The sequence below is a fragment of the Jannaschia rubra genome (genome assembly GCF_001403735.1).
Taxonomy (GTDB): Bacteria; Pseudomonadota; Alphaproteobacteria; order Rhodobacterales; family Rhodobacteraceae; genus Jannaschia; species Jannaschia rubra.
Genome location: NZ_CXPG01000014.1, coordinates 287,515 through 343,165 on the forward strand (window position 1 = coordinate 287,515; position 55,651 = coordinate 343,165).

The following is a 55,651-nucleotide window of genomic DNA, read 5'->3' on the forward strand; positions in this document are numbered from 1 at the left end:
CATCATCGCCGACTACCGCCGGACCGGCGATCTGCCGCCCGCGCCCGCCGATTGGAAAGCCGCGTGAATGAATGACATCTCTACCGGGAACAGAACGATGATCCAGCCCGCCGGCGGCGAGACCGGGCCCGAGACGCGCAGCCAGGACGTCGTGCTCGACTTCGGGCGCATCCTGGCCATCATCCGCCGCAGCTGGTGGCTGATCGGCGGGCTGGGGCTCGCGGGCGCCATCGTCGCGGCCATCGCGGTGCTTCAGGTGACGCCGACCTATCAGTCGGGCGCCGAGCTTCTGTTGGGACAGAAGGCGCGGCTCGACGATGCGATGGGTGCCCTGTTCCAAGATCTGCGGCTCGACGATGCGGCAATCTCGGGCGAGGTGGCGATCATCACTTCCGGGCGTCTGCTGTCGGAAGCGACGGAGCGTCTGGACCTTCAGTCCCACCCGGAGTTCAACCCCGACCTGCGCCCGCCCGAAGACGAACCGGGCCTACTGTCGCGCATTGCGGATGGGGCGGTGAATTTGCTCAAGCGCGCCATGGGCCTCGGCACCGGGGATGAGCCCGATGGGCTGACCGGACCCGGCGGATCGCCCGTCCGCGACGCCGCCATGACCGGGAAGACCGCCCTGGGCGAACAGGCCGATTACGTCGATCAACTGCGCCAGGGGCTCAGCGTACGTCAGGTCGGACGCTCGAACCTCGTGTCGATCCATTACCTCTCGACAGACCGGATGCTGGCGGCGGCCGTGCCGAACGCCTTGATCGACATCTACCTCGAGGACCAGATCGACCGCCGGTTCGCCGTGTTGAGCCGTGCGACGAGCGGTCTCGAGTCGCGGCTCAACACCATGCGCGACCGGGTGGAATCGTCGGAACGCGCGACCATCGACTACCGTACGCGGAACCTGTCGGACGGCTTCGGTAGCCGGGTCCAGCTCGACCAGCAGCTGTCGGACCTGTCGGTGAGGCTCAGCGCCGCCTCCGCCGAATACGCGGAGCTCGCCTCCGAGTTGCGGGGGCTGAACACGCTGATCGACGATCAGGGAGCCATCGCCACGGCAGGCCTGTTCGCCTCGCCGACCATCGACACCCTCCGCGTCGAACTCTCGGACCTGCGCCGCCGCGAGGACCGCCTGCGCGAGCAGTTCGGCAGCGACATCCCCCAGCTTGCCGACACCGTCCGCGAGATCGAGCGGCTGGAAGCCGCCCTGTCGGAAGAAGTGCTGACCCTGCGCGACGACAAGGCCAAGCTGGTCGACATCGCCGGTGCGCGGCGTCAGGCGCTGGCCAACGAGCTTTCGGAACTGGAGCAGCGCGCCATCGCCCTCGCTGACCGCGAGGTGCGCCTGGCCCAGCTGGAGCGGGAGCAGAGCGCGGCGCAGCTGGTCTACGAGACCTTCCTCGACCGCTTCAACCAGACCCGCGACGTGGGCGACCTGCAGGAAAGCGACGCGCAGGTCATCGACTACGCCAGTCCGCCCCCTGCGCCCGTGGCGCCCAACAAGAAGCTCGCGGTGGCCCTCGGCGGCTTCGCCGGCGCGTTCCTCGGCCTTGCTCTGGCCTTCGGACATGCGGTGGTCGACACGCGGCTTCGCACGCTCGACGGGGTGCAGCGGCTCATGCGCGGGGCGGACACCATCCTGATGCCGCGGGTGTCGTCCTTCTGGCGGCGCGGCGACCCGCTGCACACGGCGCTGCGCAACCCGCAGTCCGCCGTGGCCGAGAGCCTTCGGACGCTGCGAAGTTCGCTCATGATGGCAGCACCGGCGTCCGGCGGTTTCGTCGTGACCTTCGTGTCGACGCGGCCCGGTGCGGGCAAGACCACCACGGCGGTCAACCTCGGGCGGCTGTTCGCCAAGATGGGCAAATCCTGCGTTCTCGTCGACGCCGACCAGCGGCGCGGCAATATCGCGGCTCTGCTCAAGCTGCCGCTCGATCCCGACCTCATCGACGTGATCGAGGGGGAGGCGACGCTGGACGAAGCGCTACACGAAGACAGCCAGACGGGGATGCACATCCTGACCACCCGTCTCGACGCACCGGATCCGGCAGGCATCCTGTTGTCACGCAAGATGACCGACCTGATCGGGACCCTGAAGCAGCGCTTCGACGTCGTGATCGTCGATACCGCTCCGCTGCTGCCGGTGGCCGATGCCCTGCCGGTCGTGCGGCTGGCCGACCAGGTGGTGATGATGGTCCCCTACGGCAGCAAAGCCGACGACGTGGCGACGGGCCGCAGGATGCTGGACCGCGCGGGCCGGCCGCCGAGCTGCGCCGTCATGTCCTTCGCTCCGGCCAACACGATCTCGAGCTACTACTGAGGGTGTGCCGCGCGGGCCTCCTCGGCTTCGAAACAAGGAGACGACCGCCCCGGGAGACACCCCATGAGCCTGGCCACGAACATCGCGGGGGGTCTGCTGGCGCTGGCCCCCGCCGGCCTCCGCACCCGCCTGAAGGAGGAGGCCGAGCTGCATTACTGGCGACGTGTCCTGCGGAAATCGGGCGGCACATTCTACAATGGGCACTTCCGGTCGCGCTTCACCGACCTGTTCGACCTGTCGATGGATCATTTCGCAGGCAAGCGGATGCTGGATCTGGGGTGCGGGCCGCTGGGCAGTCTCGAATGGGCCGATATGGCAGCGGACCGTGTGGGCGTCGATCCCCTCGCCGATCGCTATGTGGCGCTGAATGGGGGCACTCAGGCAATGCGCTATGTCCGGTCGGGTTGCGAAACTCTGCCCTTCGGCCACGCGGCTTTCCATGTGGTGTCGATGTTCAACGCGCTCGACCATGTGGAGGATGTGGAGGCTTCGGTCGCCGAGATGCAGCGCGTGCTTGCGCCCGGCGGGGATCTTCTGCTGATCGTCGAGATCGACCATCCGGCCACCGTGACCGAGCCGCATCGCCTGCGCGAGGATCTACTCCGCACCTTCAACCGCTGCCTGGTCAGGGACAGCCGCGTCTTCGCCATCCGCGACGACCACGACGTCTATCGCAGCCTGCGCGACGCCCGGCCCCGGAGGCGCGCGGGCGACCCGGCCATCCTGTGCGCGCGGCTGCAACGGCAGGCCTGACCGTCAGTCGCCGCCATAGATCGCCGGTTGCCGCATGCGCAGACAGCCTGCGACCACGCCGACATGCAACGCGCCGCGCAGGAGCCAGGCCGTCCGGCGGGGCACCGACCAAGCCGTCACCGCCGCAGCCCCGCCGCAGATCAGCGCCTTGCCTACGGCCGCCGTCGCCAGTCCGGCCCGGCCTGTGCGCCCCGTGACCGAGGCCGCATAGCTCTGCCCGGATCGGAACCGGCGCCGGGCCAGCCAGCCGAGCGACAGGCGGGCCGGGGGCACGGCTTCGTGTACTTCGGCCGCCTCGCAGATCTCGAACCGGGCACCGGCGCGGTGCAGATCGAAGAAGAAGGCCGTGTCCTCGCCGCCCGACGTCCCGCGACCCAGGTCGAACCGCTGGGCCGTCCAAGGCGTGTTGCCCCACCGCAAAAGGGCGTTGCAGGTATGCCCCGTCCGCACCACGCCGCCCCGGCGTTCCGGGCGGTTCGAGTGCAGGTCGCGCAGGCGCATCCATTCCGGCGCCTCCGGGCCGTAGCGGGCGACGGCAGGGCCGAAAACGGCGTCGGCGCCCGTCTGCCGCGCGCAGGCGAGGAGGCACGAGAGCCAACCGGCGGGCGCGATTTCATCGTCGTCGATGAAGGCGATCCAGTCGGCATCGCCCGCCGCCTCCAGCCCTGCGTTCCGTGCGATGGAGATGTTGCGCGCCGGCGCATGGACGTAAGTGACGGCAGTGCCGGCGTCTTCGACCGCCGCACGACCCGACGGCGTGTCGTCGTTGTCCGCCACCACGATCCGCATTTCCACCCCATCGGGCAACGACTGCGCGGCGAGCGACCGCAGGGTGACGGTCACCTCCGGGCGGCGGAAGGTGCACATGACGATGGCGATCCGGGTCATCGCCGCGCCGCCATCTGCCGCAGGAAACCCGCGCCCCAGGCGTTGTGCATGATCCCGAGCACAGGCCCCGCCCAAAGTCCGCAAGGTCCCCGAAGCGCCACCGCCCCCGCGCAGGAGATACCCGCCAGCAACAGCAGGTAGAGACCCGGCAGGATCAGGGCCCAGGGCCAGAAGGGCGCGATCAGCAGACATGCCGCCAGCACGATCAGGTTCAGCACCGGGATGAGCTGGCGCGCGCGCGGTCGCATGCCGTGCTTGCGGATCGTCCGCGCCCGCCCGCGACCATAGCGCCAATACTGCGACCAGAGCGCCCCCGCCGTCGGCCGGACCACGTAGTCGGTCCGCAAGCCGGCATCGAGCCAGACCCGCCCCCCCGCCAGACCCAGACGGTGATCGTATTCGGCATCCTCATTGTGGCTGAAAGTCGCATCGTAGCCGCCGATCCGGCGGAACCAGTCCAGCCGGAACCCGGCGTGATGCCCGTGATCGACCCAGCGCGACCTGCGTCCGCCGCGGTGGGCCGATCCGCCGGAACCGAGCGGCGTGTCCACGACCCAGGCGCTCGCCCGCTGGAAACACCCCTGCCCCGTCGCGTCGAGGACGCCCGCCACCGAGGCCGCCTCCGGCCGCGCGGCCAGCGCCTGCGCAACCTGACGGACGTAGCCGGCCGGATAGACCGCATGGGCGTCGCAGCGCACGAGATACCGCCTTCGGTCGCCCGCCCGGTCCACGGCGGCGTTGATCCCGGCCGATTGCAGGCGGCCCGGATTGTCGATGAGGCGGACACTTGGATGCGTGCGGGCCAGATCGGCGACGATGTCCCGGGTGGCATCCGTGCTGCCACCGTCGGCCACGACGATGGCGACGCCGGCCATGAACGCGCCATCCCCGATGAGCGACGCGAGACAGGCGCGGATGTGCGCGGCCTCGTTCAAGGTGGGGACGACCACCAGAACGTCGTCGGGCGAGATGTCCGGGTCGATTGTCGAAGGGGATGTCATCGGCCTGCCGGTCTGCTGCAAGACGGCAGACTAGCGGTAGAGGTGGGGGGCGCCAAGCGTTCGCGCGCTCAATCCGCCGTTGCAGTCAGGAAGGACACACCCGCCTGCAACAGCACGCCCACCGTCAGCCGATCCGTGATCCAGGCCCCGCTGTCGAGCGCCACACGGCCGCCCCGGGCCTCCGGTTGCTCGACGATGGTATGGCCGTGAACGACCCATAGCCCGTCCTGGCGCGGGGTCCGCAGAAACGCAGGATGACCCCATAGGAACGCCGCTTCCTCCTGCGCCTCGGGTGGCAGATCCGGATCGAGCCCGGCATGCACGAAGATCAGGTTGCCGCTGCGCCAGAGGGTGGGCAACCCTTCGAGCCAGTCGATCGTGCCGGACGCCATCGCCTTGCGCAGCGCGCGGGCCGTCGTCGCCATTGCGCCCGGAGCCGTCGGATCGGCGGGAGGGACGACCCCGAAGCTCGCCAGCGTCTGAACGCCGCCGTTGCCGAGCCAGCGACGTCCATAGCGGTCGGGATCGTGAAGGAAATCGAGCATCATCCGTTCATGATTACCCATCAGCGTCACCACCGAACCGGGGAGCGCGCGCAGGGTGGCCAGCACCTCGGCCGCGTGGTCGCCCCGGTCGATATAGTCGCCCAGAAACACCAGCGTTCCGGCATCGTCGTGGCGCGCGCGGTCAGCGGCGATCAGGTCAAGCGCCTCCTCGAGCAGATCATGACGCCCGTGGATGTCGCCGACGGCATAGATGCGACCCTCAGGCCGCGGAGCACCCTGGGTGCGGGTCGGCCTGCGCGCAAGGCGGGACATGAGTCCGCGCAGTATCACGGCCGGAAGTGAAGCGTGGGAACGCAGCCGAATGATGATGCCGTGATGATGATATCGAACATCCTTCCCAGGCCTGCGGATCGCCGCGCCGGATGGCATGGGGCCGATTCTGACCCTAACGGGGGTGTTTGTCCATGTTTCGATGCGAAGAATTCACCGGATCATCATGCGGATCGCATCGCTCAGGCCATGCAATCCGCGCGGCGTCCATCCCATCGTGTGCAGGCGTCCGCAGTCCATCGCGCTGACCGACGCGGGGTCGCCCGGCGGCGGCAGATGCCCCGTTCGACCCGAGACCGCCGCATAGGTCGCCAACAGATCACGCCGGTCGAGAAGGATGTCCGACACGTTGAGGACCTCGGGAATGTCCCGGTCGAGGGCCAGAGCGACCGCCGCGCCCAGGTCGTCTCCATGCACCTCCGTCGCCACGCGGGGCGCGATGGAACGCCCGGCGGCGAAATCCGCGAACAGGCCGGCCCATTTGTGGTCGCGCCCCGGCGGGGGCGGGCCATAAATACCGGTCGCCCGAAGGCTGACGCCCCGTCGGCTGGCCACCTCGCCTTCGGTCGCCAGCTTCAGACGTCCGTAGAGCGTATCGGGCAAAGGGAGCATATCCTCCACCAGCGTCGTGCCGGGCCGGTCGCCATAGACCGCGCGCGAGGACAGGAACACGATCCGGGCATCGCCCATGCCGTCGAACAGATGGCGCGCCCCGTCGCCGTTCAGCCGCAGGAACCGCTCCGGGTCGTCCCCCTCACCCCCACGATACCGGCCCGGAACGTGATCGAAGGCGCAGTGCACCAGCGCGTCGCAGACAAGGCGCGGCCGGTCGCCCAATGCCCAGTTCACATGCTCCCAATCCGCCGACGCAGGCCGGCGCCCCAGGGTGATGATGTCGTGACCGAGGCCTGCCAGATGCGCGGCGATCGGATAGCCGGCGAGCCCCGTGGCACCCGTCACCGCGACGCGCATGGGTCCGGCAGGGTCGCGGGATCAGGCGGGGTGCCTTGTTCGTATGCACGCCAGAGGTCGATCAGCGGGCGCAGGCGGTCCGATTTCGCATGGTCCTGCCAGGGCTTCTCGTACTGGTAATGCAGCACATGGATGGCCTTCCACGACCAGAGGCCGGGCAGGTTGAACCAGACGTATTGCAGCATGTTCATCGTCACCGGCAGCCCGTGCCAGTCGGGAAAGAAGTCCTGCAGGAAGGTCTGATCGGTCCGCCGCCAGAACGCGCCCGGCGCGTCGAGGCGCGCCGTCATCGCGTCGAAAGTCTCCTGTGACGGGCGCGCGGTGAAGACGCCGGAGTTCAGGCGGTGGAAGTCCGACAGGCTCTCATAGACGTTCGGGGTCGCGCAGAACTCCGGGTAGTCGAACAGACGGTCGATGTTGCGCAGCACCAGCGTGTCGGCGTCGAGGAACACCACCCGGTCGTATGGCAACTGCCATAGCCGCAGCTTGGCGAAATTGTCGAGCGGCGTGTGGAAGGAGGGCTTGTCGCCCTTGGTGAAGGGCGCGGCGCCATGCAGCCGGTCGCGGGCGTGCGCCGCATTGAAGGCGTCGGATGTGGGCAGCAGGTCGACGGGCACCAGCGTCGCCCCCAGCGTCGCCAGCCGGTCCAGCGCGGCGGGCCCCACCCCGCCGGTGTGCAGGACGACACGATCGGCCGTCGTGCCGCTGCGTGCCAGCGACGACAGCAGGACACAGGCGCCCCGCGCGAAGTCGTCGTTCGTCACCAGCGTGACGTAGGCCCGGCGCCCCAAGGTGCCGCCTCAGGAGACGGAGCGGAGCGCCCGCCCCTCCGGGTCGCGCTCGACCTGGGCGCCCAACTCCTTCGTCCAGGCCGACACCGCGGGCACCCGGCTCCGGTCGATGCGATGGGCGAAACGGCGGGCGACGTCGACGACCTCCTCCAGCAGGCCATCGGCCAGGGTCGTGGGTTCCAGCCCCAGGGCGAGGAACTGGTCGTTCTTCACGATCAGGTCGTTCTCGGCCGCTTCCTTGCGCGGGTTGGGCAGGTTGGCGACCTTGGCGCCGGTCAGCCCGGCCACCAGCCGCGCGAGGTCGCCCACGCGGTGCGTCTCGGTCATCTGGTTGAAGATGCGGACCCGGTCGCCTGCCCGCGGCGCGTCCGACAGCGCAAGTTCGATGCAGCGGACGCTGTCGCGGATGTGGATGAAGGCCCGCGTCTGGCCGCCGGTGCCGTGCACGGTCAGCGGATGGCCGATGGCCGCCTGGATCAGGAAACGGTTGAGGACGGTGCCGTAGTCGCCGTCATAGTCGAAACGGTTGACCAATTGGTCATGCCGCTGCGTCTGCGCCGTGTGAGTGCCCCAGACAATGCCCTGGTGCAGGTCCGTGATCCTGAGCCCGTCGTTCTGGGCATAGAACTGGAACATGATCTGATCGAGCGACTTCGTCATGTGATAGACCGATCCGGGACGAGTGGGATACAGGATCTCCTGCGTCTTCTTTCCCGTCGGCGTGTCGATCTCGACGTCGAGATATCCTTCGGGGATCGGCGCGCCGATGCTGGAATAGCCGTAGACCCCCATGGTGCCCAGATGCACCAGATGCGCGTCGATGCCCGTCTCGACCAGTGCGGCCAGCAGGTTGTGCGTGGCGCCCGTGTTGTTCCGGACTGTGTAGACCTTGTGGCGGTCGGTCTTCATCGAATAGGGCGCCGCGCGCTGTTCGGCCAGGTGGACGATGGCGTCGGGCCGGTGGTCGGCCAGCCAGCCCTTCAGCCGCTCGTAGTCGGTGGCAAGGTCCAGCAGGTGGAAATGGATCGTGCGCCCCGTCACCTCGCGCCAGATGCGACAGCGTTCCTGGATCGAGTCCATCGGCGTCAACGACTGGACCCCCAGTTCGGTGTCGATCCAGCGCCGCGACAGGTTGTCGATGATGTGGACCTCGTGGCCCGCCTCGCTCAGGTGCAGCGTCGTGGGCCAGCCGCAGAAGCCGTCCCCGCCCAGTATCGCGATCTTCATGGATGCCCCTCCCCCCGGAAAACGTCGCGGGATTCATGACCATCCCCCGTGCGTCAGGACAAGTCCCCCTGTGCCCGTTGCGCCACCTCCCGCGAGGTTTTGCCGGGGCGATGGCGGCTTCCACTCGTCTTGCGGGGCAGAAATGGCACAATATACGGGCATCTGAATTCAGCGGGCGGCGCATGGGCACGTCAGGAATGAAACATATTTGGCCCCGGCTGGAGCGGCAGTCGATGCTATGGCTCTGGCGGCGGATCTCCGCACGCTCGCGCGACCGTACGACCGCGATGTCCACCGGCACCTGCCTGATCCTGGCCCCCCACCCAGATGATGAAACCTTGGGCTGCGGTGGCCTGATCCTGCACAAGCGGGCGGCGGGGGCGCGCGTCGATGTGGTGGTCGTCACCGACGGCGCGGCTACTCATGGCGCCGATGGCGCCAGTACCTTGACACCGACGGCTACCGTCGTCCTGCGCGAACGGGAGACCGTTGCGGCCTGCGACGTGCTGGGCGTGTCGCGTGATCGGCTGGACTTCCTGAAATTCCCCGATGGCGACCTCGCCGCGCATGAGGACCGCCTCCGGGAGCGGCTGGCCGAACTCGTAGCCGATCTGGCCCCGGCCGAAATCTACGTCTGCGCCTTGTCCGATGGTCACCGCGACCACCGCGCCCTGGCACGGGTCGTCCGGGCGCTGCACGGGGCGGGGCAATTAGGCGGGGCACAGCTCTGGGAATACCCTATCTGGTTCTGGGACTTCCGGTCCTGGCGGCCCGCAGGCGCCAGCAACAAGGGCGGATTCGTCGCCGGCGTGCGCGCGGCCTTGACTGCCGCAGGGCAGGTCGATGCGGTGCATGTCTCGCTTGCGGGTCTGCGCGACCGCAAGAAGGCAGCGCTCAACTGTCATCGCTCACAAGTCGGCCTTCTGGAGGAGGAGCCGGGCTGGATCGGCCTCCAGCAGCAGTTTCTCGACTTCTTCCTGCGCGACCGGGAGGTGTTCTTCCGTGTCTTGCCTGACGCGGGCGCCGACCCGTGACCGGCGCACCGTCGGGCGTGGCCCTGATCACGTTCGATACGGCCTATGGGCATCACATGGCCCAACGCCTGTCGCAGGCCCTGGCCGATGGGGACGACCCCCTGCGCGCGATCCTCGCCGTGCGGACAAAAACCCCGAAACCCGCACAGCGCCGAGTGCCGGGTCTGCACCGCCTGCGCCGGCTCGTGTCGCTGCGCGACCGGATGGCCCACCGCGCCTGGCAGTTGCAGCGCCGCGCCGACGCGGCCTTCGCCCGCGCGGCCGGTCCGGTTCCCGCCTGGCCCTCGGGATGCGCCCTGCGGCCCTGTTCGCGTGGTCAGGTCAACGATGCCGCCACCCTGCGCTGGATGCGGGAGCGCAACGTCCGGCTCCTCGTGCTGGCGGGCGCGCCGATCCTGCGCGCGCCGATGATCGGGATCGCGCCCCTGGGCGTCCTCAACGTCCACAGCTCCCTCCTGCCGCATTATCGCGGCACGCGGGCCGAGTTCTGGCAGGTCCACAACGGCGATACCGATCGAGCCGGGTTGACGGTCCATTTCGTCGACACGGGGGTCGATTCCGGCGACATCGTGCTGCAGGTGCCCCAGCGCGCGGCACCGGGCGACGACCCCTGGCTGATGCGGAGCCGGAACCAGCTCAATGCGCTCGACGCGCTGCCTCGGGCGGTGCGCGCGGTGCTGGCGGGCACGGCGACGCGCAGGCCGCAGATACCCACGCGCGAACGCGCCTACAGGTTCTCGGATATCACGCCCCAGGCCACGCGCAGGGTGATCGCGCGTGTCCGACGCTGAAGTCTCAGCCCTCGAAACCCTTCCAGACCCTCGACAGATTGCGCCCCAGAAGGTCGGACAGGCCGGCGTTCCGGGCCGACAGGTGCTGCGTCAGATAGGCGGCGGTGTCGGCCCGCATCGGCGGCGGCCGAACGGCCGTCAGAAGACGCGGGTTGACGCGGTGGAACCAGTTGTACTCCAGCTTGTTGCCGATCTTCTGGCGCAGGCCGGAGCGCTTGCCCATGTGGTTGCGATAGCGCCCCGCCACGATTCGCCGCCCGATCCGATTGGCCATGCGGTGCAGGCGCGGCTTCTGGGGATAGGTGCTGCGGTTGAACCAGGTCTGCGCGTCCGACAGGGTCATGCGGGGCACGCCCAGGTAGTCGGTCACGTCGTCGATGGACCCCTGCTTGTCGCGGGTGAAATCCTCGAAGACCTGCACCTTGACCTGATCGCGCCCGAAGCTCGCCAGATAGCGGCGCAGGTGCGGCGCATAAGTGGAGCCGAGGATGATCGAGCTATGCTCCGTCAGCGCCTCCTCGAAGGAACAGGCGAGCCGCGCGGTGCGGATCAGGTGCCAGTACTGCGAATAGGCCCGCTGCACGGGATCGCGCAGCAGGAAGATCATCTTGACCTCGGGCAGGAGCGAATGGATGCGCTCAGGCGCCGCAGCCGAGAACAGATAGGTCGTCGAATCCTCGCCCACCGCCTGCGCGTCGCGGAAGGGCGCGAACCGCGACGCATACCATTCCAGGCTCTGCGGTGCGGTTTCCCGGACGTCGAACCATTCGAGCCGGCCGTCCTCGACGAAGAGGAAATCGGGATGGACGATGGGGTCGTCGGCGTCGAAGAAGGCAATCTCGTTGTCGGGCAGACCGATGTCGGGGTGTTGGCCCAGAATGAAATGCAGCGACGTCGTCCCGCATTTCGGCGCGCCGCCGATGATGAAGTCGGGAAGCCGAACCCCGTGGTCCCCGGACAGGTCGTGCATGGTCGCCATCTCCATGGAAAACTCTGTCTTTTCGATGTCGGGCCAGGCATGAGCGGGTCCGTCATGCAATCGTCGGGATACCTTTCCGCACTGCTTGGCCGTTCGCCGTCAAATGAATCGCGCCGAGCCCGTGCGAATCCATGGAGCCGCCGGTCCGACACCGTTAGGGTAGGCGCAAATCCGATGGATGTTCGCGAGGGAGCCGATGACCGGACCGTTTGAGCCGATACATGCCGACCCGGCCGCGCCTGTCCGCGCGGGTCTGGTGAACCTGCTGGGCATCGGGGCGCAGAAATGCGCCTCGTCCTGGCTTCACGCCGTCGCGGCCTCGCACCCCGAAATCGGTGTGGCCGATCCGAAGGAGGTCGATTTCTTCAGCTATCGTTTCGACCACGGCTATCGCTGGTACGAGGAGCATTTCCGTCGCTCCGCCGACAGGCCGGTGCGGTTCGAGAATTCGCCGTCCTACTTCCACGACCCCCGCGCGCCCGGCCGCGTCCATGCCTACAACCCCGACATGCGGATCGTGCTGCTGCTGCGCGACCCGGTCAGACGCGCCATGTCGAACCACGTCCACGAGATCATCAAGGGCCACATCCCCACCCTGCCGTTCGAGGATGGGCTGGCCAACAACCCCGCCTATGTCGAACAGGGCCGCTATGGCACCCATCTCGTCCGTTGGCACGACGTCTTCGGTCCCGACCGGATGCTGGTGATGTTCGCCGAAGACGTATCGGCGGACCCTTCGGCGGCAGCCAGGCGGCTGTTCGAATTCGCCGCAGTGGACGCGGATTTCGACAGTCCCATCCTGCGCGAGCGGCGCAACGACAGCGACAGGGCCCGCCTGCCGGCCTTGCGCGCGGGGCTTCGCGCGGGCGGCGACTGGCTGCGCCGGCAGGGGATGGAGCCGCTCCTGGCACGGGTGAAGCGGACCGGGCCCATCGACTTCCTACTGCGCGCCAACCGGGTCGAGATCCGCGACGAGATCCCGCCCATGCGCCCCGAGACGGCGGAGATGCTGGTTCATACCTTCGCGCCCGAGATGGCGGAGCTCAAGCGCATCCTCGGGCGGGAGACCCTGCCGTGGGAGGGGCGATGACCCGCAGGCGGTTGCTCGTCTTCGGGTTCGACGCGGCCGAGGCAGCGCAGCGGCGACGCATCCGGGCCTATCTCGACTGCGGCTTCGACGTTCTGGGCTTCACCATGCGCCGCGCGAACATGACGCATGACGCGGCCCCCTTCTGGGACAACGTTGATCTGGGCCTGACCCGCAACGCGGCCATGGGCCAGCGCCTGAGTGCCCTTGCCCGCGCGCTGCCGATCCTGTGGCGCAACCGGAGGCGGATGCGGGGCGCGGAGACGATCGTGGCACGCAACCTCGACATGCTGGTCCTCGGGGCAGCCGCGCAGGCAATGGTGCGGCCGCGCCCGCGGTTGATCTACGAATGCCTCGACATCCACGGCCTGATGACCGGCTCCGGCCCCGCTTCCCGCGCCGCGCGGGGGCTGGAACGCCGGCTTCTGTCGCGGGTCTCGGCCCTCGTCGTGTCCTCACCCGCGTTCCAGCGGGAGTACTTCGGCCCCGTGCAGGGATGGACCGGCGACACCCGGCTGGTCGAGAACAAGCTCTGGACGGGCCCGGATGGCCCCGCGCGGCCGTCGCCTGACGTCACGCCCCGCACCGGCCCCATCGTGCTCGGCTGGGTCGGAACGCTGCGCTGCCCGCAGAGCCTCGACCTTCTGGCGCAGGTGGCGGCGCGGATGGGCGACCGGGTGCGGATCAGGATGCACGGCATCGTCCACCATCACGCCCTTCCCGACTTCGACGCGACGCTCGCCGCGCATCCCAACCTGTCGTTCCATGGCGCCTATGCCTATCCGGGCGGGTTGGAGGAGATCTATCGCGACTGCGACGTCGTCTGGGCGCAGGATCTCTGGCAGTGGGGGACCAATTCGACCTGGCTTCTTCCCAACCGCATCTATGAGGCCGGGTTCTTCGGCTGCCCATCCATCGCCGTGGCCGGCACCGAGACGGGGCGCCGGGTCGAGGCGGGGCTGGGCTGGACGATCCCCGCGCCCGAGGCAGACGCGCTGGTGGACCTGCTGACACGGCTCGACCGTCCCGCACTCGACGACCGCCGCCGGGCGATCCTGCGGATGCCCGCCTCCCACTTCCGCCAGAGCGCGGAGGAGATCGGCGCCTCAGTGACCTAGGTCAGCGCGGTCTGTTCCCGCACCCAGTCCCAGGTCTCGGCGATGCCGTCCTCCAGCGCCATTTCGGGCTGCCAGCCAAAGGTCCGCCGAGCCTTGCCGCTGTCGAGCACGATACGCGGCACGTCGAAATCGCGTCCCGGTTGGCGTACCGGATCGAGCCTGCGTCCCGTGACGCGGGCCACGATGTCCAGGATCTCGGCGACCGATGTTCCCCGCCCGCTGCCGGCGTTGAAGACGCCGGTCGTCGGCCGCTCCAGCGCCGCCACGCAGAGCGCAGCCATATCGCGAACATGGAGGTAGTCGCGCACCACGCTGCCATCGCCCCAGACCTCGATCGGCGCGTTGCGGGACAGACGCCAGAGAAGGGTCCCGATGATCCCCTGCACGCCGGTGCGCCCCTGCCGCGGGCCGTATGGGTTCGCGGCGCGCAGCACCGCGTAGTCCAGCCCGTGAAGCCGGTGGTCCATGTGAAGGTATTTCTCGATGGCGACCTTGACGATGCCATAGGACGTCACCGGCCGCAGGGGGTGATCCTCGCCCACCGGGTCGGTTTCGGGGACGCCATAGACCGTGCCGCCGGAAGACAGATAGACCATCCGCCGCACGCCCGCCTCGCGCATCACCTGAAGCAGCCGGACGGTCCCGATGAGGTTGCCGGCGATGTCCCCCTCGGGGTCGAGGTTCGACGTCGCGGGAACCGTCGTGCTGGCGAGATGGACCACGGCGTCCATGCCGGACAGGCTGCGAGCTAGCACGTCGGCCTCGGCCATGTCCCCGATGACGTAGTCCACCCCGTCCACCGGCGCACGAAACGCCTCCGGCCGCCGGCTCAGCACCCGCACTTCCCCGCCTGCGGAAACGAGGCTGTCCACCACATGCGACCCGATGAAGCCGCAGCCGCCGATGACGAGGGTTTTCAAGGGGCGACCTCCCGGTCCGAAAGGGTCATGTCAGGCTGAAGAGGTCCGCGAGGAACCTCCGTCTCATCGCCTCGTTGCGCTGGCTAGGCATCTTCGAGAGGTTTCTGTCCTTGTCCGGCGAACCCACACGCAATCCGCGATCCCTCGCCCAGGCCATCAGATCGCCTTGGTCGTAGTCTTCATAGGTAATGACCTTGGCGTTAATGGACGCTTCCCGAAACAGTTCCGACCAGAAAAGGGTCTGGCCCTGTATCGAATGCCACTCGGTCAGAAGCTGTTCGAAATCGTATTCCACCTCCGGGACCGCCGTCGCGTGGCCTTCGAGACGGGAGGCGCCCGGAACGAACCCCGTGTTCCGGCGGACGACATGATAGACCCCGCTGCGGCGCGCTAGAAAATGGCTGATGGCCTGCGCCACCGTGTCCCGGCGGCGGACCCACAGCCAGTCGGCATCACGGAACGCCGATCGAAAGAATGGAAAGGGTCCTTGTGACAGCGGAGCCGTGAAGGCGGAAAGGCGGCAGTCGATCGTTCGCATCTGGTTGGCCATGACCTTGACCGCCAGGATCCCGTTGCGGGAGGCCGTTTCCCGCAGGTTATCGAGTGCCCTTCTCCAGTCCCTGTCTTCCTCCAGCGTCCACGGCAAGAAATGCTCTTCGGGCCGGCCGAGGCCCAATCGCTCCATGTCCTCGCAGACCATCGTCGATCCGCTTCTCTGGGTGGCGCAGACGACGATCGTTCTCATGTCGGCACCTCCGATCCGGCGCTTGCCGCAGTCGCCAGGTCGCGCAGCAGGCCCGAAATGGGGTCGGCCGGGTCGAGGTTGCCGAGCGTGGCCGACAGTATCTGTGCCGCGCGGGCGTTGATCCCGCCATCGGTCGCCGTCGTGTAGGATTCGCCGTCAACGGACGGCGTGACGAAATGGCGATCATGGAATCGCGCCGCATCGGTCAGCTCCATGTCGCCGAAAGTGGACAGGAGCGCGATGTTCTCTCCCCGGTATCGCCGCTCGATGTGCCGGATCGTCTCTTGGTCGAGCATCCGGATGTTCACGGAGCGATACTCGGCCGGCACGGCGTCAACGATGGCACTATAGGTCTGGTTGACGTCCCGGCCTTCCATCAGATGCGGGTTCGACCGGAGGACATGGAGGATCGAATGGTCGAAGCTCGCATTCTCATGCAGCGGTGTCCCGGGCAGGATGTCATCCGCCCCGAACGACGAAAAGAAGTCTGACTCGGGGCGCCCGCCCAGGAGGACCTCGGGGATGAGGGGGGTGACGCGCACCCGGCTTTCGGGAAGGGCGGATTGCCAGGCCTTCGCCTTTGCAAAGAAGTTCGGCTCACCGGAATGGAGACAGTTTTCCACGAAGGTCGTCAGGGGCTTGCCCCTTGGTATCTCGAACTGCTTCCAGGCCGAAACGATCCAGGCCGCTTGCGGGCGAAAGTAGAGCCGCACCTCGACTTCGAAAATGTCGTCGAGCCCCAGAAACAGACGCGGACAGTCCCGTCCGGCCAGGTTCTCGGCACTCAGGATCAGGGTCTCGGGAACCGTCGGGAGGTCGCCGTGCGGCGCATCGGCAACGACCTCCGCAATCTGCGCGCTCAGTAGCGCACCAGTCTTTCGTGCCGCCTCGACATGCCAGATCGGCATACCGACCGCCGTGGCGGGATCGATGTTCATGTTCCGGTCGAAGCAGTATATTCCGCGCTCCGCCAGCGGCTGCCTCTCCTGCGACAGGGCGACCTGGATGGAGGTGCTGGCGCACTTCGGGAACCCGGCGTGAAGGATGATCCTGGGCGTCCTCCGGCTCATCCTGCCGCCCGCCGCCACGTCCGCGCCCCCAGGTCGTCGTAGAGCGCGGCATACCTGTCGACCATCTTCGCCAGCGTGAAATCCTCCTCGAACCTGGCGCGGGCGCGGGCGCCCATCGTGGTTCGCAGGTCGGGGTCGAGAAGGCGCCGGGTGGCGGAGAGCAGGGCCCCGGTGTCGATGCCGCTGTCGGTCAGGGGCACCAGCAGGCCGCCTGCCTCCGGGCCGGTGCCGACGATGGCGGGGATCTCTCCGATGGTGCTGGCGACGACGGGCAGCGACTTCGCCATCATCTCGAGCAGGACAAGGGGCAGGGACTCGCCCACGAAGTAGCTTGGCAGAAGGCCGATGTCGGCCACGGCGAGGTAGTCCTGAAGGTTCGCGACCTGCCCCATCAGATGCACATGGTCGGCTGCGCGGGCCTCGACCTCGGCCGCCATGGCGCCTTCGCCGATCAGCATGAGGTCGACGGCATGGCCTTCGGCATTCATCGCCTCGGTCAGATCGACCGCCTCGGCCCAACCCTTGGACGGAAGCGCGCGCGAGGCGAGGCAGAGCACCACCGCGTCGGGCCGGAGCCCCAGCGTCGCGCGGTCGAGCGGGGGTGCCGCGACATCCTCGGCCATGCCGTTGGGAATTCGCAGCAGGGTCTCGGGTCGGCCGTGACGATCGAAGACGGCCAGGTTCTTGGCAGCAGTATGGACCCAGGCGTTCGCACGCGCCTTCATCCGGTCCAGCCGGGCGGCGAAATCGGGCACCACGGTCGGATGGGCCAGCAGCGTCTCGTGACAGCCGTGCATGGTGATGACCCAGGGCAGCGCGTCGGGAAGGTCGGCGGCGCAGCTTTCGACCATGGCGTCGGACCACCAGATGCTCGACTGGATGACGTCGACGTCGTGGCGGGCGACGATCTCCGGCAGGGTCGCGCCGGGGTCGCCCGCGGTCACGAACATGACGCCCGGATCGATCTTCGACACGACGGCCGGATGCGCGGGCTGGTTGGCCACGTCGAACAGGATCGCGATGCCGCCCCGCCGGACCCATTCGTTGGCGAGCGAGATGGAGAATACCTGCCCCCCGCCTGGCGAAAGGTCGGGCGCCACCACCAGAAGCGTGGGCATCGCCTTGGCCTGCGGACCGGGGTCCGGCAGGGCCTGCGGATCGGTCACGCCGAACCGCTCGACGTCCTGCGCAAGGAAGCGGGCGATGCGGGCCTTTGCGTCCGGCCCGCGGCGATAGTGTTGCCCAAGATAGGCCCGCACCTGCGCCAGTTCCTCGAAATAGCCGGTGGACCCTTCCATCCGGTGCGTCACGGTCCGGTCGTGGCGGCGGTGAAAGTTCATCGCAGCCGCCGAAAAGCCGACCCGTCCGCCCCGCATCGCGCGGACATAGAAGAACCAGTCGCCGCACAGCCGCATCCGGGTGACGCGATCGACGAAATCGGCGTCCGGCACGAAGCGGCGCAACAGCACCGCGCTGGCGTTCGGAATGGTGTTGGCGATGCCCAGCCCCCCGTTCGCCTCCTCATGGTCGGTGGCGACGAAATCGGCGTCCCACCGGCCGGGGGCGATGCGGTCGAGGTAGATGGGGCGGTAGTCGCCGATCACCGATCCGTCGGCCCGCACCGGCACAGACGCACAGGACGCCAGCCGCATGTTGCGGTCGTCGAACATCGGGACGAGCGTCGCCAGAAGGTCGGGGGTGCAATGATCGTCCGCCTCGGCCAGCCAGACCACGTCGGCCTGCGCCATTTCCATCCCGCGCAGCCATTGCGCGAAGGGCGAGCCCGAGTTGCGCTCGCCCAGAACGACGCGAGTGCCCGGCCGGGTCTCGGCGAAGTCCTCCAGCAGCGCGGCCGAGCCATCGGACGAGGCATCGTCCAGCAGGATGACCTCGAAATCCTGGAAGGTCTGGCCCGCGATGCTCCGCAACCGTTCGGGCAGATAGGCTTCGTAGTTGTAGTTCGGGACCACCACGCTCACCTCGGGCGCCAGCCCGGCGACCCGGCGCAGATGGTCGAGCAGCCTGGGCCCGGCCGTGGCGACGGTATGGCCGCGCGCGACCTGGGCCTGCCCCGCGGCACCGGCGGCCCGGCGGGCCTCCGCGTCCGCGGCATAGGCGGCAACCGCGGCCGCCATCGCCTCCGTGTCCATGAAGGGGACGGCCACGCCGCTGCCCGACGTCACGAAACCGGCGATGCCCCCCGCGCCCTCGAAACAGACGATAGGCACCGCAGCCTGCGCGGCATAGAGCGCGACGAGGGGGAACGGGTCCTCTTCGGACGGCAGAAGGAAGACGTCCGCCCCGGCAAGGCGGGCGGGCACGTCGGCCTCGTATCCGGTGAAACGCACGAGGTGTTCGATGCCCCGGTCGCGGACCATCTGCCGGCAGGCCTTCTCGTCGGGACCGCCGCCCAGCCAGACGAAGCGGGCCTCCACCCCCATGTCGCGCAGACGCTCCGCCGTCTCGACGAACTTGTCGGGCGACTTGCGCCAGTGCAGCGTGCCGCATCCCATGACCAGAAACGCGTCTTCCGGCACGTCGAGCGCGAAGCGCGCGGCGCGGCGACGGGCGAGGGCGATGTCGGGATCGAACTCTGACCCATTCTCCACAAAGCTCGCCGCGGCGGTCAGGCGGGTGGGGTCGAAGCCGTGACCGTCGCGCAGCGCCGCCGCCACCTCCGGCCCGCCGGCGATGACGTGGTCCGCGCGGTCGCGGATCAGGTCGATCTGGCCGGGAAACAGCGCCAGAACCCGGTCCAGCTCGTGCAGGAAGGCGACGCTGGGCGTGGGTTTCGTCCAGTAGCGATAGAAGTTTCCGCTGGCGACAGAGTTGACCAGGATCGCGCGCACGTCATCCCCGGCCCAGGCGGCGAGCGCCTCGGCCCGGTCTTCCTCCGCATGATCGGACAGCACGATCAAGGGGGCCACCTTCTCAAAGGCGGAGCGCAGGTTGCCACCGCCCATGGCGACGATGCCCACCGAGAATCGCGTCGACCTTTGAAGCCACTCCGCGAGGATCCTGACGACGCGCGGCGCGCCGCCTACCTCCGTTTCATGCGTCACGAGGAGGATGCGCCCCCGCTGCCCCGCTTCGGTCAGGTCGGGCATCGCGACAGGGGGCGCGGCGGCGGTAAGCATTCGGTAGAGCGGCGCCTGGTCCGCCCCCTCCTCCGGCGTCGGTCCGGACTGCACATCGGGGTGCGGCGCAAGCCCCTCGCGCCACCCGTGATCGAGGTAGTGCGACAGCGGCTCGATATCCCGCGCCACGGTGTCGAGATGGCGATCCTGATACCAGCCTGCATCGAACAGCGGATGGGGCGACCGGCCTTCTTTCCAGCCGGTCTCGACATAGTGCCGCCATGCGTCGCAGCCATCGATGTCGGCATATCGGCGACGGTACCACTCCGCATCGAACAGGGGATGCGGGCTGCGGCCTTCGCGCCAGCCGGTCTGGAGGTAGTAGCCGAACGGCTCCACATCCGCCAACCGAAGATCGGGATGACGGTCGAGATACCACTCGAGATCGAACAGGGGGGCGGGCCGGCAGCCCGATTTCCAACCCTCCCGCAGGTAGTGCAGCCAAGGGTCCGCATCGGCGGCCAGAACCTCCGCGTGCCGCATCAGGTACCAGGCCGGATCGAACAGAGGATGGGGCGACAGCACCGCCCGCCAGCCGCGCGACAGATAGTGGCTCAACGCCTCCTTACCGTCGATGTCCTCACCCGGCAGGCCGGCAGCGACCTGCGCTGCATACCACTCGGCGTCGAACACCGGATGCGGCGCGCGTCGTTCCCGCCAGCCGTCGGACAGGTAGTGCGCCAGCGGATCAAGGCCGCCATCCCGGACGTCCGCGTATCTGTCGAGATACCAGTCACCCCGGAACAGCGCCTTCGCCACGTCGGACATGCCACCCGGCACCGCCAGCGGCGACCGGTCGGGGCCGGTCATTTGGGCCGATCCGGCTGCGACCGGAACCAGGTGGCGAGGCGGCGCAGCGGCGCCGTGACCCGCCAGGACCTGCTTTCGAGGATCGCGCGGTAGCGGGCGTGCAGCGCCGCGTTCCGTCGCCGCTGGTCCTCCTCCGCGCGCGCGGCGCGGCGACGCTGCGCGGCGTTGTCCAGCGTTTCCTGACGTGCCGTGGCCAGGTCGCGCTCCAACTGCTCCGCGCGGGTCTCATGCTCCGCACGGGCCCGGCCCAGCCGGTCCTCCAGTTCACGTCGGCCCGCGGCATCGGCCTGTGCCTTCTGGCGAGCGGCCGACAGGTCGGCTTCCAAAGCCGCGATCCGGGCCTTGTTCGTCGTCTCGCGCTTCGCAACCTCCCGCGTGGCTTCCCCCGCGCGGGTCACGTCGGCTTCGAGCGCGGCAATCCGCGCGTCCATCCCCACACGCGTCCGGGCCAGCGTTTCCGCAAGCTCCCGCCGCATCCGTTCCTCCGTCCGCGCCCGGTCGAGCCGCGCATCGCGCGCCACCTGCCCGACCTCGGCGGCGAGCCTGTCGCGTTCGGCCGTCAGCGCGGCAAGCGAGACTTCCAGATCTGCCACGCGGGCCGCGTTCTCGGCGTTCTGGCGCCCGACGTCCTCGGTCTCGTGCTGGCGCTGGATCAGAGCGCTTTCGATCTGGGCCTTCTCGTGGCGCAGGGTCTCTGCCGCACGGGTTGCGGCCTCGGCCTCCTCGGCGTGCCGCTGCCTCAGGGTGGCGACCGTCTCGCGCAGTCCGGCCGTCTCCTTCTCCGCCGCTGCACCTCTGGCTTCGCCTTCTTCGGCGCGGCGCTCCAGTTCCGCCAGCGTCTCGGCCTGCCGGGCCCCTTCCGCGGTCAGGCGTGCGGCTTCTCCACTGGCCTTGCGCGCGGTGCGGATCAGGCCGCCGAACATCGGCGCGGCGGCGTTGAAATCCGCTCGGATGCCGTCGAGCGTCTCGCGGTCGCCGGGGGCTTCGCCTTCGTCGGCCCAGCGTTCCAGGATCGCATAGGTATCGCGCACCCAGGACGACAGGAACGGATCGCCGATCACGCGATGAGGGTCGGTGCGGTGGTTCCTCAGATCGGTGCTGAGGAACTCGTCGACCTCGGTCGCGACCGTCTCGGACCAGCGCGGAAATGAAACGCCGAGCGCTTCCTGCACGGCGAGCATCGTCGCGCCCCAGTTGCCGAGCAGCCGGTCATAGCTGATGACATGCCGCTTGAGCCCCCGAGACCCATTCTCGGCATCGAGCACGTGACGGAGCCAGAGCAGCAGACCATAGGCGAAGGGCCATCCCTCCCGATGCTCGAGCGAGGCGGCGACCTCCACCGGATTTCGGTGGATCAGCAGGCACGCAGGCTCGATCCCCGCATCGTCCAGCAAGCGCCGCCAGAACGGCATCAGCCGACAGATGCGCGGGTCCTTCATGACGGGGAGGCCGGAGTCGCCGAATTCCTCGTCCAGCACACTCAAGCCTCTTGGCAGAAACTCCTCGGCCCGATGCGAGCCGATCCAGCCGGGGTTGAACGCCTGCCAATCGTCCCAGGACGATCCGGCCGAGGCCAGCACCGCGTCGTTCAACTGGCAGATCGGGATCGATTCGTAGTATCCCTTCCGGTTGTCGGGGTTGGCGGGCATCAGCGTCCGCGGCAGGTCACAGCCGAGAAGGCCCATCACCCCCGAAGTGGCAGAGGTTCCCGACCGGTGCATGCCGAGACAGAGAATGGCGGTGCGCTGGTCGGGGGGGGAATCGGATCGGGGCATGGGGCGGCAATAGTCCTCGGGCGGCAACCAAATGGGGGCAATGCCGCCGATAGGACAACCGGCGCCGACAATCAACGAGCGCGCGCGCCCGTCACGTCAGGATTCGGCGTCGGCCCGGTCCATCAGGTTCGAGATGTGGCGCGAGAACACCCACGTCGCCGGCAGGCCCAGGATCGCGCCTCCGATCACCGACCAGACGGGCGGCATCGCCGGCCAGCCGATCCACGTCCCGATAAGCGAGGCGAAGAACAGGTTGATCCCCATCGCCCCCGCCCCGAACGGATAGAGGATCAGCATGAGCCGGGTCATCCGGGTCATGGCTTGCGCCGCACCATTAGATGCACGGCGACCATCGCCACGAGGAACGACAGGCTCGCCAGGGCGAACCAGAACTCGGCCGTGGCGGATTGCGCCGCCGGGACCGGTCGGTCGAAGGCTTCCGCGAGAACCGCGCCCGGCAGCAGGATGAACAGGGTGGAAAGCAGGCTGCGCATGTCAGACCTCCGTCGTCAGGGTTCGATAGATTTCAGGCAACGCGCGCGTCAGACGCGCGGGGTGAGGCAGAAGGTGGAATCCGCCGCGTCCGAAGATGCGGGCGAACCAGTCCTGTCCGTCTTCGTCGACGATCACACCGTGGACGGTCTGGCCGGCGCGGCGCGCTTCGATCACAGCCATGCGGCTGTCCTCGATGCCGTGGCGGCCCTCGTAGTGGTCGAGATCGTTGGGCTTGCCGTCGGTCAGCACGATGAGGAGCCGCCGTGCGGCGCTTTCCTCGGCCAGGCGCATGCTGGCATGGCGGATCGCCGCGCCCAGCCGGGTATAATGGGCGGGCTTCAGCGCTCCGATGTTGTCGAGCACCGGCTGGCCCAGCGGATCGTCGAACCGCTTGCACGTCGTCAGGAACACCCGGTCGCGCCGCAGGGACGAGAACCCCCAGATGCCCAGCCGGTCGCCCGCCGCATCGATGCCCCCCACCAGCGCGCCCAGCGCATCACGCGCCACGTCGATGACGCAGGTGTCGCCCATCGCAGCCTCGGTCGAGCGGGAGGTGTCGATGAGGAAGGCGACCGAAAGGTCGCGTTCGGTCTGGCGGGCCGACCGCCAGACGCGGTCGCTGCCCTGCCCGGTCGCGGCCAGATCGGCTTGCGCCGCGATCAGCGCATCGAGATCGAGCTCCGTCCCGTCGAGCTGGCGCGGTTGCAGGATGCGGCGGGGATGCAGCGCCTCGAACTGGCGGCGCACCTCTCGCATGCGCCGGGGATCGGGCTGGAAATGCACCCCCCGTTCCGGCGTGGCATCGGCCTCCAGCACCCGGACGTGATCGTCCATGTAGCTGCGGCTCCGGTGGTTCCACTCGGGATAGGTATGCACCCCGGCCAGACGTTCGTGGTCCGCGTCGGCAGGCGACAGGTCCAGATGCAGGCGCAGGCGCGTCGCGGCCCGCTTGTCGTTGCGCGACAGCGAGATGTTGTCCTGATCTTCCGCTGCCTTCTGGGCGTTCTCGTCGTCATCGTCGTCGACGTTTCGATTGATGTTGAGCGACTCGACCCAACTGAGGATCGACTCGAAGCGGTGGATGATGAGGCTGTCCTTGCGGTTCGCCTGATCGAGATGGCGTCGCAGGCCCAGCTTGCGCGTGGTGGTGGCGACCGCATCGGGCGCCGGGGCATCGTCGCCGTCCTCCTCGCCCGCCGCGGAGCCTTGGCCGGGCTGCGAAAGTTGCAGCCAGATGGGCACGGGCGCAAAGGGCAAATGGCCACGCGCATGGGTGTTCTGGAGGGGCTCCGGCGTTTCGCCTGCCAGGGCGGCCCGCAGCGCGCGTTCCGCTGCAGCTTCGGCCGGTGGCAGCATGACGCGCGGCCGGCTCGCCAGCACGCGGGCAACCATCTCGGCATGACGCTCGCGCAGGCCCGGGCAGGCCTCCAGCGCGCGCCGGCTCAGTTCGGCGTTGGCGGTGATCTGGACAGTATCGTCAGCCCTATCGGGCAGTTCGTCCACTTCGCAGCAGGCCGCCATCGCCGTCAGCCACAGGTAGGCCGCACGGTTCAGGGCCGGGTCGTCGAAGCGGTCGAAGACGGGCGGCAACCACAGGCATTCGCCGTCGAAGGCCGCGCGGAACAGCGTCTCGCGCCCGGTGCCCAGACGGCGGCGGACCGACCGGCGATGCAGGGCCGGGCTGGGCACCGCCTCGCGCAGTTCGACGCCGTCGCGGCCGCCGAGCGCGCGAAACAGCACAGCAAGACTGGGCCGGACCGAGGCGAGGGCGATGCCCGCCTCGGGGAAGGACGTATCGGCGCCGAGCCCCTCGACCATGTCGTGCCAGACGCCGCCGACGGCTTCCTCGGGGTCCATCAGGTCGAGAGGTCGGAGCGCCATGGCCTCAGCCCCAGGTCGTCGCGACGAGATCGCGCAGCGCCGTGCGCACGTCCTCGTCATCGGTCAGGGGCTCGATCACCGCGGCCTCGATCGCCCGGTCCAGACCCATGCCGCCAGCCACGAGGGTTGCGGCGTAGATCAGCAAACGGGTCGACACGCCTTCCTCCAGGTCCATGCCCGACAGCGACCGTATGCGGCCGGCAAGCCGGATCATCGGTGCCACCCGCACGGCGTCGAGCCCGCTTTCCGTGGCGACCACCGCGGTCTCCGTCTCGGGGTCGGGGAAGTCGAAGCTGGCCGCGAGGAATCGCTGCCGCGTGGACGGCTTCATCCGCTTCAGCACGTTCTGGTAGCCGGGGTTGTAGCTTGCCACCAACATGAAGCCCGGAGGGGCCTTCAGCTCCTCGCCCGTCCGGTCGATCATCAGGGTGCGGCGGTCGTCGGTCAGCGGGTGCAGCACGACGGCCACGTCCTTGCGGGCCTCCACCACCTCGTCGAGATAGCAGATCGCCCCCTCGCGCACGGCCCGCGTCAGCGGCCCGTCCACCCATTCGGTCGCGCCACCACGCAGAAGATACCGGCCGATCAGGTCGGCGGCGCTCAGGTCGTCGTGGCAGGCAACGGTATAGAGCCTCTGCCCCAGCCGCGCCGCCATGTGTTCGACGAAGCGGGTCTTGCCGCAGCCGGTCGGCCCCTTCAGAAGAAGGGGCAGACCGTTCTTGTGGGCCATCTCGAACAGGGTGCATTCGTCGCCTGTCGGACGGTAGTGCGGGATGTCCTGAACCGGAGCCCGTGCTTGCGTCATCGCGTTCATATCACTCTCCCGGAAGGGGTTGGGACACGGTGGGCGCGGGGTTCGCCGGCCCGGCGGAGATCACCTCCCGCTTGCGGACGACGAAGGTCGCATAGATGAACAGCAGAGCCCCGGCGACCACGAAGATGCCCGACACCCAGCGCATGACGTAGAACAGCGCCAGATCGTCCTGCACGACCATGTAGTACTCGCCCAGCACGCGTTGCATGTGCGTCTGGATCGTGCCCGCGAAGGTCAGCGTGAAGGTCATGAACGCCATCCCGCCAGTCATCAGCCAGAAGCTCGCCATGTTGAGGACCTGGTTGTAGGGCTCGCGGTTGCGAAGGATCGGCATGGCGTAGGTGATGATGGCCAGGTTGATCGCCACGTAGGCACCGTAGAACGCCAGGTGACCGTGGGCCGCGGTGATCTGCGTGCCGTGGCTGTAGTAGTTCACGCCGTGCATGTTGTGCAGGACGCCCCAGACACCCGCGCCGAAGAAGGCGATCGTGGCCGAGCCAAGGGACCACAGGAGAGCGGCCTTGTTGGGGTGGTTCCGCCGGCCCTTCCAGACCATGACGAAGGCGAACGACATCATCAGGAAGAACGGCGTGATTTCCAGCGCGCCGAAGATCGACCCGATCCACTGCCAGTAACCGGGCGTGCCGATCCAGTAGAAGTGGTGGCCGGTTCCCAGGATGCCGGTGAACAGCGCCGTCGCCACGATGACGTAGAGCCATTTCTCGATGACTTCGCGGTCCACGCCCGTCAGCTTGAGCAGGATGAACGCCAGAACCGCGGCCATCACGAGCTCCCACGTGCCCTCGACCCACAGGTGGATGACGAACCACCAGTACATCTTGTCGAGGCTCAGGTTCGACGGGTTGATCAGCGCGAAGATCCACAGAAGAGACAGCAGCCACAGGCCGGTCAGAAGGACGCCCGTGATGGCCGTCTTGCGCCCCGCGAGGACCGTCATCGACACGTTGATGAGGAAGATCACCGCGGCGACGAGGATACCCAGCCGCACCCAGAGCGGCTGTTCGAGAAACTCGCGACCGCCATGGATCTTGAAGCCGTAGCCGATGACCGCGCCCAGCGTGCCGACGACCAGGATCGCGAGCTGGAGATAGGCCAGCTTGGTCGACCAGATCTCGCGCTCGCTTTCCTCGGGGATGAGGAAATAGGTCGCCCCGAAGAAGCCCAGCAGAAGCCAGACGATCAGCGCGTTGGTGTGGAGCATCCGGATGATGTGGAAGGGAAAGACCTCGGACAGGAAGTTCGGCTGGACATAGACCCAGCCTGCCGTCAGGCCGCCGAGGACCTGGATCGCGAACAGGCCCATCGCGCACACGAAGTATGCGTAGGCCACCTTTTGGGATTGGTATTTCATCTCTGTCTCCTCAGCCTGCCTCGTGAGGCGGCCAGTCCTGGCGTCGCGTCTGGTTGGCCCAGCGCAGGAATTCGGCGAGACCGCGCTTGTCTTCCTCGGTCAGCTCGAAATAGGGCATCTGGCGGCGGCCCTCGATGCCCGAAGGCTGCGCCTCGATCCAGCCGTCCATCACTTCGTAGGCGGCCTCGGGGTCGTCCTGGACGCCCCAGCGGGTCATCACGTTGCCCAGCTCCGGCGCGAAATAGGCGCCTTCCCCGTGCAGCGTGTGGCAGTTGATGCAGCTGTTGCGCTCCCAGACCTCCTTGCCGTGGATCACGGACTCGGTCAGGGGCATGCCCGCCGTCGACACGTTCACGATGTAGCGATGGCTTTGCACGGTCAGCACGACAAAAATCACGACGAAGAAAATCGTTCCGCCGTAAAAGATGTTGCGTGCCCGCGACTTGGTAAGGATTTCGGCCATCCGCGGGCCTCCTTTCGGGTTAATGTCGGTCTTGGTTACTCCCCCTCTCGGCCCAGTAGTTTGCGATTCTGCAAAGAACAAGCCGATGGTCGGGGTGATCCTTCGGGTCAGGTAACCGGAGACATCCCATGTCGCTGCCCCGTATCGACGACCCAGACCTGCCGCTCGACGAACTCATGACGGCATGGCCACAGACCGTTCCGGTCTTTTTGTCGCATCGCATGCTGTGCGTGGGCTGCATGATCAATCCATTCCACACCATCGTGGATGCCTGCGCGGAATACGGACTGGATGAGGCGGCTTTCCTGGAAGAATTGCGCGCCGCGGTCAGCGGTTCGCCATAGCTTCCGACAGAAGGACCAGCTGATGCGGCTCGCGCACGGTGATGTGCTTGCGCCGGCTTTCGACGATGCCCCGCTTTTCCCATGCGCTCAACATCCGGCTGACGGTGTGCAGCGTCGTGCCGGTCATCTCGGACAGGTCCTGACGCGTCACGGGAAAGCCCACCTCGATCCCGTCGCCCGTGCGGCGCCCGGTCTGGTTGACGAGCCGCAGCAGCGCGCTGGCGACCCGCTGCTCGACCTGCTGGGTCGCCATGGCGACGGTGTTGTCATTCATCTCGCCCATGCGCCGGCCGATGGTCGCATAGGTCTCGGTCGCGAATCCGTCGAACCGCTCGGCGAAATCCGACCAGAGTTTCGTCGGCCACCAGAGAACGAGCGATTCCGCCGCCGCCACCGAGGTCGCCGGATAGGACGTGCGACCGAGCGCTCTGGCGAAGCCGAACAGCTGTCCGGGCGCGAGGTGCAGCAGGGTGACGTGTTCCCCCTCCGGCGTGACGCGGACGACGCGCAGGAAGCCGTCGAGCAGCAGGAAGAACCGCGTAGCCTCATCGCCCTCATGGAAGATGACGTGGCCCGGCTCGACGCGCAGGGTCGTCGCCTGATCCAGGATCGACCGGATCTGCGGCCGGTCCAGGCGTAGAAAGGGCGGCAGCCCCGTCAGAAGGCTTTCATCAAGCTTCGGCACGTCGTTCCCCCATCGCCCCTTAATTCGCACGGTCAGCCACTGGGCAGCGATCGCACGAAAATTTGTTCTGGCGCAAAGATCACCTCATCGCGGCTTGGTAGGTTCCGGTCAACGACATTTCCACGGAAAGGAAACCGGATGTCCCGCACCTTCAGCACCGCCCTGGCCTTCGCGCTGGCCATGACCGGAACGGCGGCCTTCGCCGAGACGGTCGAGGTCCTGATGCTCAACCGCGGCGAGGAGGGCACCATGGTGTTCGAGCCTTCCTTCCTTCGAGTCGAGCCTGGCGACACCGTCAAGTTCGTCGCAACCGACAGGGGCCACAACGCTGAATCCATCCTCGACATGATCCCGGAGGGGGCCGACGCCTTCAAGGGCAAGATCAACGAGGAGATCGAGGTGACCCTCGATGTGCCTGGCGTCTACGCCATCAAGTGCCAGCCCCACTACGCCATGGGCATGGTGATGACGATCGCCGTGGGCGAGGACGTCGAGGTACCCCCCAGCTACATGGAAGGCCGCATTCCGCCCAAGTCGCAGGAACGTCTGGCCGAACAGTTCGAGAACCTCTGACCCGCTCCGGGTGCGCGGGACCGAAAGATCCGCCGCCCGCAGCAACGCTATCCTGAGGAGGATATGGAATGACCAAGTTCATCAACCCGGGCCTCGCTCCCACCAGCCGCCGCAACGTCCTGCGCGGCTCGCTCCTGGCGGGGGCCGCGGCGATGACCGGCGGCATCGCCCATCAGGCGGCGGCAGCCATGCCGCACCGGATGTCGCCGCCCCGCGGGCGGATGCCCGAAGCCAAGTTCGTGCCGGTCCAGGCCGACGCGCAGGCCAACGCCAAGCCCGTCGACCTTTCGGGCTACACCCGCGTCAAGCAGGAGCTGGTGGCCCCGCCCTTCGCCCCCGAGCATGAGCAGGTGGCGACCGGCGATCCGAAGATCGTCGAGATCACGATGGACACGACCGAAGTCCTGATGGTCGTCGACGAGGATACGGGCGCCAGCGTCTGGGCCCTGACCTACAACGGCTCGGTCCCCGGCCCGCTCATCATCGTGCACGAGGGCGACTACGTCGAGCTGACGCTGCGCAACCCGGCTGACTCCCAGATGGAGCACAACATCGACTTCCACGCCTCGACCGGCGCCCTGGGCGGCGGTGGCCTGACCCACGTCTATCCGGGTGAGGAGACGGTGCTGCGCTGGAAAGCGACCAAGCCCGGCTGCTTCACCTATCACTGCGCCCCCGGTGGCGCGATGATCCCATATCACGTCTGCCACGGCATGAACGGCGCGATCATGGTGCTGCCCCGCGACGGCCTGAAGGACAAGGACGGCAACCAGCTGAAGTACGACAAGATCGCCTACATCGGCGAGCAGGACTACTACCTGCCGCGGGACGAGAACGGCGACTTCAAGCAGTATGCCGTCGCCGGCGAGGACTATGCCGACAGCCTGGACGCGATGGCCACGCTGACGCCCACGCACTGCGTCTTCAACGGCGCCGTGGGTGCCCTGACCGGTCCGGGCGCGCTGCGCTTCAACGTGGGCGAGACGGTGCTGATGATCCACAATCAGTGCAACCTCGACTCCCGGCCGCACCTGATCGGCGGGCATGGTGACTATGTCTGGGAATCGTCCTTCAGCGACGCGCCGATGACCGGCATGGAGACCTGGTTCGTCCGCGGCGGCAGTGCGGTTGCGGCGATGTACACCTTCGAACAGCCAGGGGTCTACGCCTACGTCAACCACAACCTGATCATCGGTGCGATGCTCGGCGCGACGGCCCACTTCGTGGTCGAAGGCGAATGGGACAATGCCCTGATGGAGCAGGTCGTCGCCCCGCGGTCGTTCGAGACCTGAGAACCCCACCGGAGGACAGATCATGAAAACCCCCGCCGCGAAATCCTTCCGCCTTCAGGCCGCCCTGGCCGCGACGGTGCTGGCCGCGGCGGGGACCATCGGGGGGGCCGTGCTGCTGACGCGCGGCCCCGCCGGCGACCTTTCGCTGCTGCCCGACACCGTTCCGGTCGCGGTGACCCTCGCCGAAAGCGACGGACCCCGCCCGCTCTGGGTGCAGCGCGACGAAGTGACCGTGGCCCAGTGGAACGCCTGCTTCGACGCCGGCGGCTGCGGCTTCGGCCTTCCGGTACGATCGGGCAGCGACGCAGCGACGACGCCGGCAACGGGCCTCAGCTATCCCGATACCCAGCAGTACACCGCCTGGATCAGCGACCGGACGGGCCACCCCTTCCGCCTGCCCGATCTGGCCGAATGGGAGGTGCTCGCGGCCTCCGTCCTGCATGACGACCCCGACCCGATCTTCACCGACCCGAACATGTCGTGGGCTTCGTCCTATCTGCTCGACGGTCGGCAGGACCGCGTTCTGCGGCCCAGCGGCGCCTTCTCGACCTCGGCGGATGGCGTGCGCGACCTGGACGGATCGGTCTGGGAATGGACCACCGATTGCTATGCCGGCAGCGCCGGGGAAGTCGATCCCGACCGCTGCCCCGCATTCTGGGTCGGCGGGGAACATCTGTCGGCAATCCCCTTCCTCGAACGCGACCCCGCGCGCGGCGGTTGCGCCGTGGGCGCCCCGCCCGCCCACCTGGGCATGCGGCTGGTCACCGACCGTGAGCCGCCGACGCCGCGCAGCTGAGCGCGCCCGCCGCCGTCATTCGGCGGCGATGGGCGGCTTTGTCTCGGCCGGGATCGGGCAGGCATAGGGATGCTCGGCCAGATGCTCGGCATGGGCCTTCTTCGCCGCCGCCCGCAGCCTTTCGTCACGGATCGCCGCCCGCGCCGTCGCCGCCATGACCTTGGCCGCGTGCAGCATCCCCTTGTGCGCTGCGGGCGTCTTGCCCTGCGCGGTCTGTTGCCAGGTATGCAACGGCGTCCCCACGGCGCAGGTGGCGACCCGGGCCTGCACGGTGGGCACCGCCCAGCTGACGTCGCCCACGTCGGTGGAGCCCATGCCCCCCATGAACGGGCGATCGAGCGGCGCCACGAAATCGCACAGCGGCAGGTCGTAGTCGGGCTTCATCGCCAGACGCTCGAAGGTGTCGGCGATGTCCTCGCGCGACAGCGTCTTGCGTATGTCGCGGGCGAAGGCCGCGTCGTCCGCGTCGAAGGGCACCGGCCCCAGCGCGTCGAACTCGGCCTGCATGGCCTCCGACAGGGGGCGGTTGGCGATCAGGTTCGAGACGGCCGAGAACACGCGCGACGTCACCGCGGTTCCCGACATCAGGGCCGCGCCGTCCGCGATGTTCCGCACCCGTTCGACCAGCGACTGCAGGCCCTGAAGGTCGGGGCTGCGGATCAGTTGCCGCACCGTGGCCTTGGCCTGAACCACGTTCGGCGCCTCGCCCCCCGCGTCGATGTAGGCGTAATGCACGCGCGCCGCGTCGGGCATGTGTTCGCGCAGGTAGTTGACGCCGATGTTCATCAACTCGACCGAATCGAGCGCCGACCGGCCCAGCTCGGGCGCCCCCGCCGCATGCGACGCCTTGCCGGTGAAGGTGAAGTCGATGCGGGTGTTCGCAAGCGACCGCATGTCGTCTACGGCGTTGAAGCTGGCGGGGTGCCAGGTGATCGCGATGTCCACGTCGTCGAACTGTCCGTCGCGCACCATGTAGGTCTTGGCCGCGCCGCCTTCCTCGGCTGGGCAGCCGTAGTAGCGGACGCGGCCCTCCAACCCCTCGGCCTCCAGCCAGTCCTTCACGGCGGTGGCGGCGGACAGGGCGGCCGACCCCAGAAGGTTGTGACCGCAGCCGTGTCCGTAGCCTGCGGCGTCGATCCGCTTCGGCTCCGCCAGACCCGGTTCCTGGCTCAACCCCGGCAGGGCGTCGTATTCCCCCAGGATCGCGATGATCGGACCGCCCTGGCCCGCCTCGCCCATGACGGCCGTGGGAATGCCTGCGACGTTTTCTGTCACGCGGAAGCCCTGTTCGCGCAGCATCTCGGTATGCGCGGCGCAGGAACGCGTTTCGGTATAGGCCACCTCGGGCGTGTCGAAGACGCGGTCGGCCAGCCCGATGAAGGCCTCGCGTCGGGCGTCGACCAGCGACCAGATCGGGTTCTCGTTCTTCATGGGCGGTCTCCTTCCATGGCTTCGGTCGTCGCCGCAGGTCGGCGGACGGGTTCGTCGTTGAGGTGACAGGCCGACAGACGCCCGGGCGCGATTTCCCTCAACGTCGGCACCTCGACCCGGCAGCGGTCGTGCGCGTGGGGGCAGCGGGGGTGGAAGTGGCACCCCGGCGGGGGCCGGAGCGGCGACGGGATCTCTCCTTCGATCGCCGAATAGATGCGCTTGCCCGTCTCGAAGGTCGGAATCTCGGCCACCAGCGCCTGCGTATAGGGGTGGTTCGGCCGCGCCATCAGGTCCGTCGCCTCCCCCAGTTCGACCAGCCGGCCCAGATACATGACGGCGATCCGGTCCGAGATGTGTTCCACGACGCCCAGATCGTGACTGATGAACAGGTAGGTGAGGTTCAGCTCCTCCCGCAGGCGGATGAACAGGTTGAGCACCTGCGCCTGGATCGACACGTCGAGCGCGGCCACGGATTCGTCGCAGACGAGGAAATCGGGCTTGACGGCAAGGGCGCGGGCGATGCCGATGCGTGCCCGCTGGCCGCCCGAGAACTGGTGCGGATACCGCTTGCCCGTCATCGGGTCGAGACCCACCTGCTCCAGGATCTCCTCGACATAGGCGGCGACCTCGCGGCGGGGCACGATGCCGTGGACGCGCGGCGCCTCGCCCACGATCTCGCGCACGCGCAGACGGGGGTTGAGCGACGACATGGGGTCCTGGAACACCATCTGGATCTTGAGGGCGGCGTCCCGCGCCTCGGCCCCGTCCAGCCCCGCCACGTCCCGCCCGCGATAGAGGATGCGGCCGTCGCTCGGGTCCAGAAGCCCGGCCACCATCCGGCCCAGGGTGGACTTGCCACAGCCGGATTCGCCGACCAGCCCCAGCACCTCGCCCGGCCGGACGCGCAGCGTGACGCCGTCGACGGCATGGACGGTCTGCGGCGCGATGTCCGCGCCCAGCTTGCGCGCCGTCCGCTCGGCGATGTCCAGCTCCTTCACGAACCGGCGCGAAACGTCCTCGATCTCGATGATGCAGGGCTCGGTCACGTCGTGGGAACCTCGATGCGGCTTTCGGTGTGGGGGTGGACACAGCGGACGCTGTGGCCCGGGCGGGCGGCCTCCAGCGGTGGCTCCGGCGTGCAGGCATCGTCGGCACGAGGGCAGCGGGGGCGGAACTTGCACCCCGACGGCAGCTTCAGGAGCGACGGCGTCATCCCCTTGATCTGCGACAGCAGCGCGCCGTGGCGCTTGCCGTGGGGCACGCTCTCGATCAGGCCGCGGGTATAGGGGTGCATCGGCGCCGCGATGATGCGCGACGTCGGCCCTTCCTCGATGATGCGGCCCGCGTACATGACCGCCAGCCGATCGGCGAGGCCCGAGACGACGGCCAGATCGTGCGTGATCCAGATGAGCGCCGTGCCCGCCTCGGCACAGAGTGTCTGCACTTCCGACAGGATCTGAGCCTGGATCGTGACGTCGAGCGCGGTCGTCGGCTCGTCCGCGATGATGAGGTCGGGCTTGTGCAGCATGGCGATGGCGATGGCCACGCGCTGCCGCATCCCGCCCGAGAACTGGTGCGGATAGGATTGCAGCCGCTCGTCCGGCGACGAGATGCCCACCGCCACCAGCGCCTCGCGCGAGCGGCGGAGCGCCTCGTCGCGCGACACGTCGACATGGGCGCGGACCGTCTCGATCATCTGCGTGTCGATCCGCAGGACCGGGTTCAGCGTCATCATCGGATCCTGGAAGATCATGGCGATCCGCTTGCCGCGCAGGTGGCGCAACGCGCCCTCGCCTCCGGCCACCAGATCCTGCCCGTCGAACAGGATCTGACCCGAGACGACTCGGCCCGGCGGATCGACCAGCCCCAGGATCGAGAAGCCGGTGACCGATTTGCCCGACCCGGATTCCCCCACCAGCCCCAGGATCTCGCCCCGGTCGACCGACAGGCTGACGCCGTCGACGGCGCGTGCCACCCCGTCGCGGGTGAAGAAATGCGTGTGCAGGTCACGGACCTCGAGAAGCCTGCTCATGTCGACAGCCGCGGGTTGAGGACGTCGCGCAGCCGGTCGCCGACGAGGTTGATGGCGATGATCGTGAGGACGAGGGCGATGCCCGGAAACAGGCTGATCCAGTAGCGGCCCGACAGCAGGTAGTCGTAGCCGTTGGCGATCAGCAGCCCCAGCGACGGCTCGGTGATCGGCACCCCGACGCCGAGGAACGACAGCGTCGCCTCGAGCGCGATGGCCTGCGCGATCTGCACCGTGGCCACGACGATGAGCGGCGGGACGCAGTTGGGCAGAAGATGCCGGAACATGATCCGACGGTTCGACAGCGCCAGACAGCGGGCCGCGTCGATATAGTCCTTGCGCCGCTCGACGATTGCCGAACTGCGCACGGTGCGGGCGTAATAGGCCCATTGCACGATCACCAGCGCCAGAATCACCTTGTCCACCCCCCGCCCCAGGAGCGCCAGCAGGATCAGCGCCACGAGGATCGCCGGGAACGAGAGCTGCAGGTCGACGATCCGCATGATGAAGGAATCGAGCTTGCCGCCGAAATAGGCCGCGGTCACGCCGACGACGGTGCCGATCGTGATCGCGATGCCCAGCGACATGGTGGCGACGACGAGGCTGATGCGAAGGCCGTAGATGATGGCCGACACCATGTCCCGCCCCTGCTGGTCGGTGCCGAGCCAATAGGTGTCGCCGGTGCCGAAGCTGACCTCGCCCGGCGGCAGGCCGCCGTCCATGATGTCGAGCTGCGCGAGATCGTAGGGGTTCTGCGGCGCGAGCCAAGGCGCGAGGATCGCGATGAGCGCGATCAGGACGAACAGAACCAGCCCCACGACGGCGACGGGGTCCTCGACGAACTCCTTGGCGACGCGGCGGACCGGGCTGTCGATGCGGACGGGACCGGGGGTGCCCACGGGTTCCAGGTCGCTGGCGATGGAATTGGTCATCCCTTCATCTCCGACAGGCGTATCCGCGGGTCGAGCAGCGAATAGATCACGTCGACGAGGAAGTTGATGGTGACGATGATGAGGACCGTCAGCATGAGGTAGGCGACGATCACCGGCCGATCGAGCAGGTTGATGGAGTCGATAAGCAGTTTGCCCATTCCGGGCCAGGCGAAGACGGTCTCGGTGACGATGGCGAAGGCTACCATCGACCCCAGCTCCAGCCCGATGATCGTGACCACCGGGATCATGATGTTCTTGAGAACGTGCACCATCACGACTCGACGCCCCGAAAGCCCCTTGGCGCGGGCGAACTTGACGTAGTCCTGCAGGCAGACCTCGCGCGTGTTGGCGCGGGCAAGCCGGATGATGAGCGACATCTTGAAGAGCGCGAGGTTGATCGCCGGCAGGATCAGGTGCGAAAGCCCGTCGAGCGTCAGGAAGCTTACCTCGAGGCCCATAAACTCGGTCGTCTGGCCGCGCCCACCCGCAGGCAGCCAGCCCAGAAGCACGGCGAAGACCAGGATGAGCAGCATTCCCTGCCAGAAGTTGGGCAGCGAGAACCCCAGGATCGATCCGCCCATGATCGTCTTGCCGGCCAGCCCATGCGGCCTGAGCCCCGCCCAGACGCCCAACGGCACGCCGAGCCCTACCGACAGGATGAGCGCCACCACCGCAAGTTCCATCGTCGCGGGCAACCGTTCGAGGATGATGTCGAGGGCCGGCCGGCCATAGACGAAGGAGGTGCCGAGATCGCCGTGGATCGCATTCCCCAGGAAGATGCCGAATTGCTGCCAGAGCGGCTTGTCGAGGCCCAGGCGCTGCGTCGTCGCGGCGATCTGGGCCTGCGTCGCCTCCGGGTTGATGAGGACGTCGACAGGATTGCCGATGGCATAGACGCCCAGGAACACCAGGACCGCCATCGCGACGACCGCGAGAACGCTCTGGCCCGCGCGGCGGACGAGATAGACGATCATTCCGTGCTCCTCCGGCAGCCGGTTGTGGGTCGGCGGCGCCCGCACCGGATGCGGGCGCCGCCGTCGCGGCTCAGCCGGCGGGCTTGACCTCGGTGGCCATTGTGTACTGGTCCACGCGCGGCTCGTAATCGAGTTCGGGCTTCATCGCCCAGACCGTCTGCTCGTAGTGAAGCGGGATGATGCCGTAGTCGTCGAGCACCATGGTCCCCGCTTCCTGCAGCAGGCTGTCCCGCTCGGCATCGTCGATGGTGGACATCGCCCGCAGCAGCACCTCGTCCATCGCGGGGTTGGAATAGCGGCCCGCGTTCGTCGGACCCATCCCCGTCTTCTCGTCGAAGGTGGCGACCAGCGACTTGAGCGGCGACGACATCTCGCCGGAGGATGCGCCCCAGCCCGCCATGTAGATCGGGAATTCCAGCGCGTTGCGGCGCGAGAAGAACTGGCTTGCCGTGCTCGCGTCCACGTTCACCTGGATGCCGATCCGCGCCAGCATCTGCGCCACGGCCTGCGCCACCTGTTCGTCGTTGATGTAGCGGTCGTTGGGCGTGCCCAGCGTGATGGTGAACCCGTCGGGATACCCGGCTTCGGTCAGCAGTTCCTTGGCGCGGTCGGGGTCGTAGGCATCGACCGGGCGCCCGGAGGAGCCGAACATTGGGGGCGGCAGAAGCTCACCCGCGGGCTGGGCATAGCCGCCCATGATCCGCTCGGCGATGGCCTCGCGGTTGATCGACAGGGAAATCGCCTCGCGGACGCGGGCGTCCATCAGGGGGTTCGTGTCGCCGGCCCCTTCGATGCCGGGCGCGCCTTCCTCCTGACGCATGTGCAGATAGATGATCCGGTTCGACAGGGCATCGACGATCTTGAAACCCCCGTCCTCAAGCCGAGGAATGTCCTGGATCGGCGGCGATTCGATCATGTCCACGTCGCCCGCCAGCAGCGCCGCGACGCGGGGTCCGTCGCTGGTGATCGGGCGCATCACGACACGCTCCCACGCCGGGGTACCGCCCCAGTGCTCGTCGAACCGTGTCAGCGTCAGCTCCGACCCGCGGGTATAGCTTTCGAGTTTGTAGGGCCCGGTCCCCACGGCGACGTCCGGCGAATTGAACGCGGGCGATTGCGGCACGTCGCCCAGGCCCTCGCAGGTTCCCTGAGGTCCGAAGACGACCTCCTCCTCCGCTCCGAGGGTGTCGGCGGAAATGATCGAGATGCTCCAGAGTTCGGCCGGCAGCAGGGGGTTGGTCGCTTCGGTGCGGACGATCAGCGTGTGGTCGTCCTCCGCCGTCATGTCGGCGATCGAGGCGGTGTAGATCGTGAAGGGCGACGGCGAATTCTCCACCAGCGGCACGCGGCAGAAGGAATAGATCACGTCGCGCGCCGTGAAGTCGGTGCCGTCGTGGAACTTCACCCCCTCGCGCAGCTTGAACCGCCAGGTGGTATCATCCACCGCTTCCCATTCGGTGGCCAGCCCCGGCCCGACCTTCTGCACCGCGTCCTGCGAGGTCAGCGTCTCGAAGACGTTCTTGTGGACCTGGATGTTCGTCGAGAGTTGATGGAACTGCGGGTCCATCGACGTCGCCTCGGACTTGAGGCCGATGGCAAGATCCTGCGCCAGCGCCGGCATGGCGCCGAGAGCAAAGATGCCCGCAATGAGTGATGTCTTTCCCGCTTTCACGATTCGATCCTCCCCGTTTGGTTTCCTGTCGATCGGGCATCCTGTCCCGAAGGCGCCGGTGCGATCCGGCTTGGCGGTCACGCTATTATGCGCTAACCAAATGTCAATCTTGAAAAGTCATGCAGTTTGGTCATAGCCCATGAATCGAGCCGATGCCGCAGACGACGGGGGCGACAGAAGATCGGGGATCACGCTGCGCGAACTCGAAGTGCTGCACGCACTGATCCGGACAGGTACGGCCATGAACGCGGCGCGAAGTCTCGGCATCTCCCAATCGGCGGTCAGCCGGCGACTGGCCCAACTGGAAGACCGGCTGGGCCTCGCTTTGTTCACGCGCGCGGGCGGACGGCTCGTGGCGACGCCCGAGGCCTTTGCCATCAACGAACAGCTCGGGCCGGTCTTCGCCACCCTAGGACGCATCGTCAATCACGCGCGGGAGCCGCGGACGGCGCACCGCGGAACGCTCAGCATCGTGGCGCCGCCCACCATCGCGCACCGTTTCCTGCCCGGTCGCATCGCCGCATTCCGCAAGCGCAACCCCGAACTGCACATCAGCCTGGAGGTCATCGCCAGCGACAGCCTGATCACTGGGATCGCCGAATGCCGCTTCGACGTGGGCCTGACGGATACCCAGCCCGCCCACGACGGCATCACCAGCGAGCCGCTGATCGCGACGCAGGCCATCTGCATCCTGCCGGGCGCGCACCACCTTGCCGACCGCGACGTGATCCGCCCCGAACATCTGGAAGGCGAGGCCTTCGTCGCCCTGTCGCGCCGCCATTCGAGCCGGGTCGCCATCGACCGCACCTTCGAACGGGCCGGCGTGCGCCGGCACATCGCTATCGAGACGGCAACCAGCGTGTCGGCGATGGAATTCGTGCGCGACGGGCTGGGCGTGTCGCTGGTCAACCCGTTCCCCATCGTCCACCAGATCGGCCGCGGCGTGGCGGTGCGCCCATTCCTGCCGGAAATCGCATACACGACCAGTTTCCTGTTGCCATCGAGCCGCGCGCCCACGGCGGCGGCCGTCGATTTCATCGCCGCGACGCGCGCCAGCCTCGACCGCACCGCCTATCCCACCGCCCCCTGACCCCGCCTTGCGTCCGGGGCGCCGGCCGGTCTAGTCAGGCGCGACGCCCGGCCCCGCTCCGGGCGACTTCGTTTCAGACACTCGCGCCGGGGGCTGCCATGACGATCACGCTGCACAGGGGCGACCTGCCCGATGGGCTTTCCTTCGGCGCCTCGGTCGCAATCGACTGCGAGACGATGGGCCTCAATCCGCACCGCGACCGGCTCTGCCTCGTGCAGCTCTCGGCCGGCGACGGCGACGCGCATCTGGTGCAGGTGGACAAGGGCCAGACCTCCGCCCCCAACCTCGAGGCGCTGTTGCGGGACGCGGATGTCCTGAAGCTGTTCCATTTCGGCCGCTTCGACATCGCGGCGATGTACCACGCCTTCGGCGCGCTGACGGGGCCTGTCTGGTGTTCCAAGATCGCGTCGCGCCTCGTGCGGACCTATACCGACCGGCACGGCCTCAAGGCCCTTCTGCAGGAGTTGCTGGGCGAGGACATCAGCAAGATGCAGCAGACGTCCGACTGGGGCGCGGAGACGCTGACCGAGGCGCAGATGGCCTATGCGGCCTCCGACGTGCTCTACCTTCACCGCCTGAAGGAGGTGCTGGACGCCCGCCTCGCGCGCGAGGACCGGACCGAGATCGCGCAGGCCTGCTTCGACTTCCTGCCGACACGCGCGAAGCTCGACCTGATCGGCTATCCCGAGACCGACATCTTCGCCCATTCCTAATCCGCGCCCGCGTGGTTACATGACCGCCATGCAGACGGCTTATCGACCACGGGGCCTTCACAGCCGCATCGTCCGGCTGGCCACGCTCATCCTTCCGGTGGCGGCGCTCGTCCTGCTGTCGACGCTGTTTCTGGTCGCGCGCCGGGTGAACCCCGAGGACGCGATCCCCTTCGCCGAGGTCGACGTGTCCGAACGCGCCCGCGACCAGCAGCTTACGGCGCCGCGGTTCACGGGCCTGTCGCAGGACGGCACGGCCTACGACTTCGTCGCCGATCGCGCCTTGCCCGACCCCGTAGATCCGCGCCGCATGTCGGCCATGACGGTGCGCCTCGACCTTGCCGATCCGGCAGGGGGCCGGTCGACCGTCGTGGCGGATACCGCCGAGGTTGATACCGGGGCGCGTACCCTGGCCGTCGAAGGCGACGTGCGGGTCGACACCTCCGCCGGCTACAGCCTCCGGGCGGGGCGGCTCCAGGGATCGCTCGACAGGCTCGACATCCTGGGCGACGGTCCGATCACCGGCGAAGGTCCGCTCGGGACGATCCGGGCTGGCGGCCTGCGGATCGACGAAGACGAAGGGGGCGCCGCGCGGCTGGTGTTCACCGGGGGCGTCGACCTGCTATACGTGCCGCCGAAATGACCGGGATGGCCATGATGATCCTTCGCGCACTCGTCCTCACCACCTTCGGGTTGCTCGCCGGGGCCGTCCATGCCCAAACCGCGGCCATCGGCTTCGGACAGGGCAACTTCGACCGCGCCGCCCCGGTCGAGGTCGCAGCCGACAGCCTGGAGGTCGATCAGGCCACCGGCCGCGCCACCCTGACCGGCAACGTCGTGATCGCGCAGGGCGACCTGCGGCTGTCGGCGAACCTCGTCACCGTCGATTACGCCACGACAGGCGGCACGCGCAGCATCGAACGCCTGAACGCCACCGGCGACGTCCTCATCGTCGCGGGCGAGGATGCGGCCGAGGGGCAGGAGGCGGTCTATACCCTCGGCACGTCGGACATCCTGCTGTCGGGCGACGTTCTGGTGACGCAGGGGGGGAACACGCTTGCCGGGGACCGTCTGGCGATCAACCTGGAATCGGGTGCCGGCACGGTCACGGGCCGCGTCCGCACGACGTTGCAACCGTGACCGCCCCCGCCCCCGACGGCACCGCCGCCCTGTCGGTCACCGAAGGCGACGGCGGCCTGGCCGTGCGCGGGCTGGGCAAATCCTACAACAAGCGCCCCGTGATCCACGACGTCACCATGGACCTTGCGCGCGGCGAGGTGGTGGCGCTGCTGGGGCCGAACGGATCGGGCAAGACGACGACATTCTATTGCATCGCGGGGCTCGTGCCGCCCGACAAGGGGCGCGTCACGCTGGACGGCGTCGACCTGACCTTCCTGCCAATGTACCGCCGGGCACGGGCGGGCATCGGATACCTGCCGCAGGAGAACTCCATCTTCCGCGGCCTCTCGGTCGAGGACAACATCATGGCTGTCCTGCAGGTGGCCGAGCCCAAGCGCCACCGCCGTCGCGAGCGGCTGGAGGAGCTGCTGGGCGACTTTCACATCGAACACCTGCGCCACGCGTCCGCCCGCGCGCTGTCGGGCGGGGAGCGGCGTCGCGTGGAGATCGCGCGCTGCCTAGCCGCGAACCCACGCTACCTGCTGCTCGACGAGCCCTTCGCGGGGGTCGATCCAATTTCGGTAGCCGATATCCGTGGTCTCGTGATCGAACTCAAGGAACGCGGTATCGGCGTCCTCATCACCGACCACAACGTCCGCGAGACGCTGGAGATTGTCGATCGTGCCTATATCCTGCACGACGGCGGCATGCTGATGTCGGGCAGTCCGGCGGAGGTGGTCGCCAACGACAACGTCCGGCGTGTCTATCTGGGCGACAGCTTCTCGCGTTAGCCGATCTGCCGCTTTGCGGTTGACTCGGGCCCGCTTCCGTCGCCCAATCGGGGGATGGAGCCCCGCTCTCATGCCCTCTGTTCCCACGGCTGGAACGCATGTCAAGACCGCCGCCGGACAGGCGGGCCGGTGGCCGGAACCCCAAGCGTTTCCGCAAGTTAATCCAACAGCTCCCCCATTCCATCCGCAGGAGACATCATGCGCTATCAGATCACCGGCAAGCAGATCGACATCGGCGAGGCGCTTCAGACCCATGTGAAGACCGAGCTGGGGTCCGTGATCGAGAAATACGCCCAGCGTCCTACCGACGCGCAGGTGACCTTCTCGAAGTCGGCGCATGAGCATGTCTGCGAGGCGACGATCCACCTGTCGACCGGCCTGACGACCACGGCCAAGGGGAAGGCGACGGAGATCTATGCCGCATTCGACGCCTGCGCCGAGAAGATGGACAAGCAGTTGCGCCGCTACAAGCGCCGCTTGAAAAGCCACCACCAGGTGCGCGCGCAGCCGGTTGAAGTCTCGGGGGCCTCTTCGTATATCCTCGCCGCGGACGAGGGGGATGATGAGCCCGAGAGCCTCAACCCCGTGATCGTGGCCGAGATGCAGACGAAGATCCCATCGCTTTCGGTCGGCGAGGCGGTGATGCAGATGGAGATCGCCGGCGCCCCGGTGCTGGTGTTCAAGAACGAGAAGGGCGGCGGGGTGAACGTGGTCTACCGGCGCGAAGACGGAAACGTCGGCTGGATCGATCCCGTCACCGGCACCTGAACCCGCCCGAGCAGGCGGAGCGAGGACGAGCGATGCAACTGGGCGAACTCCTGGATCCGAAGGCCGTCAAGGTCGTCCCCAAGACGTCGAGCAAGAAGCGCCTGTTCTGCGATCTGGCCGAGGCCGCGCGCCAGCTTTACGGCGTCAATTACGACGAGGCCTTTTCCGCCCTGCAGGACAGGGAGGCGCTGGGAACCACGGGCGTGGGTGGCGGTGTCGCCCTGCCCCATGCGCGGCTGTCCGGCCTTGACCGGGTCCATGGCGTGTTCATGCGGCTCGAGACGCCGCTCGATTTCGATGCCACCGATCGCAAGCCCGTCGATCTTGTCTTCGCGCTGTTCGCGCCGGAAGGCGCGGGCGTCGCGCATCTCAAGGCGCTGGCGCTGGTGTCCCGCACGCTGCGCGATGCCGGCACATGCGCCAAGCTGCGGGCGAACGACGACCCGGCCGTCCTGCACACGGTCCTGACCGAAGCGCAGAAGTCCGAAGCCGCCTAGCTGTTCGACAGCCGCTTGAACCCTAAGTTCAGAAAGTCCCGTCGATAGGCCTCCATGCAGGCCTCCTCGGTCGCGTCCGTGACCATCGATGGCGGCATTTGCGGCAGGACGAAGAGCACCGGGCGCTTTCCCGCACGGACGGCCAGTGTGTCGAGTTCCTCCTGCGCCTCGCTCTCGCGGATCAGGCGCTGCGGCAGGACGGCTTGCGCCATCCCGGCCAGAAGCGCGCTCTGGCTTGTCCATTCGGGCTCCGCCGGCAGGGATGACTGGCCGCCGAGATTGGCCCTGAGGAACCCTAGAAACCCAAGGAACGCCGCCATTGGATCGCCCTTCAGGTCGAGACCGTGCTGGTTGGTCAGGATGCGGCGCAGGGTGTTGGCCTGCGGTCCCCGCCCCGTCTGCATCGCGCAGAACGCGTCGTGTGCCCGCATCAGCGGATGACGCAGGACCGCGAAGCTGACGAAGCCCTTGTGCCGCCGCATCCAGGGGCGAAGCTGCTTCTGCGTCAGGCCCTCGACCGGGGCTCGGCCGTCCAGCGCCGTCAGCCAGTCGCGCACCGCGTCCGTCGGCCCGCCAGGCACCGGGATCGCCAGCAGGGCGCTGTCGTTCGCGGCCATCAGGCTGCCCGGGTTCGGACTCTGCGCGGGTTCCGTCTGCACCGACCGCGTAAGCAAGAACGGGTCGAGCCGCATGAGGTGGGCACGCATCTCCTCGGGGTTCTCGACCTTGTCCTCGATATCGCCGGGGTTCTGCCGCTTGAGCTTGCCGGGCACTTCCGACAGCCTGTCCGTGGACCCGAGGAAGGCCGCGAGGCCGTTCAGCACCTCCAGATCGCCGATATCGTCATAGCCGATCCAGAAGGCCGTCTGACCGGTCAGTTGCAGATGCCGCTGGATGCGGTCGCGGAACGCGCGCTGCCGGGCGACCAGCCTGTCGAAGGCGGCTGCGTCGAAGACTGCCTTGCCTGCCTTCGACATCTTCGGATTGGTCAGGCGCCATTGTCCCGTCTGCCGAGCGATGGCGAGCGAGACGTAGCTGTCCAGCGGATTGCGCGTCAGCACCACCTTGGCGATGCGCGGGTCGTCCAGCACAGGCGCCACCACGCGGGGGTCGTGATCGTGGAAGAACCGGAACCCGGTCAGGCCGCCCTCGCCCGTGATCGCGCGCAGGAGCGGCAGCGGGTCGGCTTCGCGCGCGGACAGGTCGATGCCGAACAGTTCGGTCCGGTTGTGGGCTCCCATGAAGACGGGATTGAACGCCTCGCCGAAGGAGCGGACGTCCGACAGGGTGTTCAGCGATTCCTCCAGGTGGTTGGAGCCGGTCCGCATCTCGGCAAACAGGACGAAGGCGTCGAACCTATCCGGCATGGCGCTGGGCGGCGGGGCCGCGGTCTGCAATCGTACCGTTGCTGTCGAAGTTGCCCATCACCAGCGGCTTGACCCCGCCGTTGCGCAGCCGAAACAGGAAGTCCGGGATCCCCCGCGTGTCGCGCATGGCCGGCAGATCGGTGAGGCGCCGGGGGCCGGGGCCGGACATCTCGTCCATGACGGCGCGCAGGCGTTCCGGTGGGTCAGCCAGGAAATCCGCAAGCGTCCACTGGTGCACCCGCGCGGCGACACCGGGCGTCCGCAGGGTCCGCAGAAAGACAAGCTCCGCGCGTTGCAGGCGCGCGGCCTCGGCCTTTACCGTGTCGAAGTCGGCGTTCGACGCGCTGAGCGGTACGGCCCAGGCGCCCGAGACCGCCACGATGGTGGCATTGGGATCACGCGCGATGAACGGCACGACGTCCTGCGCGTCGCCGGGTCCGAACAGGAAGGTCTGCCGCTCGCCCCGCGTGGACCAGAGCAGGTTGCTCAGGAACTGCGTCGGGCGGTAGTCGCGCAATGCGGCGCTGTCGGAGAGGCAGCCGTTCATCACCGTCTCGCCGCCCGCGAACTCGGCCCGGTCCGGAGCATAGAGATGGCCGTGCACGCGGCCACCCAACCGGCCCGACAGCCAGGAGCCGAAATCCTCGAACAGCTGGTCCAGCCCGGAAAACACGTTGTAGCGCGCGCAGGTCAGGCCGTTCTCGAACCCCGGCGCGGGAAAGCGGGCCTGCGAATAGAGACCGGGCCGCCCCTGCCCCCGACGTTCGTTCGCCTTGGAGAAGACGCGGTCGATCTTGCCGGGGTTGGGCTCGGCCCGGCGCGTCGCAGTCCGGTTGTCATCGAGGAACGTCGCATAAAGCCCCTCCGCCCGCGGCCAGATCTTGCGTGCCACGAAGCAGTCCGACCGTTCCAGCAGCGGTTGATGGTCGTCGTAGAAGATGTGCGGCTTGCCGTGGACATCGAACTTCGACAGCGTCAGGGGCCGGCTTTCGACCTGCGTGGAATACCGGCGGGTGAGCGACTGGAAATAGCTTTCGTCCGGTATCCAGACCTTGCTGAAATAGCTGTCGATCGCAGCCCGGTCGGGCGCCGTCAGGATGGAATCGAGGGTCCGCCGCGTCAGGCACCACCACTGGCTGCCCAGATGCGGCGAGACGCCGGGCGGGATCCGTCGCTTCAACCCCAGACGGCGCTGGACCGCGACATAGGCATCGAAGAGACGCCGGTGCCGCCGCCAGGAGAACGGGAACCGCAAGGTGAAGCGTTCCTCCTCCAACCCGTCCACGGTCCAGGTGACGTGGTCGGTGGTGACGGATTCGATGAAATCGGTCTCGGGGTGGGCGTCGAGATAGTCGCGCAACTCAGCCACCGGCCGGAGCGGCAGGCACGAGCCGGAGGCGAGGAAGACGTGACGGACGTCCGGAAAGTCCTTCAGAAGCCGGGCGGACGCCATCTGCGTCGCCCGGACGATGGACCAGGTACCCCATTCGACGCGGGTGCGCCGCGAGAACCGGATCAGCGGCTCATCTGCCAGGCGGTCGCGGAACTGCTGGAAAAGGCGCGGCCGCACCTTGCCGTCGACATGCACGACGACGGGGCAGCCGTTCGCCGCGAAATAGCGGGCCACCTGCTCGGCCCGGTCGAAGGCCGTGTGGACCAGAAGGACGAAGCCCAGGGTCACGCCCAGTTCCCCTTCGAGATCAGGCCGAGGATTTCCAGCTGACGCCAGTTGATATAGCGCTCCGACCACTTGCACCAGAGGTCGGTCTGCCCATCCAGACCGCCGGCATAGGTCCGGTATTCGCCCGCGCCGCGATAGTGTTCGGACCGCTCTGCCTCCTCCGCCGCACGGTCGACGAACAGCGACAGGAACTTGGCATGGAGAAGGACGCCGGTCGTCTTCTCGCCGCCGCCGGCATCGTAGGTGAGGTTGAGGCCCCGCGGCAACAGCGCGTGGGTCGAGCTGACGTAGACGAAATCGCGGTGCCACCGGACCAGGGGCACCTTGTTGAGCGCAGGCGCCTTGCGCGGCCGGTCCGCAAAGAAGGTCCGCGCCCGCACGCCCCCCTGGATCCAGAGGTTGCCGTACATCGGGTTGCGCTCGAACATATAGTTGCCACTGTCGAACCAGGAGGCGATCTCGAAGGGGTTCTGACCTTCGTGATAGGATCGGCCGCCGATCGGACCCTTGGGATACATGTCGAGGATCATGGCCCCGAAGCTGCGGACCGAACTTGCGTCGAGCCAGTCGGTCAGCGCGCGCAACGGGCGCGTGTCGCAGAAGGGGTAGACCAGGAATTCGTCCACATCGACGGTCAGGCACCAGTGCCGGTGGGCGTGCTGGCGCAACAGCCAGTTCAACCAGTCGACGCCGTAGGCCGCATCGGCATAGCTTGCCCGCGTCCGCCAGACCGACACATCGGGCTGCGCGGCCAGATAGTCGCAGGTGCCGTCGTCCGACCCATTGTCGACGAACAGGAAATGATCGACCCCCTGCGCGCGGTAGTAGTCGAGGAAATAGGGCAGCCGCGCGCGCTCGTTCCGCACGGTGGACGCGGCCAGGATCGCACCCGGCCCGAAGCTTCGGGTCCGGTCGCGCACGACCCGGAGCTGCCGCCGGCGCCTGAAGGCGCGCGCACGCCAATAACGACGGCGCAGACGCATCCGGTAGGATGAGATCAGTCCCATCGCCCGGCCACCCCCTCCGTTGGCGCCGATCCGGCCATCCCCATGTCTCCGGTCACGATTCTGGCCGGAATTGCAACCCGGTGATCGGCGGGGCCCTCGGGCAACCGTCGCGCCGTCATTGCCAGCCGCCCCGCGACATCAGGCCCAGCGCCTCGAGCTGACGCCAGCCGGCATAGCGCGTGGACCGCTCGCACCAGAGCACCGGACCCCCGCGCAGCGCGTCGTAGTATCCGGCATAGAGGTCCGAGTTCTCGAAATGCTGCCGCCGCGTCCGTTCCTCCGCCGACTTGGCCAGGATCTGGGGCAGGAACTTGGTGTGCAGCAGCACGCCCGTCGGCGCCTCGGACCCCGTCTCGCAATAGACTCGGTTCAGGCGGCGCGGCAGGAGCGAATGGGTCGAACTGACGTAGGCATAGCGGCGGTTCCACCGCACCAGCGGAACCTTCGACAGGGTGGGTGCCCGGCGCGGATCGGCGGCAAAGAACGCGCGGGCGCGCGGTCCGCCCTGCACCCAGAGGTTCTGCAGGCGCGGCTGTCGCAGCATGACGTAGTTGCCCGCATCGAACCAGGGCAGGGCCGCCACGGGATCCTCCTCAGGACCGCCCTCTCCCAAGGGACCGCGCGGATACATGTCGAGCATCAGCGCCCCCATCGACGACCGTCCCGTCAGGTCGAGCCAGTCGGTCAGCGCGCCCAGCGGCCGGCGGTCGTGGTGGGCATAGACGAACAACTCGTCCGCATCGAGCGTCAGGCACCAGTGCCCGTGCCCGTGCCGCGCCAGCAGGACCGTCAGCCAGTCGACCCCGAAGCGCGACGCCTTGTATCCATGCGGCGTGGTCCAGACCGAGACATCCGCCTGCTCGGCCAGAAAGGCCGCCGTCCCGTCGTCGCTGGCGTTGTCGACGAACAGGAAGCGGTCCACGCCCAGTGCACGGTGATGGCGGAGGAAGTAGGGCAAGCGACCCATCTCGTTGCGCACTGTCGCGAAAGCCAGGATCGCGCCGGACGCGATGTCGCGGGTCCGGTCGGCGAGCGGTGACAGCTGGCTGCGTTTGGCAAAGGACCGGGCGAGGAGGCGGCGGCGGCGCCAGCGGAGGCGGTAGGCCGCCCATAAGTCGTGCGCCGCTGCCATGCGCCCCTATTTGACGCTCAGGCTCAGGTCCGCGAGGAAGGCCGCCAGCTCGTCGCGCAGATCGTCGCGCGCGAGGCCGAAGGCCACGGTCGCCTGCAGGAACCCGGCCTTGGAGCCGCAGTCGTAACGCTGTCCTTCGAAGCGGAAGCCATGGACGCCGTCGCCGTCGATCTCGCGCGCGATGGCATCGGTCAGCTGGATTTCCCCCCCCGCGCCCGCGTCGAGCCCGGACAGGTGACGCATCACCCGCGGGCTGAGGATATAGCGCCCGATCACGGCCAGGTTCGACGGGGCGGTGCCGGCCTCGGGCTTCTCGACCATGCCGCGCACACGGCTGATGGGGTTTTCGGGATCGGCGCCCGGTTCGATGTCTAGGATGCCGTAGGACGACGCCTTTTCGGGCGCCACTTCCATCGCGGCGACCATGCTGCCGCCGGTCTCGGCATAGGCCTCGACCATCTGGGCGAGGCACGAGGGCTCGGCCGCGATGACGTCGTCGGGCAGGATGACGGCGAAGGGCTCGTTGTGGATCAGGCGGCGCGCGCAGGCGACGGCATGGCCCAGACCCTTGGCCCGGTGCTGGCGGATATAGGCGATCTGGCCCGAATCCATCGTCGTGCGCTTCAGCTCCTTGAGGAGTTCCGGCTTCTTCTTCCTGCGAAGCTCCGCCTCCAGCACGGGACTGTCGTCGAAATAATCCTCCAGGGCGGATTTCCCGCGCGAGGTGACGAAGATGAATTCCTTGATGCCCGCCTCGCGCGCCTCGTCGATGGCATATTGGATCAGCGGCCGGTCCACGAGGGTCATGATCTCCTTCGGGACGGATTTCGTGGCGGGCAGAAACCGGGTTCCGAGGCCCGCGACCGGAAAGATGGCCTTGGTGACGGTGCGTTTCATTGATGTGCCTCCGGTGGGCCTGACGGCCGGACATGGGTTCGTTTCAAAATGCGGCGCCGCATCAGATCTCGGCGAGGGTGACGCCCGGTGAATGGGCGATGAAGAAGGGATTTGCAAACCCGTCCTTACCATAGGTGAGCGGCCGGTGATCGTCGAACCTGACGACCGTTCCGCCGGCACCCGCCAGGACCGCGTGTCCGGCGGCCGTATCCCATTCCATCGTCCGGCCCAGCCGGGGATAGATGTCGGCCTCTCCCGTGGCGACGAGGCAGAACTTGAGCGAGGAGCCGGCGGATTTCATGTCGGCCACCGAATACCGGCCGATGTAGTCGTCCGTCGCCTGGTCGCGGTGCGACTTGCTGGCCACCACGCGCAGGGCCGCATTGTCGGGTGCGGCGGCGGCGATGGGCGAGCAGAGGCCCGGCGCCGCCTTGCCGAAGGGGCCCGTCTCCTCGACCGAGGTGCCATCGGCGGCGGTCCAGAACAGGCGGCCACGGGCGGGGGCATAGACCACGCCGCGCACGGGGATGCCGCCTTCGACCCAGGCGATGTTGACGGTGAAGTCGCCGCGCCGCTGGACGAACTCCTTGGTGCCGTCCAGCGGATCGACGATGAAGAAATCGGTGACGTCCAGGTCGTGCGTGTCCGATCGTTCCTCGGTCACGACGGCCGCGTCGGGGAAAGCCGCCTGCAGGCCGGCGGAGATCAGCGCATCGGCGGCCTCGTCCGCCTCGGTCACGGGGCTGTCGTCGGACTTGGTGCGCACGTCGAAGTCGGGTGCGGCATAGATTTCCATGATCGCGTCGCCCGCTTCGAGCGCGAGCCGCCGGAGCGTCACCATCATACTGTCGAAATCCATCACCAAATCCTCAAACCAAAGCCTTCGTTTCCCCGGCAGGCTTATGGTATCGGAGACGCAAGGAGCAAGCACGCAGCGGCAGGGAGGCGGGAATGTTCAAGATCCAGCGCCGCGACACGGCCGCCACGCGCGCCTTCACGCTGGCCGAGCTGATTTTCCACGCCACCGTGCGCCACATCCGCAAGGGACACGGCAACGGTGTCACCGCGCTGCTGATGAACATCCTTCAGACGGTGATCTTCGTCGGTGCCTTCGTGTTCATGTTCTCGGTCCTCGGCCTGCGCGGCAGCGCGATCCGGGGGGACTTCGTCCTCTACATCATGTCCGGGATCTTCCTGTTCATGACGAACATCAAGGCGATGGGCGCGATCGTCGGCGCCGAGGGGCCGGCCTCGCCGATGATGAAGCACGCGCCGATGAACACGGCGATCTCCATCTCGGCCGCGGCACTGTCGTGCCTCTACCTCCAGACGCTGTCGGTCAGCATCGTGCTCTTCGGCGTCCACGTCGCCTGGCACCCCATCGTCGTCGAGGACTGGAGCGGGGCGGCGATGATGTTCCTGCTCGCCTGGTTCGTGGGGGTGGCGATGGGCATGGTCCTTCTGGCCATCAAGCCCTGGGCGCCGAACTTCGTCCAGATTGCCCACATGATGTACTCGCGCGTGAACATGATCGCGTCGGGCAAGATGTTCGTGGCCAATGCGCTGCCTGCGAAGGTTCTGGCGTTTTTCGACTGGAACCCGCTGTTCCACATCATCGATCAGGCGCGCGGCTATACCTTCATCAACTACAATCCCCACTACACGAACTGGGAGTATCCGCTGACTGTGGCGATGATCTTCCTCGTCATCGGGATGATGGGCGAATTCTACACTCGCCGTCATGCCTCCGTCTCGTGGTTCGCCGGCCGATGAGGTGGCTGGCGATGCTTTGCGCGATCCTCGCCTGGCCCGCGTCGGCGGAGACGCGGCTGCCCGCACTCAACCGGGTGACGGGCGTCGCGGCGGACGACGTGTTGAACGTCCGCGCGGGGCCGGGGGTCGCGCATGGCATCGTCGGCTCCCTGTTGCCCGATACGGTGGTGGAGGTGACGGCGACCGGCGGCCAGGGTGGCCGATGGGGGCGGATCAACCTGGGCGAGGGGTCGGGCTGGGTCGCGTTGCGGTTCCTGAGCGCCTTGCCGGGGGGGACGAAAGCGCCGCCTGCGTCCTGCTTCGGGACCGAGCCATTCTGGACGCTGGATCTGGCAGACCATGCCTTTCGCACCCCGGAGGGGACGATGCCGACCGATCCGCCCGTCGATGTCCCTTCGATGAACCGGCCGGACCGGTCAGGTGTAATTGTCGCGACGTCGCAGGGATCGCTGCGAGGAATCGTCCGGCGAGAGACCTGTTCGGACGGCATGTCGGATGCGCTCTACGGCCTGTCCATCGACCTGTTCACCGCGGATGACGGGGCGATCCTGTCGGGGTGCTGCACCCTGGCGCGGTGACGACGCGCAAAGTGACGTTGATCCGCCCCGGCCCGTCGAGCAGGGTCGAGGTGCCCGGCGCGATCCGGTCGATGCCGTGATGCACGAGGCGCGCGTCGCCACCCATGGTCAGCACGTCGCCCGACCGCAGCCAGAGGCTGATGGTCGGGCCGCCGCGTTCCACGCTGCCGATGCGAAACAGCGCGTCGTCGCCCAGGCTGATCGAGACGACGGGCTGCGACAGGTCGCCTTCGTCGCGGTCCTGATGCATCCCCATCCGCGCGGCGGGACCGTACCAGTTTACCAGACAGCTTTCGGGCGGCCGGGCGTCGGGCGCCACCGCGTCCCAGACCGCCCGCACGCTGTCGGGGATGGGCGGCCAGTCGATGCCCGACGGGTGCCGGTCGCCGTAGCGATAGCCCCGCCTGTCCGCGATCCAGCCGAAGCGCCCGGCCGAGGTCATCCGCACCGACAGGGGCCGCCCCGACCGTGTCACGGGGGCCACGAAGGGCGCTGCCCGTGCCACCGCCCGCAGGTCGTCCGCCATGACGGCCTGTTCCGCGGGGTCCAGCAACCCCTCCCATAGGCGAATGCCGCGGATCTGCTGTGGCGAAACTTCCCTCAATTCGCATCCTTCACATCCTTGCGAGGCGAAAACCCCCTCCTTATATACCCACCGAACCGCGGAACGGGTCATCCGTCGCCGCTTCTTGTTGAAAATGGGATAAGGGTCGGGGTGCCGTGACGGGCCGCGATCCGCAAACATCGCCAAGAGAGGACCATTCGACATGGCAAAAGTCATCGGCATCGACCTCGGGACCACGAACTCCTGCGTCGCGATCATGGACGGCTCGCAGCCCCGCGTGATCGAGAATGCGGAAGGTGCCCGGACCACCCCCTCCATCGTCGGCTATACCGAGAACGAGCGTCTGGTCGGACAGCCCGCCAAGCGTCAGGCGGTCACGAACCCCGAAAACACCGTTTTCGGCATCAAGCGCCTGATCGGCCGCCGTTTCGACGACGAGCATCTGGCCAAGGACAAGAAGAACCTGCCGTTCAACGTCGTGGCGGGGCCTAACGGCGACGCTTGGGTCGAGGTGCGGGGCGAGAAGTATTCCCCTTCGCAGGTCAGCGCGCTGATCCTGCAGAAGATGAAGGAAACCGCCGAGAGCTATCTGGGCGAGGACGTGACCCAGGCCGTCATCACCGTTCCGGCCTATTTCAACGACGCCCAGCGTCAGGCCACCAAGGACGCGGGCAAGATCGCCGGTCTGGAGGTGCTGCGGATCATCAACGAGCCGACGGCCGCCGCGCTGGCCTATGGTCTCGACAAGAAGGAATCGAAGACGATCGCGGTCTATGACCTGGGCGGCGGCACCTTCGACGTGACCATCCTGGAGATCGACGACGGCCTGTTCGAGGTGAAGTCGACCAACGGTGACACCTTCCTGGGCGGTGAAGACTTCGACATGCGGATCGTGAATTACCTCGCCGAGGAGTTCAAGAAGGAGCATGGCACCGACCTGACGCAGGACAAGATGGCCCTTCAGCGCCTGAAGGAAGCCGCCGAGAAGGCCAAGATCGAGCTTTCGTCCAGCCAACAGACCGAGATCAACCAGCCGTTCATCTCGATGGGGTCGAACGGTCAGCCGTTGCACATGGTCATGAAGCTGACGCGCGCCAAGCTCGAATCGCTGGTGGGCGACCTGATCAAGGCCTCGCTCAAGCCGTGTCAGGCCGCGCTCAAGGATGCCGGCCTGTCCAAGGACGAGGTGGACGAGATCGTTCTCGTCGGCGGGATGACCCGGATGCCCAAGGTGGTCGAGGAAGTGACCAAGTTCTTCGGCAAGGAGCCCCACAAGGGCGTCAACCCCGATGAGGTCGTGGCCCTCGGCGCGGCGATCCAGGCGGGGGTGCTGCAGGGCGACGTCAAGGACGTGGTGCTGCTCGACGTGACGCCGCTGAGCCTCGGGATCGAGACTCTGGGCGGGGTGTTCACACGCCTGATCGACCGCAACACGACGATTCCGACCAAGAAGAGCCAGGTCTTCTCGACGGCCGAGGACAATCAGAACGCCGTGACCATCCGCGTCTTCCAGGGTGAGCGCGAGATGGCCGCCGACAACAAGATGCTGGGTCAGTTCAACCTGGAGGACATTCCGCCCGCGCCGCGCGGTCTGCCCCAGATCGAGGTGACCTTCGACATCGACGCCAACGGCATCGTCTCCGTGGGTGCCAAGGACAAGGGGACCAACAAGGAGCAGAAGATCACGATCCAGGCGTCGGGCGGTCTGTCGGACGAGGATATCGAGAAGATGGTCAAGGACGCGGAGGCCAATGCCGACGCCGACCGCAGCCGTCGCGAGCTGGTCGAGGCCCGGAACCAGGCCGAAAGCCTGATCCACTCGACCCGCAAGTCGCTCGAGGAGCATGGCGACAAGGTCGATCCCTCCACGGTCGAGGCGATCGAACTCGCCGTCACCTCGCTCGAGGAGACGATGGAGAGCGAGGATGCGGGCAAGATCAAGTCCGGCATCCAGAACGTCACCGAGGCGGCGATGCGCCTTGGCGAGGCGATCTACAAGTCGCAGGCCGGCTCCGGCGACGACACCCCGGAGGAGCCGACCGAGGCGCCGCGCGGCGGTGACGACGACGAGATCCTCGATGCCGATTTCGAGGATCTGGACGACGAGAAGCGGGCCTGAGGCCTCTGGCTGGAAGATCGACAGGCCGGCCCCCGACGGGCCGGCCTTTTCGTTGGAGAATGAAGCATGGCGAAGCGAGACTACTACGAGACGCTCGGCGTCTCGAAGGGAGCCGACGCAGACGAGATAAAGAAAGCCTATCGCCGCAAGGCGCGTGAGCTTCACCCCGACCGCAACTCGGGCAATCCCGATGCCGAGGGGCAGTTCAAGGAAGCGAACGAAGCCTATGAGATCCTGAAGGATCCAAACCGGAAGGCCGCCTACGACCGCTACGGCCATGCCGCATTCGAGGGTGGCATGGGCGGACCCCGGCCGGGCGCGCATGCGGCGGGACAGGGCGATTTCGCCTCCGCCTTCTCGGACGTGTTCGAAGACTTGTTCGGCGACTTCATGGGCGGCGGCGCCCGTGGCGGTGGCGGCGGTCGCCCGCGCGCCACGCGGGGGTCTGACCTGCGCTACAACATGCGGATCACACTGGAGGAGGCTTTCTCCGGCCTGCAGAAAACCATCACCGTGCCCACCGCCGTCCGTTGCGGCACCTGCGACGGCAAGGGCACCGAGGGCGCGTCGGAACCCGCGACCTGCCCGACCTGCGCGGGTATGGGCAAGGTTCGGGCGCAGCAGGGTTTCTTCACGGTGGAGCGGACCTGCCCGACCTGTTCGGGCGCCGGTCAGATCATCAAGAACCCCTGCAAGACCTGCGGCGGCGGCGGACGCGTCGAAAAGGAACGCCAGCTGTCGGTGAACATCCCCACGGGGGTCGAGACCGGCACGCGCATCCGCCTGTCGGGGGAGGGGGAGGCAGGGCTGCGCGGCGGCCCGACGGGTGATCTCTATATCTTCATCGAGGTACAGGACCACGCGCTGTTCCAGCGCGACGGCGTGAACCTCTATTGTCGCGTCCCGGTCGCCATGTCGACGGCCGCCCTGGGCGGCGAGGTCGAGGTGCCGACCATCGACGGCGGCCGGTCTCGTGTGAAGGTGCCTGCCGGGTCGCAGACCGGGCGCCAGATGCGCCTGCGCAGCAAGGGCATGCCGGCGCTGAGGGGCGGGGGAAGCGGCGACATGATGATCGAGCTCTCCGTCGAAACACCGGTGAACCTGACGCAGCGGCAGAAGGAAATCCTGCGGGAGTTCGACAAGATCGAGGCTGACAACAACCCGCAAGGCGACAGTTTCTTTCGGAAAGTCAAAGGCTTCTGGGACGGCATGACCCAGTGACGGCGATCGGCGGGCCGCCCCGGTCCGCCTGTCGCGCGATCAATCCCCGGCCGGCTCGGTCACCGTCGCCGCCACCGGGATGACACCGATGTCGCCGACCGCCACGTTGCGGCCGCGCTTGCGGTGCATCAGCACGCCGTTCACGATATAGAGGTCGGCCACGTTGTACCGGTCGAGAAACCCCTCGTCATTGCGAAGGAAGATTGCGGCCTGGTCGTCGGCCGACCGCGCCTCACTCAATTGAAACCAGTCCGGATCGGCCCGGCTATCGATGGAGCGCATGATCGCCAGCACCTCCTCGGGGTCCGTGACCCGTTCGTCGGTGAAGT

The 55,651-nt window shown here is 67.7% G+C and carries 55 protein-coding genes (2 of these 55 running past the window's edge); 22 read left to right on the forward strand and 33 right to left on the reverse strand.

From position 1 onward, the window contains the following. The 3 genes from JAN5088_RS07315 to JAN5088_RS07325 form a co-directional block, all read left to right on the forward strand. A protein-coding gene (locus tag JAN5088_RS07315) for an NAD-dependent epimerase/dehydratase family protein (RefSeq protein ID WP_074962411.1) crosses the window boundary here: on the forward strand, positions 1-67 show its 3' portion. Its footprint begins 959 nt before the window's first position; 67 of the gene's 1,026 nt are visible here — the last part of the coding sequence; the start codon falls outside the window, past its left edge; it ends in the stop codon at positions 65-67. Between the two features lie 30 nt (positions 68-97). Then, entirely contained in the window at positions 98-2,320 is a 2,223-nt protein-coding gene (locus tag JAN5088_RS07320) for a GumC family protein (protein WP_055682148.1), read from the forward strand. A gap of 63 nt (positions 2,321-2,383) precedes the next feature. Beyond that, positions 2,384-3,073 carry a class I SAM-dependent methyltransferase gene (locus tag JAN5088_RS07325; protein WP_055682149.1) on the forward strand — a complete coding sequence of 230 codons (690 nt, stop codon included), beginning with the start codon at positions 2,384-2,386 and terminating at the stop codon, positions 3,071-3,073. A 3-nt stretch (positions 3,074-3,076) separates the two neighbouring features. On the opposite strand, the gene JAN5088_RS07330 is transcribed toward JAN5088_RS07325, so the two are convergent. The 6 genes from JAN5088_RS07330 to JAN5088_RS07355 all read right to left on the reverse strand — a co-directional run bounded on the left by JAN5088_RS07330 (position 3,077) and on the right by JAN5088_RS07355 (position 8,788). Further along, a complete protein-coding gene (locus tag JAN5088_RS07330; protein ID WP_055682150.1) occupies positions 3,077-3,961 on the reverse strand; it encodes a glycosyltransferase family 2 protein in 885 nt (294 codons plus the stop codon). Continuing rightward, positions 3,958-4,962, reverse strand: coding sequence for a glycosyltransferase family 2 protein (locus JAN5088_RS07335; RefSeq protein WP_055682151.1), 1,005 nt, complete (start codon positions 4,960-4,962; stop codon positions 3,958-3,960). The genes JAN5088_RS07330 and JAN5088_RS07335 overlap by 4 nt, the downstream gene beginning before the upstream one ends. A gap of 68 nt (positions 4,963-5,030) precedes the next feature. Continuing rightward, positions 5,031-5,780 (reverse strand): metallophosphoesterase family protein, encoded by a 750-nt coding sequence (locus JAN5088_RS07340; RefSeq protein WP_055682152.1) that lies wholly within the window; start codon positions 5,778-5,780, stop codon positions 5,031-5,033. Between the two features lie 171 nt (positions 5,781-5,951). After that, entirely contained in the window at positions 5,952-6,770 is an 819-nt protein-coding gene (locus JAN5088_RS07345; RefSeq protein WP_055682153.1) for an NAD-dependent epimerase/dehydratase family protein, read from the reverse strand. Further along, positions 6,755-7,561, reverse strand: coding sequence for a glycosyltransferase (locus tag JAN5088_RS07350; RefSeq protein WP_055682154.1), 807 nt, complete (start codon positions 7,559-7,561; stop codon positions 6,755-6,757). Before JAN5088_RS07350 ends, JAN5088_RS07345 begins: the two co-directional genes overlap by 16 nt. A gap of 9 nt (positions 7,562-7,570) precedes the next feature. Next, a complete protein-coding gene (locus tag JAN5088_RS07355; protein ID WP_055682155.1) occupies positions 7,571-8,788 on the reverse strand; it encodes an NAD-dependent epimerase/dehydratase family protein in 1,218 nt (405 codons plus the stop codon). Between the two features lie 197 nt (positions 8,789-8,985). On the opposite strand from JAN5088_RS07355, the gene JAN5088_RS07360 reads away from it, so the two are divergent. Continuing rightward, positions 8,986-9,822 (forward strand): PIG-L deacetylase family protein, encoded by an 837-nt coding sequence (locus JAN5088_RS07360; protein ID WP_055682156.1) that lies wholly within the window; start codon positions 8,986-8,988, stop codon positions 9,820-9,822. After that, positions 9,819-10,613, forward strand: coding sequence for a formyltransferase family protein (locus JAN5088_RS07365; protein WP_055682157.1), 795 nt, complete (start codon positions 9,819-9,821; stop codon positions 10,611-10,613). The genes JAN5088_RS07360 and JAN5088_RS07365 overlap by 4 nt, the downstream gene beginning before the upstream one ends. A 4-nt stretch (positions 10,614-10,617) precedes the next feature. On the opposite strand, the gene JAN5088_RS07370 is transcribed toward JAN5088_RS07365, so the two are convergent. Then, positions 10,618-11,598, reverse strand: a complete 981-nt coding sequence (locus JAN5088_RS07370) for a sulfotransferase family protein (protein ID WP_055682158.1) — start codon at positions 11,596-11,598, stop codon at positions 10,618-10,620. A 190-nt stretch (positions 11,599-11,788) separates the two neighbouring features. Here JAN5088_RS07370 and JAN5088_RS07375 point away from each other — a divergent pair, with 190 nt between their 5' ends. After that, positions 11,789-12,682: a sulfotransferase domain-containing protein gene (locus JAN5088_RS07375; protein ID WP_055682159.1), complete on the forward strand. Its 894-nt coding sequence runs from the start codon at positions 11,789-11,791 to the stop codon at positions 12,680-12,682. Further along, positions 12,679-13,797, forward strand: a complete 1,119-nt coding sequence (locus tag JAN5088_RS07380; RefSeq protein ID WP_055682160.1) for a glycosyltransferase family protein — start codon at positions 12,679-12,681, stop codon at positions 13,795-13,797. Before JAN5088_RS07375 ends, JAN5088_RS07380 begins: the two co-directional genes overlap by 4 nt. On the opposite strand, the gene JAN5088_RS07385 is transcribed toward JAN5088_RS07380, so the two are convergent. From JAN5088_RS07385 to JAN5088_RS07435, 11 genes are all read right to left on the reverse strand, one after another. After that, positions 13,794-14,717 (reverse strand): NAD-dependent epimerase/dehydratase family protein, encoded by a 924-nt coding sequence (locus tag JAN5088_RS07385; protein WP_055682161.1) that lies wholly within the window; start codon positions 14,715-14,717, stop codon positions 13,794-13,796. The two genes, JAN5088_RS07380 and JAN5088_RS07385, sit on opposite strands and share 4 nt — an antisense overlap. 25 nt (positions 14,718-14,742) lie before the next feature. Next, on the reverse strand, positions 14,743-15,462 hold the full coding sequence (locus JAN5088_RS07390) for a Stf0 family sulfotransferase (RefSeq protein ID WP_055682162.1): 720 nt from the start codon (positions 15,460-15,462) through the stop codon (positions 14,743-14,745). Further along, positions 15,459-16,532, reverse strand: a complete 1,074-nt coding sequence (locus JAN5088_RS07395; protein ID WP_144431852.1) for a hypothetical protein — start codon at positions 16,530-16,532, stop codon at positions 15,459-15,461. Before JAN5088_RS07395 ends, JAN5088_RS07390 begins: the two co-directional genes overlap by 4 nt. Continuing rightward, positions 16,529-20,479: a glycosyltransferase gene (locus JAN5088_RS07400; protein ID WP_055682164.1), complete on the reverse strand. Its 3,951-nt coding sequence runs from the start codon at positions 20,477-20,479 to the stop codon at positions 16,529-16,531. The genes JAN5088_RS07395 and JAN5088_RS07400 overlap by 4 nt, the downstream gene beginning before the upstream one ends. Next, complete coding sequence (locus JAN5088_RS07405) at positions 20,476-22,254, reverse strand: sulfotransferase family protein (protein ID WP_143114579.1); 1,779 nt, start codon at positions 22,252-22,254, stop codon at positions 20,476-20,478. The genes JAN5088_RS07400 and JAN5088_RS07405 overlap by 4 nt, the downstream gene beginning before the upstream one ends. Before the next feature lie 96 nt (positions 22,255-22,350). After that, a complete protein-coding gene (locus JAN5088_RS07410; RefSeq protein WP_055682166.1) occupies positions 22,351-22,572 on the reverse strand; it encodes a hypothetical protein in 222 nt (73 codons plus the stop codon). Next, positions 22,569-22,748 carry a hypothetical protein gene (locus JAN5088_RS07415; RefSeq protein ID WP_055682167.1) on the reverse strand — a complete coding sequence of 60 codons (180 nt, stop codon included), beginning with the start codon at positions 22,746-22,748 and terminating at the stop codon, positions 22,569-22,571. Before JAN5088_RS07415 ends, JAN5088_RS07410 begins: the two co-directional genes overlap by 4 nt. 1 nt (position 22,749) lies before the next feature. Beyond that, a complete protein-coding gene (locus JAN5088_RS07420; protein WP_055682168.1) occupies positions 22,750-24,630 on the reverse strand; it encodes a nitric oxide reductase activation protein NorD in 1,881 nt (626 codons plus the stop codon). Between the two features lie 4 nt (positions 24,631-24,634). Continuing rightward, positions 24,635-25,444: a CbbQ/NirQ/NorQ/GpvN family protein gene (locus tag JAN5088_RS07425; RefSeq protein ID WP_055682169.1), complete on the reverse strand. Its 810-nt coding sequence runs from the start codon at positions 25,442-25,444 to the stop codon at positions 24,635-24,637. A gap of 1 nt (position 25,445) precedes the next feature. Further along, positions 25,446-26,816, reverse strand: coding sequence for a cbb3-type cytochrome c oxidase subunit I (locus tag JAN5088_RS07430; protein ID WP_055682170.1), 1,371 nt, complete (start codon positions 26,814-26,816; stop codon positions 25,446-25,448). Positions 26,817-26,826: 10 nt separating this feature from the next. Further along, complete coding sequence (locus tag JAN5088_RS07435; protein ID WP_055682171.1) at positions 26,827-27,279, reverse strand: c-type cytochrome; 453 nt, start codon at positions 27,277-27,279, stop codon at positions 26,827-26,829. Positions 27,280-27,407: 128 nt separating this feature from the next. On the opposite strand from JAN5088_RS07435, the gene JAN5088_RS07440 reads away from it, so the two are divergent. Then, positions 27,408-27,623, forward strand: coding sequence for a DUF1858 domain-containing protein (locus tag JAN5088_RS07440; RefSeq protein ID WP_055682172.1), 216 nt, complete (start codon positions 27,408-27,410; stop codon positions 27,621-27,623). On the opposite strand, the gene JAN5088_RS07445 is transcribed toward JAN5088_RS07440, so the two are convergent. Further along, positions 27,607-28,308, reverse strand: a complete 702-nt coding sequence (locus JAN5088_RS07445) for a Crp/Fnr family transcriptional regulator (protein WP_055682173.1) — start codon at positions 28,306-28,308, stop codon at positions 27,607-27,609. The two genes, JAN5088_RS07440 and JAN5088_RS07445, sit on opposite strands and share 17 nt — an antisense overlap. A 138-nt stretch (positions 28,309-28,446) precedes the next feature. Between JAN5088_RS07445 and JAN5088_RS07450 the strand changes: the two genes are divergently transcribed. The 3 genes from JAN5088_RS07450 to JAN5088_RS07460 all read left to right on the forward strand — a co-directional run bounded on the left by JAN5088_RS07450 (position 28,447) and on the right by JAN5088_RS07460 (position 30,969). Then, positions 28,447-28,881, forward strand: a complete 435-nt coding sequence (locus tag JAN5088_RS07450) for a pseudoazurin (RefSeq protein WP_055682174.1) — start codon at positions 28,447-28,449, stop codon at positions 28,879-28,881. A gap of 68 nt (positions 28,882-28,949) precedes the next feature. After that, positions 28,950-30,173: a copper-containing nitrite reductase gene (nirK, locus tag JAN5088_RS07455; RefSeq protein ID WP_055682175.1), complete on the forward strand. Its 1,224-nt coding sequence runs from the start codon at positions 28,950-28,952 to the stop codon at positions 30,171-30,173. 22 nt (positions 30,174-30,195) lie between these two features. After that, positions 30,196-30,969 carry a formylglycine-generating enzyme family protein gene (locus JAN5088_RS07460; RefSeq protein ID WP_055682176.1) on the forward strand — a complete coding sequence of 258 codons (774 nt, stop codon included), beginning with the start codon at positions 30,196-30,198 and terminating at the stop codon, positions 30,967-30,969. A gap of 15 nt (positions 30,970-30,984) precedes the next feature. Here the strand turns inward: JAN5088_RS07460 and JAN5088_RS07465 are convergent, their stop codons facing one another. The 6 genes from JAN5088_RS07465 to JAN5088_RS07490 all read right to left on the reverse strand — a co-directional run bounded on the left by JAN5088_RS07465 (position 30,985) and on the right by JAN5088_RS07490 (position 38,007). Then, positions 30,985-32,400: a M20 family metallopeptidase gene (locus JAN5088_RS07465; RefSeq protein ID WP_055682177.1), complete on the reverse strand. Its 1,416-nt coding sequence runs from the start codon at positions 32,398-32,400 to the stop codon at positions 30,985-30,987. Next, positions 32,397-33,446, reverse strand: coding sequence for an ABC transporter ATP-binding protein (locus tag JAN5088_RS07470; protein WP_055682178.1), 1,050 nt, complete (start codon positions 33,444-33,446; stop codon positions 32,397-32,399). Before JAN5088_RS07470 ends, JAN5088_RS07465 begins: the two co-directional genes overlap by 4 nt. Continuing rightward, entirely contained in the window at positions 33,443-34,432 is a 990-nt protein-coding gene (locus JAN5088_RS07475) for an ABC transporter ATP-binding protein (protein WP_055682179.1), read from the reverse strand. The genes JAN5088_RS07470 and JAN5088_RS07475 overlap by 4 nt, the downstream gene beginning before the upstream one ends. Continuing rightward, a complete protein-coding gene (locus JAN5088_RS07480; RefSeq protein WP_055682180.1) occupies positions 34,429-35,361 on the reverse strand; it encodes an ABC transporter permease in 933 nt (310 codons plus the stop codon). Before JAN5088_RS07480 ends, JAN5088_RS07475 begins: the two co-directional genes overlap by 4 nt. Then, positions 35,358-36,335, reverse strand: a complete 978-nt coding sequence (locus JAN5088_RS07485; protein WP_055682181.1) for an ABC transporter permease — start codon at positions 36,333-36,335, stop codon at positions 35,358-35,360. Before JAN5088_RS07485 ends, JAN5088_RS07480 begins: the two co-directional genes overlap by 4 nt. 70 nt (positions 36,336-36,405) lie before the next feature. Continuing rightward, entirely contained in the window at positions 36,406-38,007 is a 1,602-nt protein-coding gene (locus JAN5088_RS07490; protein WP_199502145.1) for an ABC transporter substrate-binding protein, read from the reverse strand. 139 nt (positions 38,008-38,146) lie between these two features. Between JAN5088_RS07490 and JAN5088_RS07495 the strand changes: the two genes are divergently transcribed. From JAN5088_RS07495 to JAN5088_RS07525, 7 genes are all read left to right on the forward strand, one after another. After that, entirely contained in the window at positions 38,147-39,097 is a 951-nt protein-coding gene (locus JAN5088_RS07495) for a LysR substrate-binding domain-containing protein (protein ID WP_055682182.1), read from the forward strand. Between the two features lie 98 nt (positions 39,098-39,195). Further along, on the forward strand, positions 39,196-39,810 hold the full coding sequence (locus tag JAN5088_RS07500) for a ribonuclease D (RefSeq protein ID WP_055682183.1): 615 nt from the start codon (positions 39,196-39,198) through the stop codon (positions 39,808-39,810). Positions 39,811-39,829: 19 nt separating this feature from the next. After that, positions 39,830-40,450, forward strand: a complete 621-nt coding sequence (lptC, locus tag JAN5088_RS07505; RefSeq protein WP_082429870.1) for an LPS export ABC transporter periplasmic protein LptC — start codon at positions 39,830-39,832, stop codon at positions 40,448-40,450. A gap of 14 nt (positions 40,451-40,464) precedes the next feature. Then, positions 40,465-40,947 carry a lipopolysaccharide transport periplasmic protein LptA gene (gene lptA, locus JAN5088_RS07510; protein WP_306455459.1) on the forward strand — a complete coding sequence of 161 codons (483 nt, stop codon included), beginning with the start codon at positions 40,465-40,467 and terminating at the stop codon, positions 40,945-40,947. Continuing rightward, positions 40,944-41,717, forward strand: coding sequence for an LPS export ABC transporter ATP-binding protein (gene lptB / locus JAN5088_RS07515; RefSeq protein WP_233489734.1), 774 nt, complete (start codon positions 40,944-40,946; stop codon positions 41,715-41,717). The genes lptA and lptB overlap by 4 nt, the downstream gene beginning before the upstream one ends. A gap of 198 nt (positions 41,718-41,915) precedes the next feature. After that, on the forward strand, positions 41,916-42,485 hold the full coding sequence (hpf, locus tag JAN5088_RS07520; RefSeq protein ID WP_055682186.1) for a ribosome hibernation-promoting factor, HPF/YfiA family: 570 nt from the start codon (positions 41,916-41,918) through the stop codon (positions 42,483-42,485). Positions 42,486-42,517: 32 nt separating this feature from the next. Beyond that, on the forward strand, positions 42,518-42,982 hold the full coding sequence (locus tag JAN5088_RS07525; RefSeq protein ID WP_055682187.1) for a PTS sugar transporter subunit IIA: 465 nt from the start codon (positions 42,518-42,520) through the stop codon (positions 42,980-42,982). Here the strand turns inward: JAN5088_RS07525 and JAN5088_RS07530 are convergent. The 6 genes from JAN5088_RS07530 to cysQ form a co-directional block, all read right to left on the reverse strand. Continuing rightward, a complete protein-coding gene (locus tag JAN5088_RS07530; protein ID WP_074962439.1) occupies positions 42,979-44,349 on the reverse strand; it encodes a hypothetical protein in 1,371 nt (456 codons plus the stop codon). The two genes, JAN5088_RS07525 and JAN5088_RS07530, sit on opposite strands and share 4 nt — an antisense overlap. Then, positions 44,339-46,030, reverse strand: a complete 1,692-nt coding sequence (locus JAN5088_RS07535) for a DUF5927 domain-containing protein (protein ID WP_055682189.1) — start codon at positions 46,028-46,030, stop codon at positions 44,339-44,341. Before JAN5088_RS07535 ends, JAN5088_RS07530 begins: the two co-directional genes overlap by 11 nt. Next, positions 46,027-47,037, reverse strand: a complete 1,011-nt coding sequence (locus JAN5088_RS07540) for a glycosyltransferase family 2 protein (protein ID WP_055682190.1) — start codon at positions 47,035-47,037, stop codon at positions 46,027-46,029. Before JAN5088_RS07540 ends, JAN5088_RS07535 begins: the two co-directional genes overlap by 4 nt. Before the next feature lie 115 nt (positions 47,038-47,152). Further along, on the reverse strand, positions 47,153-48,169 hold the full coding sequence (locus JAN5088_RS07545; RefSeq protein WP_055682191.1) for a glycosyltransferase family 2 protein: 1,017 nt from the start codon (positions 48,167-48,169) through the stop codon (positions 47,153-47,155). 6 nt (positions 48,170-48,175) lie between these two features. Next, positions 48,176-49,066 carry a UTP--glucose-1-phosphate uridylyltransferase GalU gene (gene galU / locus JAN5088_RS07550; RefSeq protein WP_055682192.1) on the reverse strand — a complete coding sequence of 297 codons (891 nt, stop codon included), beginning with the start codon at positions 49,064-49,066 and terminating at the stop codon, positions 48,176-48,178. Between the two features lie 61 nt (positions 49,067-49,127). After that, the gene (gene cysQ / locus JAN5088_RS07555) at positions 49,128-49,925 is read right to left on the reverse strand and encodes a 3'(2'),5'-bisphosphate nucleotidase CysQ (RefSeq protein WP_055682193.1); all 798 of its coding nucleotides are present in this window, start codon (positions 49,923-49,925) and stop codon (positions 49,128-49,130) included. A 92-nt stretch (positions 49,926-50,017) separates the two neighbouring features. Here cysQ and JAN5088_RS07560 point away from each other — a divergent pair, with 92 nt between their 5' ends. Continuing rightward, positions 50,018-50,839: an ABC transporter permease gene (locus JAN5088_RS07560; protein ID WP_055682194.1), complete on the forward strand. Its 822-nt coding sequence runs from the start codon at positions 50,018-50,020 to the stop codon at positions 50,837-50,839. Between the two features lie 11 nt (positions 50,840-50,850). Next, entirely contained in the window at positions 50,851-51,417 is a 567-nt protein-coding gene (locus tag JAN5088_RS07565) for an SH3 domain-containing protein (protein WP_055682195.1), read from the forward strand. Here JAN5088_RS07565 and JAN5088_RS07570 read toward each other — a convergent pair. Further along, positions 51,365-52,021 (reverse strand): alpha-ketoglutarate-dependent dioxygenase AlkB family protein, encoded by a 657-nt coding sequence (locus tag JAN5088_RS07570; protein ID WP_267885370.1) that lies wholly within the window; start codon positions 52,019-52,021, stop codon positions 51,365-51,367. The genes JAN5088_RS07565 and JAN5088_RS07570 overlap by 53 nt on opposite strands. 163 nt (positions 52,022-52,184) lie before the next feature. Here JAN5088_RS07570 and dnaK point away from each other — a divergent pair, with 163 nt between their 5' ends. Together dnaK and dnaJ are read left to right on the forward strand one after the other, a co-directional pair. Further along, positions 52,185-54,101, forward strand: a complete 1,917-nt coding sequence (gene dnaK, locus JAN5088_RS07575; RefSeq protein ID WP_055682196.1) for a molecular chaperone DnaK — start codon at positions 52,185-52,187, stop codon at positions 54,099-54,101. A 66-nt stretch (positions 54,102-54,167) separates the two neighbouring features. Beyond that, positions 54,168-55,322: a molecular chaperone DnaJ gene (dnaJ, locus tag JAN5088_RS07580; protein WP_055682197.1), complete on the forward strand. Its 1,155-nt coding sequence runs from the start codon at positions 54,168-54,170 to the stop codon at positions 55,320-55,322. 39 nt (positions 55,323-55,361) lie between these two features. Here the strand turns inward: dnaJ and JAN5088_RS07585 are convergent, their stop codons facing one another. Next, a protein-coding gene (locus JAN5088_RS07585) for a hypothetical protein (protein ID WP_055682198.1) crosses the window boundary here: on the reverse strand, positions 55,362-55,651 show its end. 328 nt of this gene lie beyond the right edge of the window; 290 of the gene's 618 nt are visible here — the last part of the coding sequence; the start codon falls outside the window, past its right edge; its stop codon occupies positions 55,362-55,364.

What these genes read in the sequence shown, in the direction of transcription:
- JAN5088_RS07320 (WP_055682148.1), top strand. Translation starts at nt 98, where the DNA reads ATGATCCAGCCCGCCGGCGGCGAGACCGGGCCCGAGACGCGCAGCCAG.
- JAN5088_RS07325 (WP_055682149.1), top strand. Translation starts at nt 2,384, where the DNA reads ATGAGCCTGGCCACGAACATCGCGGGGGGTCTGCTGGCGCTGGCCCCC.
- JAN5088_RS07330 (WP_055682150.1), bottom strand. Translation starts at nt 3,961, where the DNA reads ATGACCCGGATCGCCATCGTCATGTGCACCTTCCGCCGCCCGGAGGTG.
- JAN5088_RS07335 (WP_055682151.1), bottom strand. Translation starts at nt 4,962, where the DNA reads ATGACATCCCCTTCGACAATCGACCCGGACATCTCGCCCGACGACGTT.
- JAN5088_RS07340 (WP_055682152.1), bottom strand. Translation starts at nt 5,780, where the DNA reads ATGTCCCGCCTTGCGCGCAGGCCGACCCGCACCCAGGGTGCTCCGCGG.
- JAN5088_RS07345 (WP_055682153.1), bottom strand. Translation starts at nt 6,770, where the DNA reads ATGCGCGTCGCGGTGACGGGTGCCACGGGGCTCGCCGGCTATCCGATC.
- JAN5088_RS07355 (WP_055682155.1), bottom strand. Translation starts at nt 8,788, where the DNA reads ATGAAGATCGCGATACTGGGCGGGGACGGCTTCTGCGGCTGGCCCACG.
- JAN5088_RS07360 (WP_055682156.1), top strand. Translation starts at nt 8,986, where the DNA reads ATGAAACATATTTGGCCCCGGCTGGAGCGGCAGTCGATGCTATGGCTC.
- JAN5088_RS07370 (WP_055682158.1), bottom strand. Translation starts at nt 11,598, where the DNA reads ATGGAGATGGCGACCATGCACGACCTGTCCGGGGACCACGGGGTTCGG.
- JAN5088_RS07375 (WP_055682159.1), top strand. Translation starts at nt 11,789, where the DNA reads ATGACCGGACCGTTTGAGCCGATACATGCCGACCCGGCCGCGCCTGTC.
- JAN5088_RS07380 (WP_055682160.1), top strand. Translation starts at nt 12,679, where the DNA reads ATGACCCGCAGGCGGTTGCTCGTCTTCGGGTTCGACGCGGCCGAGGCA.
- JAN5088_RS07390 (WP_055682162.1), bottom strand. Translation starts at nt 15,462, where the DNA reads ATGAGAACGATCGTCGTCTGCGCCACCCAGAGAAGCGGATCGACGATG.
- JAN5088_RS07395 (WP_144431852.1), bottom strand. Translation starts at nt 16,532, where the DNA reads ATGAGCCGGAGGACGCCCAGGATCATCCTTCACGCCGGGTTCCCGAAG.
- JAN5088_RS07400 (WP_055682164.1), bottom strand. Translation starts at nt 20,479, where the DNA reads ATGACCGGCCCCGACCGGTCGCCGCTGGCGGTGCCGGGTGGCATGTCC.
- JAN5088_RS07405 (WP_143114579.1), bottom strand. Translation starts at nt 22,254, where the DNA reads ATGCCCCGATCCGATTCCCCCCCCGACCAGCGCACCGCCATTCTCTGT.
- JAN5088_RS07410 (WP_055682166.1), bottom strand. Translation starts at nt 22,572, where the DNA reads ATGACCCGGATGACCCGGCTCATGCTGATCCTCTATCCGTTCGGGGCG.
- JAN5088_RS07415 (WP_055682167.1), bottom strand. Translation starts at nt 22,748, where the DNA reads ATGCGCAGCCTGCTTTCCACCCTGTTCATCCTGCTGCCGGGCGCGGTT.
- JAN5088_RS07420 (WP_055682168.1), bottom strand. Translation starts at nt 24,630, where the DNA reads ATGGCGCTCCGACCTCTCGACCTGATGGACCCCGAGGAAGCCGTCGGC.
- JAN5088_RS07425 (WP_055682169.1), bottom strand. Translation starts at nt 25,444, where the DNA reads ATGAACGCGATGACGCAAGCACGGGCTCCGGTTCAGGACATCCCGCAC.
- JAN5088_RS07430 (WP_055682170.1), bottom strand. Translation starts at nt 26,816, where the DNA reads ATGAAATACCAATCCCAAAAGGTGGCCTACGCATACTTCGTGTGCGCG.
- JAN5088_RS07435 (WP_055682171.1), bottom strand. Translation starts at nt 27,279, where the DNA reads ATGGCCGAAATCCTTACCAAGTCGCGGGCACGCAACATCTTTTACGGC.
- JAN5088_RS07440 (WP_055682172.1), top strand. Translation starts at nt 27,408, where the DNA reads ATGTCGCTGCCCCGTATCGACGACCCAGACCTGCCGCTCGACGAACTC.
- JAN5088_RS07450 (WP_055682174.1), top strand. Translation starts at nt 28,447, where the DNA reads ATGTCCCGCACCTTCAGCACCGCCCTGGCCTTCGCGCTGGCCATGACC.
- nirK (WP_055682175.1), top strand. Translation starts at nt 28,950, where the DNA reads ATGACCAAGTTCATCAACCCGGGCCTCGCTCCCACCAGCCGCCGCAAC.
- JAN5088_RS07460 (WP_055682176.1), top strand. Translation starts at nt 30,196, where the DNA reads ATGAAAACCCCCGCCGCGAAATCCTTCCGCCTTCAGGCCGCCCTGGCC.
- JAN5088_RS07465 (WP_055682177.1), bottom strand. Translation starts at nt 32,400, where the DNA reads ATGAAGAACGAGAACCCGATCTGGTCGCTGGTCGACGCCCGACGCGAG.
- JAN5088_RS07475 (WP_055682179.1), bottom strand. Translation starts at nt 34,432, where the DNA reads ATGAGCAGGCTTCTCGAGGTCCGTGACCTGCACACGCATTTCTTCACC.
- JAN5088_RS07480 (WP_055682180.1), bottom strand. Translation starts at nt 35,361, where the DNA reads ATGACCAATTCCATCGCCAGCGACCTGGAACCCGTGGGCACCCCCGGT.
- JAN5088_RS07485 (WP_055682181.1), bottom strand. Translation starts at nt 36,335, where the DNA reads ATGATCGTCTATCTCGTCCGCCGCGCGGGCCAGAGCGTTCTCGCGGTC.
- JAN5088_RS07495 (WP_055682182.1), top strand. Translation starts at nt 38,147, where the DNA reads ATGAATCGAGCCGATGCCGCAGACGACGGGGGCGACAGAAGATCGGGG.
- JAN5088_RS07500 (WP_055682183.1), top strand. Translation starts at nt 39,196, where the DNA reads ATGACGATCACGCTGCACAGGGGCGACCTGCCCGATGGGCTTTCCTTC.
- lptC (WP_082429870.1), top strand. Translation starts at nt 39,830, where the DNA reads ATGACCGCCATGCAGACGGCTTATCGACCACGGGGCCTTCACAGCCGC.
- lptA (WP_306455459.1), top strand. Translation starts at nt 40,465, where the DNA reads ATGATCCTTCGCGCACTCGTCCTCACCACCTTCGGGTTGCTCGCCGGG.
- hpf (WP_055682186.1), top strand. Translation starts at nt 41,916, where the DNA reads ATGCGCTATCAGATCACCGGCAAGCAGATCGACATCGGCGAGGCGCTT.
- JAN5088_RS07525 (WP_055682187.1), top strand. Translation starts at nt 42,518, where the DNA reads ATGCAACTGGGCGAACTCCTGGATCCGAAGGCCGTCAAGGTCGTCCCC.
- JAN5088_RS07530 (WP_074962439.1), bottom strand. Translation starts at nt 44,349, where the DNA reads ATGCCGGATAGGTTCGACGCCTTCGTCCTGTTTGCCGAGATGCGGACC.
- JAN5088_RS07540 (WP_055682190.1), bottom strand. Translation starts at nt 47,037, where the DNA reads ATGGGACTGATCTCATCCTACCGGATGCGTCTGCGCCGTCGTTATTGG.
- JAN5088_RS07545 (WP_055682191.1), bottom strand. Translation starts at nt 48,169, where the DNA reads ATGGCAGCGGCGCACGACTTATGGGCGGCCTACCGCCTCCGCTGGCGC.
- galU (WP_055682192.1), bottom strand. Translation starts at nt 49,066, where the DNA reads ATGAAACGCACCGTCACCAAGGCCATCTTTCCGGTCGCGGGCCTCGGA.
- cysQ (WP_055682193.1), bottom strand. Translation starts at nt 49,925, where the DNA reads ATGGATTTCGACAGTATGATGGTGACGCTCCGGCGGCTCGCGCTCGAA.
- JAN5088_RS07560 (WP_055682194.1), top strand. Translation starts at nt 50,018, where the DNA reads ATGTTCAAGATCCAGCGCCGCGACACGGCCGCCACGCGCGCCTTCACG.
- JAN5088_RS07565 (WP_055682195.1), top strand. Translation starts at nt 50,851, where the DNA reads ATGCTTTGCGCGATCCTCGCCTGGCCCGCGTCGGCGGAGACGCGGCTG.
- dnaK (WP_055682196.1), top strand. Translation starts at nt 52,185, where the DNA reads ATGGCAAAAGTCATCGGCATCGACCTCGGGACCACGAACTCCTGCGTC.
- dnaJ (WP_055682197.1), top strand. Translation starts at nt 54,168, where the DNA reads ATGGCGAAGCGAGACTACTACGAGACGCTCGGCGTCTCGAAGGGAGCC.